Genomic DNA, 57,671 nt, shown 5'->3' on the forward strand with positions numbered 1-57,671 from the left:
TTATGATAGTTTTGAGCACCTACAAACGGAATTAACAGAGTATCTATATTACTACAATCACCATCGTCCCCATCAAGGTATTGGTGGACAAACCCCAGCCCAGTTTAATGAAAACTGTCAACGAATTACCTGACATCTACAGGGATGACAACCTGTGGTGTTTAAAACGAACGGTCTTTGCGAGGAGTCCATGAGGTGCAATGCAGGTGAGAGGTCAAACGACGAAGCAATCTCCCTGAAACGGGCAACCGGGCATGTCAGGGAGATCGCCGCGTCAGCAAACAGTTTAGCCAACGAATATATTTCCGGACTCCTCGCGATGACGGCTCAAGGATTGAGATTTGAAGTTCCTTCTTCCAGTTAATTCGCAGATCGGTCTATCGCCGTTCGCTAATCGCAGATCAATCCTGCATAGCGAAGCAACTCAACGAATATCCACCGCAACCGGTCACCCGTCTTCGGTCTTCCGTGTCCTGTCAAAACTCAAAAACTTGCACCTAATAGCCTATGTCCTTAGAATCAGGTAAATGAAACAGAACAGTGGAAATAACACTCAAGACCAGGAAAGTAAACTCACCCTCTTTGTGGATATTGACGGTGTCCTAAATACCGAAGACCACCTGAGAAGGCAGAAGAGGCAAACGGGAAGAACCACGAACCGGGACTGGTGCCCTATTGCCATGGCACATCTGAAACTGGTGGTGGAATATTACAATGGTCAGATCGTGGTCACATCCACCTGGCGGTATGACCATTCACTCAGGCAATTAAAGATCCTGTTTGAGGAAAATGGTGTGCCCGGTAAATATGTGATCGGAGTAACTCCCTCTTTGATCTATGAATCTTCTGGAAGGGTGAACCGCGGTGATGAGATACGTCAATGGATCGCTGAACATCTATATGCGGATGAAATACCCAGATATGTGATCCTGGATGATATTGATGAAGGGCTGAGTCAGTTCGGGGAGCGCTTTATACTTTGTGATCCAAAAGTGGGCTTTGCCGATAAAGAAAAAGTAAAGCAGATCATGAAGCTGGCCTGAGGATGTTGGTTAGTGGTTAGTTGGTCTTTTCAGCTTGTTCCCAACCTCTCGGTTGGGAATGCATGGCAGGACCACCCGGTCCGCATGAGTGGATAGTCTTGCTTGCTGACCTCATCTTCACCAAGGTTAAAACATATGCTTGTGTACCTGAAGGCTTTTTCCCAGGGATTAACATCTTACCTTCATCGTTTTCCTCTTTCTTTTGTACCGACAAAAGAAACAAAAGCTCTCGGCTGTGGGAACATTGAACAAGGAACATTCAACATTGAATAATGAAGTTTACTTTAACTATCTAAGGCCAAACAAACGGTCTTTGCGAGGAGACAATGAGGTGGAACGGAGGCTTTAAAAGTCAAACGACGAAGCAATCTCTCTGAAACGGGCAACCGGCCATAAAAAGGAGATCGCCGCGTCAGAAAACAGTTTTGCCAACGCATATTTTTACGGATTTTTCGCGCTTCATTCCGTCACCTTCTTAACGCTCTTTTTTCTAAGGCTGATTTAATAAATAAGGTGTCTACCTTATTAAAACGTTTTCCTTCCACCGACAGGCCGGCTCAAAACCATTCACTGTTCATTGTTCACTGCTTACTGCTCACTGTTTGTTACCCAACCAGTTATTTCTTAATTCTATCTGTCCCTCAGTGGCATCTTCCATTTCGACAAGTTGTAGCTTCATGGCTTTGGGCGTGCCTACTTTTCCTGATACTTCGATCTCTTCACCATCACGTACCAGAACCATGCTGATATCAGTGTCCGCTGTCCATTGGAAGCTTGGGGCAATGATCATCTGGGCATTTTGCAAGGTTAATTCAGTGCCATTTACAGACTTAATGACATCACCCGGCTCAACACCTAATTCGATCAGGGTGGTATTCAGACCGGTATCCATGAAATAAAGCTGACCGGTTGACTGATTCACATTAATAAAAGGAGTCTGCTGGTCACGGAAGAAAACAGTGACCGGTGATTCCACCTCTTCAAGGCTCAAGCCGACTTTGTTAAAGTACATATTGTAGTCGATCGGGGTGGTACCGACCACGTGTGTATCGAAGAACTCACCGATCTCAGGATAGGTCATTTGTGTGATCTCATCCAGGATGCTGTCATCATCAAAGGGTTTGTCCTCTCCATATTTTTCGGACAGTTGGCGCATCAAAGATATCATCGTTCGTTCTCCATCACTTTTCTCACGCAGGATGATATCAAGGCACATATTGATAAGAGCCCCCTTCACATACACGTTATAGTAATTGGAGGCATAAGGCTCTTCGATCACATTCTCGCTCATCACAGTGAAACTCATGGTATCATCCAGGCCGGCAGCGGTTTGAATCTTCCCGACCATCTTATCATAAAATGCCTGCGGTTCCTGAAGTCCTTCATATACCTGAAAGTGGGAGGCAAAATACTCGGTTAATCCTTCATACATCCAGAGGTGTTTTGAAAAGGTCGGGTCGTTGTAATCAAAGTAGTGCACATCCTCAGAGTGGACATTCAGTGGGGTGATGATGTGAAAAAATTCATGGGCCACCACGTCAACCAATCCACCGTTCAGCATTTGCTGATTGGCCATATCAGGAAATACCATTACGGTTGAGGTCTGGTGCTCCAACGCTCCAAATCCAGTGGCATCTTCTTGCTGAGCGGACAGATATAAAAAGATATCGTAGCGGTCAGTGGTTTCCAGGTCACCGATATAGCGGCTTTGAGCCTGCATCATATCATATACCACATCACGGTACTGAGCTGCTGTGTGGTTGCCGCTTGGAGAATAAATACTGAGCACGATCTCAATACCACCGGCCTCAAAACGCTCCTGAGTCAGGTCGCCGTACATCATAGGGTTGTCAGTAACATCAAAATAACGGTCGGCCTGATAGGTAATGCTCACTTTTTGATCCGTGGTATCAGCGGCCAGTTGTGGAAGGGCTGAGGAGTAGTCCATACCCAGTGGTGAGGTCACGGTCACGTTGTAGTTCTTGTCATCACGGCCTTCAAAATACCCTACAAAACCGTGCAGGTTCAGCACAAAGACATCCTCAGAGATATTGGTACCCGAAGGTGAAAATGGCGTTGGCTTGTCAGTGCCTTCAATATCAAACGTATCATTCACATAATACTCCAGGCGGTCCAGGGCGGTGGCGTTGGTGATGGTCCAGGTGTTGGTGTCGGTTTTGGCGACGGCCATCAGTTCACCATCATAGTTGTAGGCCTTGAGGTCCTCTGCGAAGCTGCCAAAATCGCTGATATCGTAGGTACCCTGTACCACCCTCGGCAGGCGAAATAAAACGGTATCCTCTGAAAACATCCCCGGGTCCATTTGAACCAGCAGGCGATCCTCATTCACGTTGGTCAGGTCGATGGATGTTTCTATGGCTTTTTGATCAAAGCTGGCTTCAGGAGCCTCGCTTAGCATATCACCGGTTTTGGGTGAGCAGGCGGCGAAGGCGGTGGCAATGATAAGGCTGAGAATGGATAAACGTTTCATAAAAAGCTTAAAAGTTGTTCGTGATTTTATTTGAAGACAGATCAATTTTTCTGCTATTGATCCCAAGGCAACAAACTACGAAGAAATAAGGAAGTAGTTGCAGGCCAAGGGCATATTTGTTACTTGTTACAACCTCTTGGTCGCGGGTTTATTTTAGTGTTTAGTGCTAAGTGCTAAGTGCTAAGTGTTTAGTGTTTAGTGTTTAGTGGTTAGTTGGTTGTTGACCGAGGACTGGGGATGGTGGACATATGGTTTTGAGCGAGCTCCCAAATCGCAGGTCTGTCGTTCGGTCCATCGGTGATTCGTTATTCCGCCTCTTCTGATATTCGATTCACCGAACGACCGATCAGCGATGGACCAATTTTGGTCTCGTTACGAAGGTCCACCTTCGTAATGCCCTCTCCGAAGCTCCTGCTTTTAAGTTTTAAGCTATTAATTAATATCTGGTTTGAGTGCCTGTATTCAATTTCCCCTTTCTTTTGTGCCGACAAAAGAAACAAAAGCTCCCGGCTGCGAAAAATGTGCTGAGTCTGACTCCATTGTGCTAAAAGAAATCAAAGCTCCCTTACCGGACTTACCAATATATCTAGTACCATGCGGTATGATTTCTTTCTTAACGCTGCATTACTTCATCCTCTTTTCGCACATTTTTCTAAGGCCGAATTAATTTTGTGGCACTTTTCAGGGTTTCACTCCCATTCCACGTTGTCACCCCTGCCTCGCCGGCAGGCAATGCGTACATTGAGATCCCTCGTGTTAGACTGAATCTCCTTTGTGACTATGTACGCACTCGGGATTGTAGATGTCAGGTAATTCGAGGACAGACTATTAAACATGTTCATGTACGACCCTGAAGGGGTCACATATGAATAGCCTCGGCCAATGAAATGCGGTAGCATTGAAGCAGGCCGGGGTTAGAAATATGAATACACAAAGCTTCACCCAAAAGATGATCTAGTCTATACCGTTTAACGAAGCTTGGGCAACCAACTTTTTAGGTGCTTTGGTACCCGCTTGCCCCAACCCTGCGATAGCCATGTGATATTTTGGCCCCTTTCGTTGCTTGGGTTTTTGCTATGTCGGGGATGTATCCCAGGGGTGCACCCGCTTACGCGGTTTTACCCCGGGCTATTCATTTGTGACCCCTTCAGGGCCTTCGTCTTAAACAATATTGTCCACGAATTATCTGACATTTACAGGGATGCCAACAGGGAGGTGGAGGCCTTGAGCTTCTTCAATTTTGAACCGGGATCATCAGTAATAGAAAAATGATCTTCAGCATCCACTTCATTATTGAATGTTGAATATTCTAATCCCCACTTGAAAATATCTCTCCCAGTACTATATTGGGATGAGAGTATATTCAACTATCACCGTATGCACCGTGTCATTTTCATATTACTGATCGGATATTTCTCTGTTTTGGGGAATATGGAGATCCTGCATGCTCAGGGTATAGTGGTGGGACGACTGATCGACACGGAAACCAAGGCCCCGCTGCGGGGAGCCCATATCTTTTTATCGGGCACTAAAATCGGTACCCAGACGGATCACACCGGTCGTTATGCCTTGCGGGATATTCCTCCGGGCTTTTACCGGCTGGTCGTTTCCTCCATCGGGTATGGCCGTAAGACCTATGGACTGCAAATGGGTCCGGGAGATCACAAGAATATCGACCTGAGCCTGAAACAGGTGGTCTATGAAATGAATGACCTGGATGTCCTCAATGATGACAAATGGCGAAAACATTATGAACAATTTGAGGAACTCTTTCTGGGATTTACTGAGGAAGCAGAATCTATGGTCATCTTGAACCCTCAGGTACTCCGCTTTGATTCCAACTTCTGGGGCCGACTGAATGCCAAGGCCACGGCTCCACTACAGATCGTGAACAATGCCCTGGGGTATCAGATCATTTATTACCTGAATGAGTTCAAATATACCGGGCGCAGGACCTGGTGGGATGGCGAACCCCTGTTCACTGAGATGACTCCTTCCGATTCCCTTCAACAGGCCGAGTGGGAAGCCAACCGGCGGAAAGCTTTCTACGGCTCAATGCGCCACTTCTGGCTCTCTTTATTGGATAACCGCCTGGACGAGGAGGGCTTCCTTCTGTTTAATATCAAAGAATCGGCCCATCCCGGGTTTTCTGATACCCGAAGGCCGATCGAAGTGGATCGACTTATTGAAGAAGGAGAGAAAGCCTTTCTTCACCGGGTTCAGTATTCCGGATCCCTGGAGATCATTTACACCCGTGAGGCCGAAGACATCCGTTACCTGGATTGGGCTCGTGACCTGGGCCGGGGGCCGATCAGGTCTCAGGTTTCGTGGCTGGAACTGAATGACCGTTTCATCACCGTTGATGCGGATGGGGAAGTCGTGGAGCCCTATGGGGCTATTCAACTGGGCTATTTTGGTTTTCAGCGTCTTGCCGACCTCACTCCCCGCGATTACCGGCCGGATGGTTTTTAGTGGATAGTGGTTAGTGTTTAGTTTTGAGTTTTGAGTTTTGAGTGTTAGATATTCCAGACGGTCCACCGTCTTCGGTCCTCTGTCAAAAATACCTGGTTGCCCGTATTCACAACCCAATCCCTGTCCCTTGCCCTACGGCTCGTAGAAGAAAACCTGGGTATTAAGATCCACCGCCGCAGGGTAAGGGGACGCCCTGGTAGCAATGAAGGTCAGTCCCGAGAAATCGGGAATCTAATAGTACGTATTAACTTCATAGTTTAGTATTCACATCAGCAGACACTATAGAGTTTCCCCGCTTGGGCGGGGATCAAGGGGAGACAGAGGGAATATCGAATATTGAACAAGGAACATTGAATATCGAAGTGAGGTATTTCCGCCTACACAACCCTATAAGGCGTCATCCTGAGGGCCCGAAGGATCTTGCCTATTCGTAGCTGGTTGCCCTTATTGACGGAAGACCGTGGACCGGAGACCGGGGAAGGCTAATTTCCTTACACCCACCTCCGTACACCCCTCGGTCACATCAGCGAGCTGATATACCCTCTCCCCTCAAGGGGAGACTTTCGGAGGAATATTGAATAACGAATATCGAACACTGAATAATGAATTTTCATCCAAACCCAATTAGGGGTCATCCTGAGGAACCGAAGGATCTTGCCTATTCATACCCGGTTGCCCGTATCGGCTACCCCTCTTTGTTTCTCCCCTTACACAGGGGAGAAGACGCAATAGCTATCAAAGCAGTACTTTAGGCAACGGAGTCTTTTTATAGTGCCTCGTTTTGAACCAGGATTTGCAGGATTTACCCTCTTACACCAAGAATTGTCATCCTGAGCGAAGTGGGGCTTAATGTAGATTTGGAAAGCATAACGCGAAGGATCTCAAATACTGACCTGGCTGCCAGAGCAGACTTTGAGATCCCTCGTGTTAGGTTTAAAGCCCCTTTGCTACTCAGTACGCACTCGGGATGACAACTTCATTAAAACAAATTTACAGGCAGGTCAGGGAGATTGCCACAGGCTGGGTTCACTTCGCTCACTGCAGCCTTCGTAATGACCGATCTTAAATCACAACATTTCAATGTTCCACCCCCTCGGTCCCCGGTCCGCGGTCCTCCGTCATTTACCACCATCATGTCGATAATATCGACAGGTGGGTAATATATGTCGATAAATTGCGTATATTTCGACACATTATCATTTAATAATGAGCATTTATGTCCGATTACGCCAATCAGCCTTATAACATACTCCCGCTGCTGCCGCCGAAGGCGGATCTGGAATCACCGGCGATCCTGAAAGCGGCCATTGCGGCCAATCGCGCGCTGGCGGAGCTGAAGGGGAAGGCTCAGGGACTTCCCAATCCCTCCATTTTGATCAACAGTATTGTGGCGCAGGAGGCGAAGGCGAGTTCGGAGATCGAGAATATCGTCACGACCAATGATAAGCTGTTCATGGCGCTATCGGCAAACGATCAGCAAACGGACCCTCAGACCAAAGAAGTGCTGCGATACCGGCAGGCCTTATGGCAGGGTATCTCAAAGCTGGAGAACAACGACCTTGGCCCTACTTTCTTTGTGGAACTCATGCAGACCATCAAGGAATCAAAGGATGGGATAAGGGCTTATTCCGGAACGGTGATCGCCAACCCCAGGACCCGGAAGATCATCTATTGGCCGCCCGAGGGAAAGGAGCTGATCCTTGAGTTGCTTCAGAACCTGGCAGATTATATTCAGGCTGAAGATGACACCGATCCGCTGATCAAGATGGCGGTGATGCATTATCAGTTTGAGGCCATCCATCCCTTTGAGGACGGCAACGGTCGTACCGGGCGTATTTTGAATATCCTCTACCTCATGCGGCAAAACCTGCTCCATCAGCCGGTGCTGTATCTCAGTGATCACATCATTGCCCATAAACCGGATTATTACCGGCTGTTGCGTGAGGTCACCGAGCAAGAGGCCTGGGAACCATGGATCCTGTTCATGATGGAGGCCGTTCAGGCAACCTCCGAAAAGACAATGTCCCGCATCGATAACATTCAACAACTACTGGAAGAGACCCTTGCCGAAGCTAAATCGGTATTACCCGACCGCGTGTATTCCAAGGAACTGATCGAGTTATTATTTGAGCAACCTTATTGTAAAGTGAAGTTCCTGGTGGAACGTGATCTCGCAAAACGGCAAACGGCCGCTGATTATCTAAAGGAGCTGGAATCGGCCGGTTTCCTCAAAAGTAGACAGGTGGGGCGGGAGGTTCTGTACCTGAATACCCGGCTTTATGACCTCCTTTCGTCCGGATAATTGGAACTTTGGAATATTGAATATTGAACAAGGAATATTGAATTTCGAAGTAGGGGCTATTCAATGTACCCATACTATTTAACCACTTCATTATTGGATATTCTTCTGTTCGATATTCAAAGAGTTCCCCCTGTAGCGAACAAGCAAACCCAATAAGGGCGTCATGCTGATCCGCCGGCTGGCGGAGAAGCATCTTGCCTATTCATAGCTGGTTACCCCTATTCAGAACCTCCTCTCAACCGCATTATTGGGAATATGTCGATGATATCGACAGGTTTTGGAGATGTGTCGATGCCGGGGAGGGGTATATCGAATATTGAACAAGGAACATTGAATATCGAAGTGAGGCTAATTCAATGTAAACAAACCCAAAAAAGGGCGTCATCCTTCTCCGCCGGCTGGCGGATAAGGATCTTGCCTATTCGTAGCTGGTTACCTATATCGACTTCCACCCCGTCATCCTTCCCCGGTCCTCGGTCAAAACTACCCGGTTGCCCTGATCACGACCTCTTCTGTCTTCTCCTTCGCAAGGAGAAGGACGCCTGTTATACCTGGTAAACAGACAACAAAGCATGGGCTTTGGTTAGTGCATCGTTTTGAACCAGGATTTACAGGATTATCAAACGGATTTCCAGGATCTACTTCACCATTCAGTATTCCTTGTTGGATATTCGATATTCACCGCGTTGCCTCGTTACGAAAGTCCACCTTCGTAATGCTTCCCCGAAGCTCCTGCTTCGAAGTATTAGACTATTAATAACGGTCAGGATTGTGTACCTGTATTCAATTCCCCCTTTCTTTTGTGCCGATACTGATCTTCATCAGCACAGGCTCCAGAAACAAAAACTCCCGGCTGCGAAAAATGAGCTGAGTCTGACTCCATTCCGCTAAAAGAAATCAATGCTCCATTCATAGGCTTGCCCGCAAGTCTGATACAATGCGGTATGATTTCTTTCTTAACGCTGCATTGCGTCATCCTCTTTTCGCTCATTTTTCTAAGGCCGATTTTTAGGAAAGATTGATCAGGCTACACTTTCTATACAAGGTTGTCATCCTGAGCGAAGTGGGGTTTATGCAGGGTTGGGAGGCCTGCCGCGAAGGATATCAAAGTTTGATCTGGCAGGTAGTGCTTACCTTGAGATCCTTTGCTGGCAGCCTCCTGCTTCCGGTAAGTAAGTTGGCCTAAACGGGTTAATCCTCTGCATCCGCCTCCGTACACCCCTCGGTCACATCAGCGAGCTGATATGCCCTCTCCCCTCAAGGGGAGACTTTCGGGGGAATATTGAATACAGAACAAGGAATATTGAATTTCGAAGTGGGTGCTTATTCAATGTATCCATCCTCATCCAACCACTTCATTATTCGATATTGGATATTCCTCTGTTCGGTATTCAGCTAGCCTGGTGGAGGGTGTAAGGGGGTTGGATCAGGCTTGCAACCCCAAAAAGGCGTCATCCTGAGGAACCGAAGGATCTTGCCTATTCGTAGCTTGTTGTCCATATCGACTTCCATCCCGTCATCCGTCCTCGGTCAAAACTACCCGGTTGCCCTGATCACGACCTCTTCTGTCTTCTCCTTCGCAAGGAGAAGGACGCCTGTTATACCTGGTAAACAGACTGCAAAGCATGGGCTTTGATTAGTGCATCGTTTTGAACCAGGACTTACAGGATGAGAGAACATATTTACAGCATCCACTTCGAAATTCATTATTCCTTGTTTAATGTTCGATATTCACAGGGTTATCCTGAGCGAAGTGGGGCTTTATGTAGGTTTGGAAAGCATAACGCGAAGGATCTCAAATACAGACCTGGCTGCCAGAGCAGACTTTGAGATCCCTCGTGTTAGGTTTAAAGTCCCTTTGCTACTCAGTACGCACTCGGGAAGACAAATTCATTAAAACAAATTTCCAGACAGTCCGGGGAGATTGCCACAGGCTGGGTTCACTTCGCTCACTGCAGCCTTCGCAATGACCGATCTAAAATCACAACACTTCAAAATTCAGTGTTCAATGTTCGATATTCGATACCCCAGGTCGGATATGTTGACGGATAGTCCGTCTTTGAACAAGCTGGGGACCACATCCGCCAGTCCGTAGAGCACCGCGCGTATATCGGATCCGCTTACGGTACTGATCTTTTCGATGCGTTCAGTCAGTTCGTCGATACCGGCCTGACCGGTTACTTTATTAGACGCGTAAAACTTCTTCTCGCCTCCTCCCTCTACTCCGGGAGTGCCTTTTTGAATGATGTGATACTTGATAGACATCTCTCCTCCGTTTTTGTTAGGGTTTTGGCGCCATCCATCTTAGTTATGACGTACTTGTTACCCCCGGGGCGACGGCTATGTTGTGTATTTTCTGTGATCTAACATCAAGATGCGAGGCAGCAGAGCAGGCCTTCTAAAAAAAGACGTGTCTTTTTTGAATCAATCACACGTGTTGGAAGAGAAAATCACACGTGATTTTTGGATCGATCACGTGTGTTGGATTGGGGGATGACGGGTGGTTACACCATTAAGTAAGCATACCGTTCTAAATAATTGACTTATAATTATTTACTAATATTACTATAATAAACTCAATTATAAAATGAATGACACTGTTTGATTACCCTTCTAATACTTAGAATGATCATATGACTTTCAAAAGATGGCTTAATTCAACAAACCTATCTGAAGCTTCAGTAAAAAAGTATTCCGGTGCGATTTTCAGTTCTATTTCGGAATGGGCAAGAGAAGCAGGGTTAGTTGATTCCTCATTAATTGAAATTTCCGATTCATAGGAATTTGAAAAGCTGGCTAAGCAGATTACATCATTACCCATATTCCAGCATAGAAATATTAAAGGGAATCACATGTACAGCAGTGCCCTGAGCAAATACCAAGAGTATTTAAGGAATGCTTCTGACGAATTGGAGGAAGACTTAAAAGAAATTATAACAGATAGCACGTATGGGAAAACAGAAAAAGTCTCACTTATAAATTCAAGAGTTGGACAAGGTGAATTTCGACGTAATTTACTCTCATACTGGAAGGGCTGTGCAGTAACGAAGTATAAAACCCCTTCAATGTTAATTGCTTCTCATATAAAACCTTGGCGAGATTCTGATAATCAGGAAAGGTTGGATAAGTATAACGGCTTGTTGCTAACACCAAATCTCGACAAGGCTTTTGATGCCGGTTTTATTTCATTCAATAATAATGGGCAAATTCTGATAAGCGAAATTCTTGAAAAACCGGACATGTTGGGTATCAGTGAATCTATGACAATTAAATTAGAGAACAGGCATCGGGAATATTTGGAATACCATCAGGATGTTGTGTTCTTCAACCTTTAAATTGAGTCTCCTTTTCAATTACCAAAGCCAATATTTATGGAATTAAAAGAAGAAAAAATTAAATTTTTCCAGCAGAATATTTTGGAATGGTATGAAGAGAAAGGTCGTCATTTTCCCTGGAGAAATAAATCAGCCACTAATTACGAACGGATTATTTCAGAAGTGTTGCTCCAAAGAACAAGGGCTAAAACAGTGGCTAACTTCTTCCCAAAATTCTTTAAAAAATATCCTTCTTGGAAGAAATTAGGTGACGCGACAAAAGAAGAGCTTCAAGAAGCTTTAAAACCAATTGGGCTATACAAACAGCGAGGTAGTCGACTCTACAAACTAGCCCAAGAAATGAAGGAGAGAAAAGGGCGTTTTCCAGTTAAAAGAGATAAAATTGAAGAAATGTCCATGATGGGACAATACATTGCTAATGCTTACGAGCTTTTCATTTTGAAAAAGCCATCCCCTCTTTTAGATGTAAATATGGCCAGAGTACTTGAACGTTTTTTTGGTGAAAGGAAGTTGGCTGATATTCGATACGATCCATATTTACAAGAGCTCTCCCAAGAAGTGGTTAACCATCCTCATTCAAAAGAGATTAATTGGGGTGTTTTAGATTTTTCAAGCCTAATATGTAAATCAAAAACTCCTCTTTGCGAAAGCTGTTTGCTTTCTAAGCATTGTACCTACTTCAAAAAATTATCAAAATAGCATTTATGAGATGACACGCCTTGACACTGGTAGGTGTTAAATTATTACGCACAAAATTTAGCTGTTGATAAGAAAAAAGCCGTTATAATGCTTATTTTAGTAGGCTTAGGTAATAGCTCCATTCTTTATATTCAATGTAAAAGCTCAACATATGTCATCTAAAAAAGTTTACATAGATTTATTTGCTGGATGTGGAGGAATGTCACTGGGACTTTATAATTCGGGGCACTGGGAAGGTTTATTTGCTATTGAAAAAGATGAAATGGCTTTTGAAACTCTAAAGCATAACCTCATTGATAAAGTCGATCATTTTAGGTGGCCCAAATGGTTGAAGCAAAGGCATTATAGTATTAAAACTATCCTAACCAGTTATAGAAATGAACTTGAAGAATTGAAAGGTCAAGTTGACTTGGTTGTTGGAGGACCACCATGTCAAGGTTTTTCTAATGCAGGGAGAAGAAAAGAAGATGACAAGCGAAACGACCTTATAAAAGATTATATAAGGTTTGTAAAACTTGTGAGGCCAAAAGTGATCTTTTTCGAAAACGTTAAAGGTTTTACCCAAGAGTTCCAGAAAAATAAATCAAAAGGCAAGAAGTACTCCAACTATGTTTTAAAAAGGCTTAATTCTTTAGGGTATGATGTTAAAGGCCAGATGATAGATTTTTCAAAGTTTGGTGTTCCTCAAAAAAGAACACGGTTTATTCTTGTTGGAGTGGATAAAAAATTGAATAAAAGTTCTAAGAAATTCTTTAGCCAAATTGAAGCTAATGTAGATAGTTTTTTAGCTTCTAAGAATTTATCTGTTCCGGTAAAACTCGAGGATGCTATTAGCGATCTTTTAATGGAGCATGGAACAGAACAATCTCCTGATACGAAGAGCTTTGAGGCAGGTATTTATGATAAGCCAAATTCTAACTATCAAAGTTTATTAAGAAGAAGAAAAAAGCTTAAGGGTAAGATTGCGGATAGCCATCGCTTTGTTAATCATCGATCAAGCACAGTTGATAGGTTCGAAGTTATTCTAAGTAAAGCTGAAAAAGGAAAAGATTTAGGAGAAGACATCAGAAAACAATATTCAATTAAAAAACATACAATTATTCCTTTAGATAAGGATGATGTAAGTCCTACTCTAACCACATTACCTGATGACTATATTCATTATTCGGAACCAAGAGTGCTTACAGTGAGGGAGTATGCAAGAATTCAATCCTTTGATGACTGGTATGAGATAAAAGGAAAGTATACAACAGGAGGAAATAGGAGAACAAAAGAAGTTCCTCGATATTCTCAAATTGGGAATGCAATTCCACCCTTATTTGGAGAGCAAACTGGACAGATTTTAAATAATTTTTTAAATGAGTAAAAAACTAGAGTTTAGAATAAGTGCGGCCTTAAAGAATATAATTGGACGTGATTTAATAACTGATGATTTCATAGCTGTATTTGAATTAGTAAAGAATTCATATGATGCATACGCTAGTAGTGTTGAAATAATATTTGAGGGAGAAAAAATTGTAATTAAAGACAATGGTAAGGGGATGAGCTACTCTGATTTAAAAGAAAAGTGGCTTTTTGTTGCCTATTCTGCAAAAAAAGAAGGAGTAGAGGACAAAAACTTAGACAGATTAGAAGACTACCGATCTAAAGTTTCTCCAAAAAGATATTATGCTGGTGCTAAAGGTGTTGGTAGGTTTTCATGTGATAGACTTGGTTCAGAGCTCAAGTTGATAACAAAAAGGCCAGATAGTGAAGAGATAAATCAATTGAAAGTTGATTGGGGTAGATTTGATCAGGATTCTGAAGATGAGTTTGTAAACATAAAAGTTGATCATACTACTCTTAATGAATCACCTTATGATAATTTTGAAAATGGCACAATTTTAGAGATAACGAGTTTAAATTCTAATTGGCCAAGAAGCAAGATTCTAAAATTAAAACATTCTTTGGAGAAGTTAATAAACCCGTTTCAAGTACTTGATGAAGATAGCCAGAATGAGTCAGTTTTTTCAATTGATATAATTGCTGAACATGAAAAGGAAAAGGATAAAGAAACTAAAAAAGAGAGGAAAAAAGTTAATGGCCCAGTAAAAAATTTCATCTTTGAAAAGTTAAATGTCAAAACGACGCAAATAATTACTGAAGTTTTTGAAGATTATATTATAACAACATTAAAAGATAGGGGAGAAGAGATATACAAGATTAAAGAAGAAAATGATATCCTTATCACTGACAGAAATAAAATCCCAGAAAAATTAACTGGTATAAAATATCATCTCTTCTATCTAAACAGAGCTGCTAAATATAATTTTACCTCAGAAATGGGTATTCAACCTGTAAGGTTTGGTTCAGTTTTTTTATATCGAAACGGTTTTAGAGTATATCCTTATGGTGAGCCTGATAGAGATATGTTTAACATAGATGTAAGAAAAGCACAAAAGCATTATTCAAGATTAGGGACAAGAGATTTATTAGGAAGGATAGAAATAACTGATGATAAAGATGAGTTTAAGGAAACTTCAAGTAGAGATGGGGGACTAATTCAAAATAGTGCTTATTACGAAATGCGGAAATTATTTCTAGAAAAATGTCTCGAAAGGTTAGAAAATTATGTTGTTGGTATTCAATGGTCACTAAAAGATAAAGGAGAAGAATTAGATTTAATCAAATCACTGGAAGGCAAGAATAAAATAATCAGATTAGTAAGCGAGTTAGCAGACTCTGATAACATTGAATTAATAAGTTACAATAAAAACTTTCTTGATATTATTAGTGATAAAATTGATGAAGAAGCTCCAGATGATATTTTTCAGAATCTAAAGAAATTAGCTGAAGTTACTGGTGATGAAGATTATGCGTCAAAAATTGAAGAAGCTCACAATAAGTATCAGGAAGAACTTGAAATAAGGAGACATATAGAACGAGAGTTGAGTGATACTAAAAAAGAAAATTTGTTTCTCAAATCACTCCGATCTTCCGATTTTGATGAAATAGTTAGTTTCATGCATCAAGTTAGTATTTCGGCGAATACTGTAGATAATTACTTGAAAGGTATATATAAAAGAATAAATAGTAACGTAGAAATACCCCCAGAGGAAATAAAAGATATCATTGAAACAGTTACGCTTGAGAATAAAAAGATTATGTCAGTTGCGAAATTTGCGACCAAAGCGAATTTTAAACTATATACTGAAGAAAGTGAGATAGATTTAGTTAACTACATTGAAGAATATGTATTTAATGTCGTTAAAAGTGTTCAGTCAAATGATTTTAAAATTAAACTTAGGATTTCTAATGAGTTCGAATTCAAGATTAAAACAAGGCCGATAGAAATAAATATTTTAATAGACAACTTAATTAGTAACTCTAAAAAAGCTAGCGCTGATAACGTAGAAATACATTTGATTCAAATCGATGAAGATCATTTGGAAATAAGATTTAAAGATGATGGAGATGGGATCGAGGAAACAATATCAGAAAAAGTATTTGAGTTTGGCTTTACCACAACTTCTGGATCTGGGCTAGGCTTATTTCACGTGAAAAAAATTGTGACTGATTTGGGTGGGTATATTCAAATAAATAAAGGTTACAAAAAAGGAACAGAATTAATAATTAGTCTGGAAAAGTAAATTATAAAACACAATCAAATGATTTTAAATATAGTTTGGGTAGAAGATGTTGAAAGTACAAAAAAAGCTATGTGGTACAATATTGAACCGGAAATTAAAGCTTTAGATGTAGAGTTTAACATAGCATGGTTTAAAAATGGAGCTAATGTTTCGAAATACATTGCTCAAAAAAACGGGAAGAGAGGTAAGGTAGGTGAAGAAAATGAAGATCAAGTAGTACACCTTATGTTTGTAGATTATAATTTGGATGAAGAGATAAAAGAAGGGCAAAAAAAAGGGTTAGATGGAAAATGGGTTATAATTGACACTCGTAAACATGATAATGAGTTACCTATTTTGTTTTACTCATCAAACAATGAAATTGAACTAGAAAAATTAATTGAGAATGAAAATAAGGTGTGGTTTTCTCATCGAGATGATTTTATTGATGAGCTAATAAGGCTTTTGAAGAAGGAATTCCTATCTTGATAATCAATATTTTGAAATACTTGGCATTGCTTGTTGTCAATAATCCCCCATCCCCGCAATCACATTCCTTATCCCACCTCTGGGATTTTCCACATCACCTTTGTAGCGAGGAATAACGTGAATATGAGTATGAAAGATAGTTTGTCCGGCGGCCTCGTTCATGTTGAAGCCAATGTTGAATCCGTCGGGTTGGTATTTCTTTTCTACAATCGTTTTCACTCGTTCCACCATAATTTGGCAGGCGGTTTTTTCTTTGTCGGTCATTTCAAAATAGTGGCCCGATTTCCGTTTGGGAATCACCAGGGCGTGACCATTGCTTACGGGATATTTGTCGTAGATACTGTACACCGTGGCCAGTTCTGAAATGAGTTTGGCATCCGAAGACGGATTTTCAAAAACACCCTCTTTGCCATTATCAACCTGAGTAAAATGCCGGTATTCATAAATTTCACAAAAATCATTTTTGAAGAAGGATTTGTAGGGCAATTTTACATTGCATTGGTACGTCAGCACTTTGTGTACATAATGAGTTCGGTAGCCTTGTCTTTTCAAATCACGGCGTACTGTGAAGAATGCTTTTCCCGTAGGCTTTAGCAATTCACTGACCGACATCAACACCTCCGCCTGTTCTTCCGGCAACAACACATTCAGCACGTATTGGCAGAGAATGGTATCAAATTTTTGAGTGGGATAATCGGGAGCGTAGTAGGGATCATAATTGGTGCAGGAAATCCCTTTGGCATTCAAGAACTCTGCATCTTTCCCAAATCCCGAGCCGAAATCGAGCACCTCTCCTTGAATCACTCCTGTGTTGTAGAGCTTGCGGGTGGGGTACGAAACCTTGTCCCGTTCCTTGGCGGTAAGATGTGCGTTGGGATTTCCTTTCATCACAAATTGAATGCTTCAAAACCGCGGGTTTCGATTAGATACCGGCTTTTCTCTTTCATGGAATGGAAGGCGGAATTTTCCCAGTTATGCTGTTCAAAATCCTGCCGGGTGATGAGGTTTACATTCATCTCTTTTTCAAACCCAGCTTGTTCCACATCCCGGATGATCTGCCAATAGGAAATGATTTGGTCTTTCCGGTTGTCCAGTAATTCCAGGGAGGGAATTTTGTCGCGCTTGCTGTTATTCACAGAGGCTTTGGCCGGCAACAAATTCCACAGGTCATTATTCCGCCAAACCGAAAACGGAAGGACGTGATCTATATTCAGATCATCGGTAATCCGTCTGCCCGACCAAACGCATTCCAGGTCGCCATTCTTCTTTTTCAACGTCTTGAAGATCTTTTCAGACAACAACACATTCCGCGCTTCCTGCGGCGATTTCAACATGGTTTCCAGCACCTGACTTTTATTCAGGCTCTTGTCTTTATCTACGGTAAACTCCGCCCAGTTGATCAGGATGGAATGCATCCCGGTCACAAAACTTCCCATCAACTCCATCACCTTAAAATAGTCGATTGGAATAGAGAACCGGGTAAAATTTTCGATCAAAAAGTTCACATCCATTTTATCTGGCTGCATCAACCGGATGTTTGTTTCTTCCCGATAATAGATGCTGTACTCGGTCCCGTTCACCGATTTCCCGATATAGCGCATGGGCTGATCTTTGATGGTATCCCGGAGTTTCTTGCAAAGCTGAAAAACGGGGTCTTCCATTTCATCGGGCAGATTCCCCCGGATGAGTTCAGAATAAAAGACCGAAAGTCCGCCTCTCATTTTATAAAAATCCGTTACCTCTTTGAAGAGCGAGCGAAAGGATAGCGTAAATGAATCAAGATCGTCACCGTTTCTCTGGGGAAGTTCTTGTTCAATGATCGGGTAGTAATATTCCAGCCATTTCAGGATCAACAATCCTACCGGAAGCACTACGCGATCATCTTTGAATTCCTGATACGGCGACTTTTCCTGGATCACTTCTATCGTAGCCCGAAGCAGCGCAAATTTGTAGGTGGTGTCTTTGCTGTCCCGCTCAATGATCTGGTTGATATTTTTTAGTACCTCGTATTCCATCTCCCCAAAACTAAACTTTATTAAGGATAAAGCAAGGCGGATCAAAACATTAGGTTGGATAAGAAATGAGGGTGTAAAACCAGTTCACCCGAAAAAGAAAGGCATAAAAATAGCCCGACCGGATCGCTTCCGTGAGCGTGCTTTCAGAATATCGAATATCGAACATTGAATAATGAATAACGAAGGGGGTTGGAGTGTTTAGGGTTTAGTGTTTAGTGCTTAGTTTTGAGTGTTTAGTGCTTAGTTTTGAGTGCTTAGTGCTTAGTTTTGAGTGGGGTTGGAATGGGAACTGCTGATATAGGTTCGAGTGATGACGATCAAGTGAGTCCGGATCGCCGTTTGGTCTATCGGTGCATCGGTGATTCGTTATTCAGTGTTTTTTTTTGATCTGGCTCCCGAGGGGTCTGACGATCGGAAGGCCCGATGAGTCCCGTAAACTATCCCTGGCCGAATTTATTCATCAACCGAACCGGAAGTGTTCAGACGATGTCCGGTCTTTCCGTCTTCGGTAATCGGTCCTTAACTCAAAACTCAGCACTCAAAACTCATAACTAAAATCCCTATCTTCAGTGCTGTTGAAACCATTAAACCATCCCTGATATCATGAAATTACGATCCCTGTCTTTTGCGCTGCTGACCCTTTCCATTCTTGCTTCCTGTACCACTCCGGAGTCCCCCGGAAATTCTTCTCCGGGCATCACCGCTGAGGAAGTATCGGAGCATATCACTTTTCTTTCCAGTGATGAGATGAAAGGCCGGGAAACGGGAACCGCTGAGGAAGCGGCAGCGGCTAATTATATCGCGGATGCGTTCAGAGCCTATGGCCTCGATCCTGTCGGCGATGAGGAAACCTATTTTCAGTCGTTCACCGTAAATATGTCGGTGCTGGATAATCCCCATGCTTCGGATGATGACTCCACGGCCGACAAGCGCCTGGCAAAAAATGTAGCGGGACTTCTTCAGGGAACCGGCGATTCTGAGGAGCTGATCATCATCGGGGCGCATTATGACCACCTGGGGATGGGTGAGTTTGGATCACTGAGCAGTGCCGACGAGCTGAAGATCCATAATGGTGCGGATGATAATGCCTCAGGAACCGCAGGATTATTGGAGCTGGCGGAGTATTTTTCTGAGAATCGCCCCGAGACGGATATCCTCTTCCTGGCTTTTTCGGGTGAGGAGATGGGCTTGCTGGGTTCGCAATATTATGTGGATAACCCAACCGTGGATCTGGAGAATGCCCTGGCGATGATCAACATGGATATGATCGGCCGCATGAACGACGACCGCCTGATGATCTTTGGCGTGGCTACCACGGACTCATGGGAATCAATTTTAACGAGTGCCAACACGGATTCGCTGTCGCTGGATCTGGTTCCGGATGGCACGGGTGCCAGTGATCACACGAGTTTCTATTACAAGAACCTGCCGGTGCTCCATTACTTCACCGATACCCATGCCGATTACCATCGCCCGTCTGATGATGCCGAGTGGATCAATGCGGAAGGTCAGGCGAAACTGCTTCAGCATGTAGCACGCGTGGTTCAACAACTGGATGCCCTGGATAAACAGGATCTCCCGTTTGTGGAGGCTCCGGGTGAGCAGCGGCAGTCCATGCGTATGGATGGCCCAACCCTGGGCGTTCTTCCTGATTATGGTTTTGATGGGGAGGGATTTCGCATCACGGGTGTTAGCGGTGATGGCCCTGCCAAAAAGGGCGGCCTCGAAGGCGGGGATATCATCATTAAGATCGGCGAGATGGAGATCGCGGATATCTATGGCTATATGGGTGCCCTCAATGAGCTTGAAAGGGGGACTACGGTGCCGGTTACGGTTATCCGTGATGGCGAGGAGATGGTTTTTGAGCTGGAACTGTAGGGAGTGTTTAGTGTTTAGTGTTTAGTGCTTAGTGTTTAGTTGATTTAGACAGAGGACGGAAGACGGAAGACGGAGGACCCGTTTTAGAATATCGAACAGAGGAATATTGAACACGGAATGATGAAGTTTGTCACGCCGTGCTCCAATATCTCTATCAGGATGACAACAGGATGGTTAATATTGGTGTTCAGTAGTTAGCTACTGAGTTCCCTTACCCTACGGCGGCAAAGGCAGAGATTGAGTGCCTCGCAATTATCGGCTTGGCATATCATCCCACTTCGAAATTCATTATTCCGTGTTCGATATTCGATATTCTCTCAGAGGTTTCTCCGTTTCACTGATAAAGACGTGAAGGAAAACCTGGATGGAGTTATAAAGATCCTATCCAGAAAAGTTAATGAGTTGGAAAGTGAGTGCGGTTGAATAATGCATCCTTGCCCATGGTGACTAACACCCTCCGCGTGTTTTAACAAGTAAAAACCCTGCACCTCCCTCAAGGGAGGACTTTATCGGGGTTATTTAACCTTTTGGAGCCTGCCTTTTACCAAAGAGCTTAAACTACCTCGGGCAGTCTCCCATCGAGGGGAGTGTAAAATCAGTTCACTGATTTTACCGAGGGGTGTCAGTCTTTTTTGAGGCAAAAGATTACAGGTCGAAATTATTTTGTAAGGATTCGACTCAAACTCCCTCTTACTTTAAATAAAAGAGAGAGTGGAATGAGTAGAAACAAGATCATCCCATACAAAAAAGAGCTGAGGTCTATCGCAAGAACCTTGCGGAAAAACATGACCCTGTCAGAAATACTCTTATGGCAACAGATAAAAGGAAGAGCACTTGGGGTTCAATTTCACAGGCAAGTACCTATGGACCAATTTGTCGTAGATTTTTATTGTCATGAGATCATGTTAGCTATAGAAGTGGATGGAAGTTCACATGATAATCCTCAAAAGTTTGAACTGGATAAACAACGACAGAAATGTTTAGAAGCATTTGGTGTGAAGTTTCTTCGTTTCACTGATAAAGACGTGAAGGATAATCTGAATGGAGTTATAAAGATCCTATCCAGAAAAGTTAAAGAGTTGGAAAGTGAATGCGGTTGAATAATGCATCCTTGCCCATGGTGACTAACACCCTCCGCGTGTTTTAACAAGCTAAAACCCTGCACCTCCCTCAAGGGAGGACCCTGGTGGAATATCGAACAGAGGAATATTCAACATTGAATATTGAAGTGGATCGATAAACGATTCTACCCCCCCACTTCGAAATTCATTATTCCTTGTTCAATATTCGATATTCTCTCAGAGGTCTCCCCTTGAGGGGAGTGTAAAATCAGTTCACTGATTTTACCGAGGGGTGTCAGTCACTTGACTTAGCAATCCCACTCATCCCGGTTCAAACCATTTTACTCAAAATTCAGCCCTGTCTTTCCACCAACAACGGGCAAGGTCAGCATAGTGCCATCCAGGTCTATCGTTAGTTCGGTGCCGGGTTGTGGGTGGAGGGTGTATTCCTGATCACTGCTGAAGATCATGAGGCCGAGTTGTTGTCCCGGAGGGATGATCTGATCATCCGGCTGAAGATCGAAAGTGATGGTATAGTATTTTCCGGGCTCCAGGGGTTCGCTTTCGGTCAGCGATTCATGGTTTTGAGGATCGGCCCAGCCTCGGGTGATGATATTATCGGTGATCTGTGCACCACGACCTTCTTCCCAGGGCAGAGCTACCAGCCAAACGGATAGATTCGCTGCCGGTTTGCTGCTCGCCAGCTTCACCGTGATAGAGGGTACGCCGGAAATATGCAGGGAATCGGAAAGAGGGTCGCTCACGTACATCAGGCGATGGTTGGTCCATTTAGCCTTGGCCAGAGCGGTGCCATCAAAGGATACATTATCCATGAAGGTTTCTGTGCCGGCATTCTCTGTTTTTTGGGTGGAAAGGGTGCCTCGCTCAGGGGCATTACCGGATATATAGAAGGTCACATCCTGTGCTGCCGGGTGCGGGTATTCCGGGTAGGAGGTCGGCTGGTCGCGTTCGTTATTTTCACGGGTGATCCATGATCGCGGCAGATCCTCAACCCCGTTCTCCACATCAAACAAATACCGGGTGAACCACATATTCATGAGCCAGATGGGAGGTTGCCCGCCATGTCCGCCCTGATGATAGTAGATCATGCTTGGCACTCCTTTTTCTTTAAGCGCTTTGTAAATGCGATAACTGTGTTCTGGCATCACGTTCCAGTCATTGAAGGCATGGGCCATCAGCACGGGGGCCTCAAGGGGCTCCAGGTCATTCAGGTAATCACGGCCGGCCCAGAATTCATTGTAGTCGCCGGTCACACGGTCGATGCCATTTGCCATGATCGAGTCTCTGTAAACACTACGATTGTGCTCACGATATTCTTCTGCCCCACTGTGAATGAAATCAAAGAGCACATCCACATCTTCCCCAAGATATCCACCCGGCGAGCGAACCAATCCATTGGAGCGGTAGTAGTGATAGTATGAGGTGTTCGGCGCTACGGGAATGATAGCTTCCAATCCTTCCACGCCGGTGGTGGCGGCTGCCAGTGGCAGGGTTCCATTGTAGGATGTTCCGGTCATCCCAACCTGACCGGTGGTCCAATAGGCTTCCACCTTTTCATTGCCATCAGGAGTGGTATATCCATTAGCGCGACCGTTCAACCAATCAATGACGGCCTTGGGAGCCAGCGATTCGTTGTCACCGCCTACTGTGGGAGATCCCTGGGATAGACCTGTTCCGGGTGAGCTGGAGTGCACCACGATAAAGCCACGGGGAACCCAGGTTTTGAGGTGGGAGTTGGAGATAACCGGTCGTTCACCGCGTCGCTCAACCTCAGGCCCTGCGATTCGTACCGGTGGTTCTTCCCCGATCTCATGTTCCACATTCCAGAAGAAATCATAGGGTGGTCGGGCGGTGCCTGCATAATAGGGACTGGTCTCATAGATGACCGGCAGCTGCAGGTCCCCGGATTCGGTCTGTTGAGGTCGCATTACGGATACATGCATGCGATCCGGTTTGCCATTGCCATCGGTATCAAATTCTGTTTCCACCCATAGGTCGTGCCGGATCCAGTTTTCGGGGTCCTCAAATTCCGGGATCACCTGCGCCTGACCGTCTTCAATGACGGGTACCTGAATATCCTGTGCCTGTAATTGCGCCGGGATTCCGGAGATGAAGATGAATGCTAAAGCGGTTAGCCAAAGGGTGGTTTTGGGGAATGATCTCATGGTGGTCTATGATTTCGTGTTATTTTATTTCCTTCAGGAAAGTAACAGATAATGAGAATATTGTTTGGGAAAGTTTGGGGGTAGTTTTGAGTGTTTAGTGTTTAGTGTTTAGTGTTTAGTGCTTAGTGCTTAGTGTTTAGTGTTTAGTGCTGAGTTTTGAGTTTTGAGTGGTCTGACGGATGGTACTCGAATCGGGCAAAAGCTTCTGGACCCACCTCCGGACACCCCACGGTCAAATCAGCAGGCTGATTTACCCTCTCCCCTCAAGGGGAGACCTCCGGTGGAATATTGAACAATGAATATTCATCCTAACCCAATTAGGGGTCATCCTGAGGAAACGAAGGATCTTGCCTATTCTTGCCTAGTTGGCTATATCGCCTTCCACCCCGTCATCCGTCTTCGGTCCCCGGTCAAAACTACCCGGTTGCCCGTATTCACAACCCAATCCCTGTCCCTTGCCCTACGGCTCGTAGAAGAAAATCTGGGTATTAAGATCCATCGCCGCAGGGTAAGGGGACGCCCTGGTAGCAATGAAGGTCATTCCATAGAAATCGGGAATCTAATAGTAAGTATTAACTTCATAGTGTAGTATTCACATCAGCAGACACTATAGAGTTTCCCCGCTTGGGCGGGGATCAAGGGGAGACAGAGGGAATATCGAACATTGAACAAGGAACATTGAATATCGAAGTGAGGCTAATTCAATGTAAACAAACCCAAAAAAGGGCGTCATCCTGAGGGCCCGAAGGATCTTGCCTATTCGTAGCTGGTTGCCCAAATCGACTTCTACCCCGTCATCTGTCCCCGGTCTTCGGTCAAATCTACCCGGTTGGCCTGATCACGACCTCATCTGTCTTCTCCTTCGCAAGGAGAAGGACGCTTGTTATGCCTGGTAAATAGTAAATCCATCACAGCCATTAGTAAGTGCCGTGTATTTGAACTTGGATTTACTGGATTCATTTACCATCAAAGAGTTGTCATCCTTGTAGATGTCAGGTAATTCGAGGACAGAATATTATACATGTTCTTGTACGACCCTGAAGGGGGCACATATGAATAGCCTCGGCCAATGAAATGCGGTTGCATTGAAGCAGGCCGGGGTATGAAATATAAATACGCAAAGCTTCGCCCAAAAGGTGATCTAGTCTATACCGTTTAACGAAGCTTGGGCAACCAACTTTTTAGGGGCTTTGGTACCCGCTTGCCCCAACCCAGCGATAGCCATGTGATATTTTGGCACCTTTCGTTGCTTGGGTTATTGCTAGTACGGGGATATATCCCAGGGTTGCACCCGCTTACGCGGTTTTACCCCGGGCTATTCATATGTGACCCCTTCAGGGCCTTCGTCTTAACTAACATTGTCCTTGAATTATCTGACATCTACAGGGATGACAACGGAGAAGTGGATCGTGAGGAGAGGAAGAAAACGTATCCAATAAAAAAATCCCTCACACGAAAGATCATGTGAGGGATTAAAATGCAAGTAGTGAGAACCTTAGTCCTCGCTTATTTAGTTTACTTGTTCATTAGTTTTCTGAAGTCCTCCAAAGTACCGCGAACGGCTTTGGCTGATTCAGATAGAAGGTCTTGTTCTTTTTCGTTTAATTCAACCTCAATCACTTCTTTTACACCGCCTTTTCCGAGTTTGACCGGAACACCGATGTAAAGATCATCAATTCCATATTGCCCGTCGATGTGTGCACATACCGGGAAAATACGGTTTTGATCGAGCAGGATAGCTTCTACCATCTGTGCAGCAGCTGCGCCGGGCGCATACCATGCGGATGTCCCCATAAGTCCCACGATCTCACCGCCACCTTTTTTGGCGCGGTCCACGATCTCATCCAGACGATCTTCATCAATAAAGTGCGTGATCGGCATACCGGATAGTGTGGTGAAGCGTGGCAAAGGCACCATGGTATCGCCATGACCACCCATCAGCAGGGCCTGAATATCTTTCGGAGATACGTCCAGCTCACTGGCTATGAAGGCGCGGAAACGAGCGGTATCAAGGATACCGGCCATGCCCATCACCTTGTCGTAGGCAAGTCCACTGGCTTCCTTGGCAACCTGTACCATCACATCCAGCGGGTTGGATACCACGATGAGGATGGTGTCGGGTGAGTGTTTTGCTAATTCCTTACTTACACTGCTCACAATATTAGCGTTGATCTCAAGCAGGTCATCGCGGCTCATACCCGGGCGGCGTGGGACACCGGCTGTGATCACACAAACATCTGATCCGGCAGTATCGGCATAATCAACGGTACCGGTGATGCGGGTGTCAAATAGGTGGATGGGGGCAGATTCCCACTGATCCAATCCGCGGCCTTTGGATGGGTAAAATGTTTTGTCTCCGTCCTTTTTCTCGATGTCCACGGCTACGATCTCTTTGCAGATATCGCGCTGCGCAAGGGCGTCTACTACGGTTGAGCCAACGTTACCTCCGGCTCCAACAACTGTTACTTTCATTGTGTTAGTGTTTTTAAGTTAGCATTGATTGTTCTAAAATATTCTTTCCCGAAACGTGTAATAAAAATATGAATTTTAGATGTTCAAAGTTGTAATAACTCGGAGGGGTAGTTTTGAGTGTTGAGTGTTGAGAGATTTTGGACGGAAGACAGGGGACGGGGAACCGAATACTGTGAGGCAGAGCCTCAGGTGGGCGTTGCGCAGCAGAGCTACACAACGAGGTTATGAGGTTAAGTGGTGGTCAACAGGGTACACTTCATTATTCAGTGTTCCTTGTTCGATATTCGATATTCAACATGGTCCGCGATCTGCTCGGCGTGGATGCGGGAGTTTTCGATAAAGAGGCTGCTGGTGTCCATACCGCCGCAAACCACTCCGGCTACATACACGCCTTTACGTTTGGTCTCAAGGCTGTTTTCATCATAGACCGGCATGCATTTTTCATCTTCGGTGAGCTCTATTCCCAGGCTTTCCATCAGGTCGTAGTTGGGATGATAGCCTGTCATGGCCAGCACGAAGTCGTTTTCCAGGGTTACTTCACCATCCGGGGTGTCCAATACCACTTCTTTCTCACGGATCTCCTTCACATTGGAATTGAAATAAGCCGGGATCTCACCATTCTTGATCCGGTTCTCGATATCAGGTTTCACCCAGTACTTCACGGTGGGTTTGATGGTATCATATTTCAGGAGCATGCTAACTTCCGCCCCGCCTCTCCAGCATTCGAGGGCAGCATCCACGGCAGAATTCCCGCCGCCAACCACCAGTACTTTCTGCCAGGCGTAGGGATGCGGTTCATCATAATAATGCTTCACCTTTTGCAACTCCTCTCCGGGCACATCCATCATGTTGGGTTTTCCATAAAAGCCGGAGGCCACGATCACCTTGTCCGCTTTATAGGTTTCCTTATCCGTCTTGACGGTAAAATTACCGTCTTCACCTTCCATACTTTCAACGGTCTCATACAGGTTTACCGGCAGCTCATAATGTTCAGCTACCCTGCGATAATACTCCAATGCCTCAACCCGCGTTGGTTTTGAGCCATGCGAGATAAAGGGGATATTCCCGATCTCAAGTTTATCAGAGGTTGAGAAAAAGGTCATATTGGTGGGATAGTGAAAGATGGAATTCACTAAACAACCTCTCTCGATGATCTTGAATGGGATGTTTCGTTCCTTGAGTGCGATTCCGGTGGCAAGCCCAATAGGACCTGCCCCAATTATAATGACCATTAATTTAATTTGGTTTGATGATTGAGTAAGTGACCACTAACAACAGCCCAAAGATACGAATCGTTTGAGTATCAGAACACTGAAAGCACGGAACTATTCAGTCGCATTATTGATATGGTATATCACCGGCATCTATAATTTTAACTTTTCACACATCACTAATGGATCATTTTTATAACATCATCTTTCTACTGGGCTTCCTGATACTCAGCCCCTCTATTCATGCTCAGCTTTTAAATGTTGAAAGCGTACGCACCAATGCCGACACCACCGGATGGTACGGAGAGCTGGAATTTGACCTTTCGCTGAATCACTATAATGAGGATGTTTTTGAATTTACGAATGAATCCAACCTCTCCTATTTTTCTCAGGATCATGCCTACATGCTACTTAACAAGCTGAAATTTGTGAATCTGGATGGTAACTCTCTGATCAGCAGCGGCTATGTTCATCTTCGATCCACCTTTGCCAGAAAGGGTAAGATCTCACCCGAACTCTTTATTCAATATCAGTACAATAATAATCTTGGGCTGAATAACCGGGCCTTAGGCGGGGCCGGTATCAAATACCGTTTTTACCGCTCCGATAAATGGCAAGCCAGCATCTCGACCGCGCTCATGGCTGAGTATGAGGAATGGCAACTAAATGAGCAGGCTTCCATCGAAAATGAATTCCTGAAGAGTACCAGCAATATCTCATTGCGGGGCAAACTCAGCGAAACTGCCAGATTCAAGCTGATCGGTTACTATCAGGCCAGGCCCGATGAGTTCTTCAAGGCTCGGTCCATACTTGAATCCGGCCTTCAGATGGATCTTAGTAAACGAGTGGCTGTTTCCATCAACTTTGTGGCTTCCTATGATACTAACCCGATCATCGACATCCCCAACCTGACGTATGAATTAAGTAACGGTTTCCTGATCCGATTTTAACTTTTGGTGTCATTAAAAACATTACATTTTATCTTACGTACTTAGTCAGGAGCGACCCAAAAAATCTATTTTCCAGTTAATAATTATGTGTTTCAAAACTAAATGGACCATTCTTAGTGTACTTGTTTTTGGAGGGCTGTTTTGTCCTGTTTCAACTTTTGCCCAAATTGATGATCAGTCCCAGAAAACAACAGAGTTCAAGATCGGGCTGGCATTAAGTGGCGGAGGAGCAAAGGGTTTTGCTCACATCGGTGTATTAAAGGTTCTTGAAGAAGCCGGTATTGAGGTGGATGTGGTGGCCGGAACCAGCATGGGCGCCGTGGTTGGCGGATTATATGCCATTGGTTACAGCACGGATGAACTTGAAGATATTGCCCTGTATACCGACTGGAATGAGCTATTCAATGAAACCAGGCCCAGAAAATACCAGTTCATCTTTCAAAATCAGACCAATGAGCGACTCATATTTTCGGTTCCTTATGAGGAGGGTACCGTAAGCCTGCCTCGCGGACTTATTCAGGGGCAAAAGATCTCATTACTCTTAAATCAGCTTACCCTACCATACCACGAGGTCATAAACTTCAGGGAACTGCCCATCCCCTTTGCCTGCGTGGTCACTAACCTTGAGACCGGAGAAGGCGTCATGGTGGACAGCGGTTATCTGCCGGAAGCCATTCGTGCGAGCACGGCCATTCCGAGTGTCTTTAAGCCTGTATCCATGAACGATTCACTTTATATCGATGGCGGGGTGATCCGGAATATTCCGGCTACGGATGCGCGGAAACTGGGAGCCACTTATGTGATCTCATCGGATGTCAGTGAGCCGATCCTTCCGGCCGACAGCCTTCGGTCTTTTATAGATATCATGGTGCAGTCGGTTGGCTTTAGCCGTGAGAAGTCAAACATAGTACAAAGGAAGGAATCCGACCTGTTGATCAGCCCGAATATGAACAGCTATTCAACCTTCGATTTCAATAAAGCCAGGGAGATCATTGCCGAAGGTGAGAAAGCTGCCAGAGCTGTACTTCCACAATTAAAAGAGATCCAAAAGAAACACTCGGGGCATGCCCATAGAACTTTTTCTGAAGTACCGGATAAGATATCCATCAGCCGGATCGACATTGAAGGAGCCGATGAATATCTGAGGAACAGCCTCAGAAGTTCACTGACCATACAGGAAGGACAGATCGTACCGGTCAGTAAGATCTCGGAACAGATGGACCTGATGTATTCCTCAGGTCATATTGAAGACCTCAGTTATCGGGTTATACCGGATCCGGATTCAGAGGGTTCAATATTAAGCATTACGATCTCTGCCGTGCAGCAGAATACGCTTGGCCTTGGGGCACGATATGACAGTCAGTACAGGGCTTCTCTGCTTTTCAGCAGCATGTTCAATAAGGTCTTCAGCGAGGGTGATGCATTAGTGAGTGAACTTCGTCTTGGAGAACAACTGGAGCTTACTGCCAGCTATGCTCTTCCGTATACCTTGTATCCCGAATCAGGCTTGAACTTCAAGATCGATGGCTTTCGGGTACCCATTGACATCTTTGATGGAAGTTCGATCACTTCATCCGTCAATATTGAATCACTTTCCTTTAATGTGAAGACCTGGATCAGAGCATTCCGTAATGCTTCCCTGTCAGCCGGAGCCAAGACAGAGTTCTATAACATCGATCAGGCTGTCGGAGAGACTCTTCTATTCAATAATGTGGACAGAATATTGTCGGCTCACGGCTCTTTATATCTAAATACCTTTAACCAATCCTATTTTCCCACATCCGGACATAACCTTTTCATTCAAACTGAATTATCGAATACCTACTGGGGAAGCGGAATCACTTTTGTTCAGCATATCCTCAATTGGGTGTCCCGAATTCCACTGCATGAAAAGGTGACTTTTTTGAGCAGGGTCACCGCTGGCGGTACCTTCCAGAACAAGGTAGAACTGCCTCTGCATTACCAATTTTATAGTGGGGGTGCCTTTCCCAATTATGTCAGGCGTGAGCATCAGTATCCTTTACTGGGCTATAATGTTCACGAGCTCAGGGGAGATAACCTGAAATCTCTGGAGGCCGGCTTACAGTATCAGTTCAGGGATAATGGTTTTATGCAGCTCAAATGGAATGCCTCAGATCTGCGGGACCAATGGACCTGGGATATTCCATTTTCTGAATTTGAGCATGGTTTTGGCCTTTCAGCCGGGTTAGTGACACTGATCGGTCCGGTGGAAGTGACCCTGATGACCAAAGACGGAAATGGGCCCTATTCACTGAAGATAAACGTAGGTCATCATTTTTGAACCTTGTGGAACGAGGTGGTTCAGTGACCGGTATCAAACCAGTTCAGTATCACCCGGTACAGCCATCCTGATGGTGAACTAAGGAAACCTACGTGCCCGCCTTCTTCGGTAAATAGAGTTTGAATGGCTTTGTTTTCCCCGATGGTCTTTTGAGGGGCAAATTCAATAGGACACAGGGTATCCATTTTACTATGAACGACCAGGAGGTCTGCCTTAACTTCTCCATAAAAATGCCTGCTGGAGCACCTGAAATAATAATCATCGGCTCCGGAAAATCCATGCAAAACGGCCGTCACCTGGTCGTCAAATTCATAGATCGAATTCCCCCTGAAGATGGGCATATCCGGATACGATTGTCTTTTCTTTTCCAGTTTGTCGGCCAGAGTGATCAGGAACCGCTTCTCATAAAGCTTATTGATGCCCTGCTGCATGCGCAACGACCCTTCTTTGAGATCGTATGGTGGTGACACCGCCACAGCTCGCTTAACCAGGCTTTGGTTGCCCTCTTCACCCAGATATTTCACCAAAGCATTGGCGCCCAGAGAATATCCCACAGCATAAATGTCTTTTTCGGGGAACCGCTGGCTGATCCAGTTGAATAGCGTGCGGTAATCATCCGTAGCCCCGGAGTGGTAGAAACGGGGTTGTTTGTTGAGCCGGCTGCCGCATCCCCTGAAATTCAATGCCACCGATGGAAAACCGGCCTCCCTGAGTTCACTCATCAAATTGGCGATGTAATGCCTGTCTGTAGATCCTTCCAGACCATGGAATAAAGCCACCACAGGTTTTTCGGATGAAAACTCACAAACATCCACCTCCAGAAAATCCTCATCAGGGGTTGGGATCTCTATTCGTTCATGTGGAGGCTTTTGAACCTTTGAGAATTGTGATGCCACTATGGTATGCACGTGCGTATTCCATGCCCACCAAACCGATTCAAATGGTTCAAATCCATTCATAGTATCTTTTCTTTCCTTATCCATCCGGGTAAAGCTATCGAGTTTTTATCATTCATTCCATTATACATTTTTGCTCGTTCCCAACCGCCGGTGGGGAATGCATGCCCGGACCACAGGGGTGGGTAAGACACCTATAGGTTCCATAATCGAGCGGGTAGCCCAACCTCCGAAGCGCCTCATAAATTATCCCACCAACCGGGCGGAGGTTCTTTGTGTTGACTCTCTATCCCCGGGATAAATCCCGGGGCTATTAACATATCATCCCTAAGGGATGAGCCAGCTCAACATCGGTCGTTCGGTCCATCACAGATCGGTCCATCGGTCATTCATATATATCTCATTTCATCATCCTGCACCAATTCCAATCCCGTAGGGGCAATTCATGAATTGCCCCTACGGGATTAGAACTCGTTTCCAACATCCCTTGTTTTTGCTCATTCCCAATTTTTTGTTGGGAATGCATTCCCGGACCTCCCGGTCCATAGGGGTGGGTAAGACACCTATAGGTTCCATAATCGAGCGGGTAGCCCAACCTCCGAAACGCCTCATAAATTATCCCACCAACCGGGCGGAGGTTCTTTAGGTTTACTTGCTATCCCCGGGATTTATCCCGGGGCTATTAACATAACATCCCTACGGGATGAGCCAGCTCAACATCGGTCGTTCGGTCTATCACAGATCGATCCATCGGTCATTCAATTAATACCCGACCCGGTCTCCAATCTCATCATACCACTAACCCACCATCCTAGATCCCCTGCCCATTCCCCACTACAGTACTTGTTCATATCTATCGAGTATTTGCCACTCATACCATTATGCATTTTCAGAGGTGCTTCGCTTCTGCTATATTCAGCAAAAAAATTCAACCAATCTAAATGGCTACATCCCTTACCCCCATCGAGTACCTCCGAAGCATCCTCGCGATCATCGTGTTCTTTTTCATGTTTGCCATTTCCACTCCCATGATCATGATATTACTGATCCTGACATTGGGCAAGGCGACAAACTTCGTGGTTGAAAATTTTGGGCCATTTATTGCATACCCCGTTCTTTGGACCCTTGGTATTAACTTTGAGGTCATTCAGCATGGTGAACCGGTTGAGCGCCCGGTCATTTATACCATCAACCACAGTTCAACTCTCGACCTGGTTACCATGATCGCACTGGGATTGCCGGGCATTCGCTTTGTGGCAAAATGGGAACTGCAGTACAATCCTCTCTTTTTTATTGTAGGTCACCTGACCGGACAGGTTTTCATTCAGCGAAAGAAAAGCAAGAAGGCAGTAGCAAAGCTTCAGAATACCTATGACCGGGTTAAACGTGATAACCTTTCGATCATGGTGGCCCCTGAAGGCTCCCGTAAACATCCCGGTATCATCGGGCCATTCAAGAAGGGTGCCTTTCACATGGCAATAGACCTGAATTACCCCATCGTACCCATTTATTTTGATGGAAATCAGGAGCTGAGCCTGGGCGGCTCACTGCTATCGAAAAGTGGCGATATCAAGGCACACATTTACCCACCTGTTGATACCTCAGACTGGGAAAAAGATACCATTGATGAACACATTGCAGAGCTCAGAGGTCGTTATCTGCAATGGGCCAACGTAGAAGAGTAAAGCCTACCAACTTCTTTATTACTTATTTATCGCGATAGAAGTAGATCTTCTTATTATCAGCGTCTCTTCGGCTCTTCACCTTAAAATCATTTTGCTTACCAAACTGATAGACAGCTGTACGCATGGAATTGATATTCTTCTCATTGGTGTAACTCACTTCAACAGCCTGACCACCGGGCTTGAGCTTTTCAATAGCTTCCAGAAGCGGCTTGAATTTTGAAGTTCTCTTCTTGGAAGATTTAACATTCGAACGCTTTACAAATTTAATATCCATAACTGAATTATTTTGTTAACCAATAATCTTAATTATTAAAATAGTGATTATCATAAATTATTATATAAAGTACTGAATCAAATTATAATATATTCCGTTCCTTAGCATATTTTTTGATATAGACTCATCCAATAGCATTCATTCTTGACATAATTATTGAAATTAGACTAAGCAATTTTGATTACATCGGTTTACATTTGGCTTGAATCTTTTTTCTAATAAATCAGGGATTATGACACCAATTGATATTGTAGTTTTCGTAGCCTACTGTGCTTTGATCATCGGAATAGGTTTGTGGGTATCAAGAGATAAGGAAGGGCACCAAAAGAATGCAGAGGATTATTTTCTTGCCGGTAAGTCATTACCCTGGTGGGCCATTGGTGCCTCACTCATTGCTGCCAATATCTCTGCCGAGCAGATCATAGGAATGTCGGGTTCCGGTTTTGCGGTTGGCCTGGCCATTGCTTCCTACGAATGGATGGCGGCCATCACCCTGATCATAGTCGGTAAATACCTGTTGCCCATTTTTATCGAAAAGAAACTCTATACGATCCCTGAATTCATTGAGCATCGTTATAACACCACACTGAAGACCATCCTGGCTGTTTTCTGGATCGCTCTGTTCGTTTTTGTGAACCTGACCACCGTTATGTTCCTCGGGGCCAAAGCCCTTGATACCATCATGGGAACCGGTGACGGCAGCCTGGTCATCTATGCCCTGATCGGACTTGCCCTGATCGCTGCTGCCTACTCCCTTTACGGGGGACTTTCTGCCGTAGCCTGGACCGATGTTCTGCAGGTTGGATTGCTGGTTCTTGGAGGTTTTGTAACCACCTTTGCCGCACTTTACAATATCACCCCGGAGGGTGGCATTTTAAATGGAATGGCTCACCTGTATGATACCGCCGGCGATAAGTTCACCATGATCCTGGAACGGTCTAACCCTGAATTCGATAACCTGCCCGGCATTGCCGTTCTGATCGGGGGGATGTGGGTTGCCAACCTGTACTACTGGGGATTCAATCAGTATATCATTCAACGTACGCTTGCCGCTAAATCACTTAAGGAATCACAAAAAGGGATCATCTTTGCTGCTTTCCTGAAGTTACTGATCCCGCTTATCGTTGTGATACCGGGCATCATCGTGTATGTGCTTTACACTCAACCTGAAGGCACCACGCAGATCCCCGGCGTACTTAGCGTATTCACCAACCCTGATGGAAGTGTGGAATATGATAATGCTTATCCATGGCTCATCAGTGTCTTCCTTTCACCGGGCTTTAAGGGACTTGTGGTTGCTGCCCTGGCTGCTGCCATTGTTTCATCACTTGCCTCCATGCTGAATTCCGTGGCTACCATCTTTACCATGGATATCTACCGGCCCTATATCAATAAGAATGCTTCTGACAAACAAACGGTGAATATGGGCCGAATTACAGCGTCTGTTGCCCTGGTTACCGCTGTTCTGATCGCCCCGCTGCTTGAGGATGTTCCCCAGGTATTCCAGTTCATTCAGGAATATACCGGTGTGGTAAGTCCGGGTATACTGGCGGTATTCATCATGGGACTATTCTGGAAGAAGACAACCACCAAAGGGGCTATTTATGGGGTACTGTCATCTATTGTGATCGCCTTGCTTTTGAAGGTACCTTCGCTTGAATTACCCTTCCTCACGCAAATGTATTACACCATGATCCTAACGGTTGTGATCATTGCCGGAGTCAGTCTCACAACCAATCCGGATGATGAAGACCCGAAAGCGATCCACACGACCTCAGAGACATTCAAAACCAGCCCTGCCTTTAATATCGGGGCTTACGTGATCCTGATCATTACCACGGCTCTTTACGCGATGTTCTGGTAAGATCATATTTGGTAAGTAAGAATTAAACAGCGGTCAGATGGCACCAAACCCGTCTGGCCGTTTTTTTTGGGGATGTTAATCCCAAGCGGTCATTGCGAGGCGGAATTCTGTTTAACCTTGGATTATGGGGTCAAACAACGAAGCAATCTCCCTGAATCGATAAACCGGGTCAAATAATGGAGTCATCCTGATCCGCTGGCTGGCGGAGAAGGATCTTCCCTATTCCTACTTCGTTGCCCGTTTTTCTAACCCAATCCCTGTCCCTTGCCCTATGGCACATCGAAGGCAAATTTGTAATCTATGTTTAACGCCATAGGGTAAGGGGACGCCTTTTATTCTGCATAAATGGCTTAAATTGCTGTGGCTTTGGTTGGTGTATCGGTTTTTTTGATCTGATAATATCCATCATGGTAACGATTCAAACCCATCCATCAGATAGGTGATCTGTCAGATGGATTACCATTTCAGTTAATAATAAACCAATTACCCCCCGGTAGAGACGCGATGCATCGCGTCTCTACCGGGGGGTAATTGTGTTTTGAATCGTTTTTTGGGACGATGGTTTATCTAACTTCACGCACGTTTTTTATAATGCACATCGGGCAGGTCCCGCAGCCATTGGGCACTGAACTCGGCCGTTACATCCCGCTGTGAATTGGCTAGCATCTCATAGCCTACCCTGAATTTCTTGATGGTGGCAGATCTGAGCAGTGGCGGGTAGAAATGCATATGAAAATGCCATTCAGGATGTTCTTTTCCATCGGTTGGCGCCGGATGGAAACCGGCGGAATAGGGGAAGGAGACCTTGAAGACATTATCGTACTTCACTGTGATCTTCTTCACGATATCGGCCAGGGCTTTTTTCTCATCTTCTGACATATCCATAAACCGGGCAAAGGGGCGCTTACTGATCAGCAGGGTCTCAAAGGGCCAGAATGCCCAGAACGGAACCATCACGGCAAAATGATCATTTTCTACCACCAATCGTTCTTTTCGCTTCAGCTCCAGATCCAGATAATCACTGAGCAGGGTCTTACCGTGCTTTTTGTAATGAGCCTCAAACTGCCGCATCTCTTTGGCCGGCTCTTCCGGGATGGTCTCCTGTGCCCAGATCTGTCCGTGCGGGTGTGGGTTACTGCTTCCCATGACCTCACCCCGGTTTTCAAAGATCTGAACGTAATTGATGAATTCCTTTTCGCCCAGCTCCTTGTATTCCTTCACCCACAGATCAACCACCTCTTCAATTTGGGGCAGCTCCATTTCGGCAAGGGTCAGGTCGTGCCGGGGTGAAAAGCAGATCACTTTACAGATCCCGCGTTCCCCTTTGGCGATCAGCAGGTCGCTGTCATTGACTTCCTGATCCGATGTATCCGGCAGCAGCGCACTGAAATCATTCACGAACGAAAAAGTGGAGGTGTACTCCGGGTTTTTGGCCTCCCCCGCTCGGTCGTTACCGGGACAGAGATAACAGTTCGGATCGTATTCGGGCTTTTTTTCCTGAGCCGACTCCTCTTCCTGTCCCTGCCAGGGCCGTTTCGTACGGTGGGGAGAAACCTGTACCCATTCCCCGGTCAATAGATTCAATCTTCGGTGCGGATGTTTAGTGAAATCCAGCTTCATGGGTTACTCCTTTTCTGCTATTCAATCTATGATATGAGCCCCACCATTGATCGTGGTGACATAGATCTCTGCGTCAATTCCTGTTCTTTTTTTGTATGCCCTGGAGATGTACTCGGTAAAAGGTTTTACCTGATCATTTTCTACAAGGTTTATCGTACAGCCTCCGAATCCACCGCCCATCATGCGGCACCCCAGCAGGCCTTCCTGTTCCCTGGCTAGCTCAACCAGGATATCGAGTTCTTCACAGCTGACCTCATATTCCTCACTTAAACCTTTATGTGATTCAAACATACGCCGGCCAAAAGATCGCAGGTCATTATTGCTTAGGTCATCACAGGCTTTATGGACCCTTTCATTTTCCTCTAGAACAAACTTACACCGTTTGAAAACTACCGGATCCATCTTTGCCTGATGTTCGAGTAGCAATTCCAATTTCAGGTCCCTGAGGTTCTCTATGGTTGGATCGAATTCTCTAAGATACCTGACTCCCTGTTCACACTGTGATCGCCTCACATTATATTCTGAATCAGCCAGATTATGACTCACTTTTGAGTTACACAAAACGATCTTGATGTCTTCCTGATGAAAAGGGTAGAGCTCATACTCAAGGCTTCTGCAATCCAGCTTCAGTGCTTTATCAGGTTCGCCGTGCAGGTTTATGAACTGATCCATGATGCCGCAATTGACCCCCACATGATTGTGTTCGGTCAGCTGGCCAATGCGCGCCATCTCCTTCCTGTCCATTTTAAGCTTAAATAACTTATCCAGCCCGATGGTCAATGCCCCCTCCAAAGCTGCTGATGATGACAACCCGGCTCCGATCGGGATATTTCCGCCAAAGACCACATCAAAACCTTTCAGCTTGAACTTCTTTTTTTGAAGTTCAACAGCCACACCTTTTATGTAATTAGCCCAATGCTTATCACTTTTATGAAGATCGTTCAGATCAAGTACGACCGATTCATTCATATCGGCAGAAAACGCCCGGATCTTACCGAGTTTATTCGTTCCAATTCCAAGCACGATCACCTTGTCAATGGCCGCCGGCAGCACAAAACCATCGTTATAATCGGTGTGATCCCCCATCAGGTTGACCCTGCCGGGAGAGTTTATCATCAATGGTTCCCGGTTATATTTTGAAAGGAATTGGTCATAAATCTTCTTTTCTAACTCTGTCATCAGATCCCTAAATTTCGGCCTTACCACTTAAAATTTCTAAAGACATATTCCAGGTATGGCATTCACCCGGTTTAATTACTTTATGTTCTGCGTTGTCAATGGCATCAGATAGCTTATCAAATGAAGCGGTTGCAGGCTCAAGGGCTACCGTATAACTCCCGGTTTCTGCATCCTCGGGCCAGCCACCATAACACAGCCAGATGCCAAGATGTGGGGTTCTCTCAGTATCAAACTCAAACAAGATCGTTTCATCAGTTTGTTTTCTGTAAAGTCCGGCTCTGCCTTTTTCTACCTGTTCAGCAAACAACTTCATGGCGTGATCACTCGTCTCAGCCTGTACGATCGAGTAATCTGTTTTATCTCCTGACACATACGGCCAACCCGTTTCTTTTTTTCTGATCTGACCTTCTTCATTGGTTTCATGAATGGAGACCCTGTCAACTTTTTCATCGATCAGTAATTCATCCTGATCATCTATTTCCAGTAATGGATGGGATGACCATATATAATCAAATGCGCGATAGGAGGTATTTTTAACCCGATAGCTGATCTGAATTTGGTTTTCTTTCAGTTGGATCTCTTTCTCAAACTCATACAGCAGGTTCACCCCTGAGGCTTTCAATACAACACGATCTTCTTCCAGCTCAAAGTTCCATTCCTGAGTCCAAAGCTCACCGTGATCCGGCCAGTGTATCACCCGTTCGTTGAACAGATAACTTGAAGGTGCTACCGTTGGAAAACATTCATCGAAGCCATAGGCATATGGAGGCTTGAAGTCGAAGCCCAAGCTTGGCGGCTTCAGTTCTCCTTCACTCTCCACATATTGTTTAAGAAACTGAGTTCCGGTATCCTTGTTCTCAAGGCTGGTCATTTTACCTCCCAGTTCCGGAAGCAAAATGATCCTAAGCTTCTCATTTTCGAGAACTAACTCCTTCCATTCCTTTTTTGCTTTTTTTTTGATCTCGGTTTCTTCCATTTCAGTTCGTGGATATCAAATTTCTCAGATATCGGTCATTGTCTTTTATATTTATCAAACACATTCATGACCGGCAGAGCATTACCATCGTCATCAAAATAGCCACGTGAGCGTAATCCTCCGGTAACAGCCGGTTCCCACCAAAAGATACCCTTTATTCGTGAACTGTTTATGTTGATAAGCGTTTCATGGACCGTTTCCAGAAAATCTTTTTGTCCTTCCGGTGTTTCAGGCCACGGTGCCAGGTCATCTTCTTCAGTATATTCAGAAGGTCGCCAGTTATAAGCCGTTTCCACTAAAATAATATCCTCGTCATAATGCTTCATCAGCGATAACAGGTTCTCTCTCAGCTCCAGTAAATTGCCATGCCACCAGGGGTAGTAGGAAAGGCCAATGATATCGAACTCAATGCCATACTTCTCGATGTTATCATAAAACTCACGGTTCCCTCTGGCGTCTGCCCCGTTGTCGTAATGGACCATTATGAGCGGGCGCATTTCCTGTCCGCGACCTGCATCCACACCATCGATCCCCGCCTGAAGCAAGCCGGCAAAGGTATCCCAGTTTTCCGGGAGCCGGCCGGCGGGCCATATCATCCCGTTCCGGATCTCATTCCCTATCTGAACCATTTCCGGCATCACTCCGGCCTCCCGAAAAGCCTCAATGGTTCGTTTGGTGTAATCATAAACGGAGTCGCGCAGGGCATCATACTCCAAACCTTCCCAGACTTCCGGCATCCACTGCTTTTGAGGGTCGGCCCAGGTATCAGAATAATGATAGTCGAGCAGGAATTTCATGCCGCGCTTCTTGGCTTCCTGAGCAAGCTCAATAGTGTACTCCAGGTCATTGGGCAGGCGATCGGGAGAATGAAATAATCTCAAACGGATCCAGTCGTATCCATGATCCCGAAAGATATCCAGTCCCGGTTTTACGATGCCATTATCCTTGAATTCTGTTCCGCTATCCTCAGCCATCTTCAGAAACGACAGATCTGCTCCCACCGCATAATTCAGGTGGAAGGAGGTGGAATCCGCAGGTTGAGCCACTGCCGTTTGGGCGATCAGAATGGCGATGAAAAAGCTAAAAATTGATCGAAGTTTCATAGTACTATCAGTTTACAGTTAATGTGATATTACCGGTTTCAAGGCCATTTGATGAAGCTTTGATGGTCACCGTTCCTGAGTTTTCACCGGCTCGATACAAAATAGTTGCAATGCCTGCTTCGGCATTAATGGGGTTATGTCCGATCAGCTCTCCCTCACCATCCAGCCGGAAGGTCACTTCGTGATCTGCATCCCAATCAGTGGTGCCGTTTTCGTCTACTATTGAAGCGTAAACAAAGACCACATCATTCTTTCCGTTTTGGATCTCTTTCCCACTCAGGTCTGCACGTAATGAAAGACCTGTGGGTTCTTCAGGGGTCATGCGTTCATGCTCTGCCACAGGCTCACCATTGATATAAGCTACAGCTTTGAGTGTACCGGCTTCAAACTCCAGGTCTTTAAAGGTGAAGGGAGGATAATTCAGTTCAGTGGAAACGCGATCGGTATCCGGCTGTTGGCGTGCGATCTCTTCGCCATTCAAAAACAGGGCAACCTCCTCAGCATTACTGTACACCTTCATATCCGTAAATTCAGGATCAGACCAATAGTTGGCGATGTAGGCCATCGGACCATAGAAATCAGAATCATATTCTGCCAGTTCGGGGGCAGCCTGACTGGCATAAAAATAGTTGGTGAATTTCGGGATCCGGAAGATATCGCGAATACCGGATGATTCGATATCGGGTGCATAGCCCCGGTTATAATCGAACATCACCCAGTTGGCATCCCCGAATGAAGGGCCTTTCAGATTGGAATTATGGGCCTCCTGGAAATTGAGAGCCTGTTGGGCCAACCTGCGCTGTCCGTCGCCTCTGAGCTGACGTGACGTTCGCTCTTCTTCTTGAAGGTCTTCAAAGGCATCCTGGTTGAACCCGGCATTTTGGGCATAATATTCCCAGTCGCCATACTCGGCGATGAACAGCGGCTTATCCTTGTCATAATCGCTCCAATACGCAGGGGGACGAGAATGCTGTCGCGCCGGAATGAAGATATCATATGCATGATCCATCCAGCCGCTCGTATAGTTGTCAGCTATCGGCAATTCCTCTTTTACGATGGCATGAGCCTGCTCCATATACTCCTCAGGCATATCCGATTCGTTTAGGGAGGCCTCCCAGAATATGATACTTGGGTGATTTCTGTCTCTCCGAACCATTTTACGAACATCATCAAGCGCACGTTCGGCAAACGATCCGTCTTCAAAATATTGCCAGCCTGGGATCGCATTCATAAACAATAATCCTAATTCATCAGCCGCTTCCAAAAAGGATGGATCCGGTGGATAGTGAGCAATCCGAATAAAATTAAAACCGGCTTCCTTGATCTTATAGGCATCACGATACTGTGCTTCATTAGATAGGGCGTATCCGATATATGGATAGTCCTGATGCCGGTTGGTTCCGCGTAAATACAGGCGTTCACCATTTAGCGTAAATTGATTGTCCTCATCAAAACCAAAGGTCCGGATCCCGATACGCTGCTGTTCACTGTCAACCAGTTTCTCCCCGTCAAAAAGTTGAACCGTCAGGTTGTATAGGTACGGTGATTTCGGGGACCACAGGTTTGGATCTTCAACCAAAAGCTTCTCGGTTTGCAGGATATTGGCACCGGACGGAATGGTTAGTTCTGCCTCAGCCCTCTTTACGATCTTACCCTCAGCATCACTTAATATATATGTTAAACGTGCCTCCGCTGATGCTGCCCTTAAATTCTCCACATCGGTTTGAACCGAAACAGTGGCCTGCTCATCCGTTACATTTTCATAAGACACCAGCAATCCACCGGCTGCTACACGGTTTGCCTCAACCGGATCAGGGATCCGAAGCTTGTCTTCGGCCACCAGAAAAACATCCCGATAGATGCCTCCGTAATAGTTGAAATCAAGTACTTCGATCGCTTTTCCCGGAGGTATGGAAGAATTATCCTCATTATTTAATTTCACTAAGAGGACATTCTCTTCCCCAAATTTCACGGTTTCAGAAATATCGACCACAAAAGGAAGGTAACCGCCCGCATTGTAACCTGCTTTCTCACCATTCAGGTAGACGTCAGCCTCATGCATGGCTCCCTCAAATTTCAGCGTGATATGCTTGCCTTCCATCTCAGGATCTACAGTAAAGAATTTGCGATAGAACATATCACCCTGCCACTGCTGATCCTCAATTACCAGCGGTTCGATGTTGGCAGTATGAGGCAATCGGATCTTTTCCCAATCCAGTTCACTTCCGGAACGCTCAAAAAGTGATGCAGTGATCGTAGTGTCCATGTCCTTTACGAATTCCCATTCCGTATTGAAATCGTAATGAGTTTGCACGGTTTTAATATCGGGTGTGGTACATCCGGTGAAGTACACGGCCAGCATCAGCAATCCAACACCAGGTAACATGTTTCTGATTGATTCCTTCATCGTTTTAGTCACTAGTTTTCTGTAATTAATCATTTCCATAGTCATAACTCATGTAATCGAATCCTGAATGAACATTCCCCTCAAAATTAAACAGGGCATTGTTTTCCCAGGAGGAACCGGTTCCCCATAGATCTTTTAGATCGGAGGTGATCCAGGCCGGCTCCCAGTAAAATACACCGCTGCCACCGCCTTCTTTCACTTCCTTTACCAACTCGATCATGAAATCACGCTGACCTTCCTGCGTGGCAGGATATCCATCAACCAGGCTTTCCGTGTAAAATATATTGCCATAATCATCGGCTCCCTCCAGTGTCCATGGGTAAGCCGTTTCCAGGATCATCACTTCCCGGTTATAATCATTTTTGAAGGTTGCCACATGATCTGAGATCTCCTCCAGGGGCACATCAGAATAGGGAGTGTAGTACGAGAAACCTACGACCTCAAAATCCTCAACCGCCCCGGCAGTGGTGACCTGATCGAACCAATAGCCCACATTTTCCGGCTGCGCAATGTGAAGCATCACAATGATCTCCTCACCGCTTTCACTTTCAATATCCCTGAACGCATTGATACCACTGTTGATCAATTGTCCCAGTTCCTGCCAACTGGCATTCTCATACACCGCCCCGAAGGGATGCACCATACCCGTATTTGTTTCATTTCCGATCTGAACCATCTCTGGTAACAGATCCTGATCATTCAACGACTTTAAAGTCTGGTAGGTGTAGGCATAGATGGAGTCCACGACAGACTCAAAAGATTTGCCTGCCCAGGCTTCCGGCACTTCCTGATGGGCCGGATCAGCCCAGATGTCTGAGTAATGGAAATCTAGTAATACCTGCATGCCTTGTTCTTTGGCCCGCTGAATACCTAGCGCCACGTCGTCCAGATCGTGGTAGAGGGGTTTGTCCGGATCATCGTAAGCCTCTTTTATCCACTGCGGGTCATGAAACAACCTGAATCGGACCACATCGGTCCCTTTATTGGCAAATTTCTCGTAGGGATCTGCTTCAACCCCATTCTCCTTATACACTCCGCCGTGATCCAGGATTTGGTTCACGTAAGAAAGATCCGCTCCCATTATAAAAGAAGTAGGGGTCACCGGTTCATCATCCCCTCCTTCATCCTCATTATCTATTATGTTGGGGGAGGAAGAGCAGGCTGTAATAAGCCCGATCCCTATAAGAAAGAGTAGCGTTTTATTCATGTTCATGTCAGCAGGATCCCTGATTCATCTCGTAATTTCCGGTATTATAGCCGTACCTGAGATTCGAATGTTAACGTTAACATGGTTAATATACTATCAGACTATGAAGAGTCAAAGAATTATCGGTTGGAAGAATGATATTCATTTGAAACACCAACCATAAGTACGTAGATCAGGCTTCAATGAGTTCCACAGGATGAACGGATCTTCATCTGAGTGAGAACTTCAATATTCTCTACGGACTCATTTTCACCATTTATGATACCCAATAAGGTTTCTGCTGCTTTTTTTCCAACCTCGTAAGCCGGCTGATGAACAGTGGTCAAAGGAACCGGAAGCAGTTCAGCCCGAATGTCATCAGAAAACCCGACAATGGCTATGTCATCCGGAATGGTTAACCCACCTTCCCTGATCGCCTCAATGGCTCCAAATGCTGCGGGATCGTTCACGGCGAATACTGCTCTCGGCCGTTTGGTTTCCGGGAGATCCAACAGCTTCTTCATGGCCTCGTACCCGCCTTTTTCCTGAAGTCCGGATTCCACGATCCATTCGTCAGCAACCTCAAGTCGATTCTCCCTCATGGCTTCCATGAATCCTTCCAGTCTTTTTCTGCCAATGGATAAACCCTGTGCCCCTTTCAAATGGGCGATCTTTTTGTAACCGTGATCGATAAGGTGTTGAGTGATCTTCTTTGCAGCGGCTTTGTCATCTACTCCTACACAGCTGAAACCTGCTTCATCCATGCAGCGATCAAAGAACACAACGGGTATGCCGCTTGAACGCAATGCTTCAAAATAACTGAGATCGTCGGTGAACTGAGAACAGGAGATCATAATGCCATCTACCCGCTTTGATCGCAGGGTTTCGATGGCGGCTTTTTCCCGCTCGGTATCCTCAGCTGAATGGGTAAGGATAAGCTGATAGTTTTCCTGATAAGCGACCTCTTCTATCCCTCTGATCACTTCCGGGAAAAAGGAATGTGAGATCTCCGGAACCACGACCCCAATGGTAAAGGATTTGTTGGATACCAGGCTTTTAGCCAGATAATTGGGTGTATACCCCATGCTTCTTGCTTTCTCCAGGACCTTCTTACGGGTCTTTTCATCCACATTCTTTTTGTTGTTGATGACCCGGGAGACGGTCATAGCCGATATCCCGAGGGCTTCTGCAATTTGTTTAAGGGTGACGTTTGAACTCAACCTGTTACTCCAAAAATATTCTTGTCAGATTTAGATGCTTGATACCTAGTCTGCAGTTCAGACCGGTGTAAATTAACTAAAAATTCAGGGTATATCTCTTTACCTGATCAGAATATTGGCCGGCTTCAAAGGATTTGATGTAAACTGTATCACCAACAACCGCCTCGATCTGCTTCTCCCTGGAAAGATCAAAGCTAGCCAGCGGCTCCCCGTTTGGCGACAAAATATACCATTGATAGATATCGGAGTCCGGGCCAATGGAGGCAACCCATAACCGGTCCTGATCATCCACCAGTGCATGAGACAAGGCCGGCCAGTAGTCCGGCATAGATGCTCTTCTGATGGCTCGCCGCCTGAAGGTGTCTGTGTACATATCAACCACCTCCGATCGGATCAAAGGCTGCCTTTCCACAGGATAATATCTTGTTTCGACTTCCTGACCCCTGCTATCCATCAGAGTGACCAGAAAGTGTCCGGTATCTATGTTATAGATCCTGCCTTGTGAGTCTGTTAGTATCAGTTGTTCGGGTTCATAGGGCATCATCATGATCAAAGGCGGATCAACGGCTCGGTCTACATGCAGCTTTCGGTTTGGAACATTAAGCAGTTGATCGGACACGACCGCCCCATCTTCATTTACCTCATAGTACATCAAACGCCGGTCTTCCGTACTCTTCACGAGCTGAAATCCCACCAGATAGTTACCCTCAGCGGTCACCTCCAGCCTGACCGGTTTAGCTGAATTGAGTGAATCTGCCTTTAGCTTAGCCAAGGCACCTTCCAAGTCAGTCATTGTACTTAACTCCATTTCAGGAAGTCTGTACTTATATGCCCTGTTCAGTGAGTTATCAAACGCATAAAGGTGATCCCCCTGAACCTTTAGATATGCGGGATCTCTGTAATCACCCGGGTCACTCCCCAACCCGCCAAGGCTTTCAATATTATTCCCGGTGCGATCAAATACTTCTATCCTTTTATTGTAATCATTGACCACATACACATTCCCATCCTCATCAGCCGTCACAGCCCCAATATCATTAATTGTACCATAGGAACCGATACTGAATGACCTGTCCTGAATGAGCTCGGCTTCTTTTATATTACTGAGACTCATTTCCCTGGCATCCTCGAAAAGGGTCGGATCAGCTTCCTGAGTGTTACTGCAGGCTGAAAGAAAAAAGGGTAAGATCACCAAAACGAAAACAAGGGGTCGATGTGTCATATACGGTAAGCTAACTAATTTGACCGAGAACTTGTTTCGAAATAATTGGAAGTGAATGGGCTATATACAAAAAAAGCTTCTCAAAAATGAGAAGCTTTAATATGTGGGCGATGAGGGACTCGAACCCCCGACCCCCTCGGTGTAAACGAGGTGCTCTGAACCAACTGAGCTAATCGCCCGACTTGCTTGAAGGGCGACAAATATAAGAACATTTCAAACACAGACAAAGAAAAATAATACAACATCTTGATTTATTGGTTAACACTGTTAACTTATGTAGATACATTTGCGGGAATTCCGACCGTCAGATAAGCACATAATTTCAAGCGTTCTGCCAAATTTAAATTTTATGAGTCCTACAAAAAGCTACCCTTTCAATGCTGTCATCGTAGACGGATGCCGCATTCCGTTTCAAAGATCCGGCACAAATTATAATGATATGATGGCCTATGACCTCGGACGTATGGCTATCAACGGGCTCATTGCGCGAAACCCGGTCGACCCCAAAGATATTGACCGGGTGATCATGGGAACTGTGATACAGGAAGTCAAGACCAGTAATGTAGCCAGGGAAAGTGCCCTCGGCGCCGGGATCCCGGACTCGGTCCCTGCTTTTACGACCACCATGGCATGCATCTCTTCCAATCAGGCCATTGCCAGTGGGGTAGACCTGATCAGAACCGGTCAGGCCAGGATCATTCTGGCAGGCGGAACCGAGACCATGTCAGATATCCCCGTTCGGTTCAAGAAAAAATTTCGCCAAAATGTGCTGGAAGCAAGGAAGTACAAAAAGCCCACGGATTTTCTGAAGTTCTTCAAGGGATTAGGGTTCAAGGATTTTCTCCCCGAACTTCCCGCTATTGCAGAATTTTCTACCGGGGAAGTGATGGGCGAAAGTGCAGACCGAATGTCGGCACGGTTCGGTATCTCACGTAACGATCAGGACGAATATGCCATGCGTTCCCATTACCTGGCAGCCAAAGCCACAGAAGAAGGCTTACTGGATGAAGAACTCATTCCCGCCAAACTGCCTCCTAAGTTTGATGTGGTCAAACACGACAACGGCTTTCGTGAAGATACCTCCATGGAAAAACTTGGAAAGCTTCGCCCCGCCTTCATCAAGCCGCATGGTACGGTAACGGCCGGTAACTCCTCCTTTTTAACGGATGGAGCCTCGGCCAGCTTTATCATGGAAGAACAGACGGCGCTGGAGCTGGGACTCAAGCCCAAAGCCTATTTACGTGAATACAATTTTGTATCCCAGGATCCGGGTGAAGAGCTCCTGCTTGGACCGGCTTATGCCATCCCAAAAGTACTGGACGCCATGGACCTGAACCTTGAGGATATGGATGTGATCGAACTCCACGAGGCCTTTGCCGGACAAGTGCTGTCCGTACTGGCCGCCCTGGACTCCGACTCCTTCGCCAAAGAAAATTTAAACCGCGATGCAAAAGTCGGTAAGATCAATATGGATAAGCTGAACACGCTGGGTGGCTCGCTTTCTTTAGGGCACCCATTTGGAGCCACCGGCGTTCGGCTTGTCACCACCGCCGCCAATCGCCTCATCCGCGAAGACGGCAAATTTGCACTTGTTTCCGCTTGCGCCGCAGGCGGGCAAGGGCACGCTATTGTATTGGAGAGGTATGAGGGGTAAGATTTGGCAATATAGCCCCATTCACGACCTCCTCTGTCTCCTCCTTATCAAGGAGGAGGACGCCTAATTATAACTCAGAAGCATGAATCAATTTTTGATCTTAAAACAACTTCGAAAAGCCCTCTCCTTGAGAAGGAGAGGGTTGGGTGAGGTCGGGATCGGGGCTTGGAAGTCAGAATTAACCTCATTTCCAATGTTAAACAGAAAACTAATGCATGATCTGAATTTTGAAGTCGAGACAACCTTCACGACCTCCTCTGTGTCCTCCTTAACAAGGAGGAGGACGCCTAATTATATCATATTACTATGAATCAATTTTTAAACTTCAAACAACTTCGAAAAGCCCTCTCCTTGCGAAGGAGAGGGTTGGGTGAGGTCGGGATCGGGGCCACCAAACCACACCTGCCTGCAAAACTCTAATTAACAACCATGTCGCTTAAAAACCCAAAACAGACCAGGCAATTAAGACGGGATCTTCGTCAGAACATGACTGTAGCAGAGGAATTGTTATGGCAACGAATTCGCAAAAAAAAGTTATGCGGAGTAAGGGTTAAGCGACAATATGGGCTTGGACCTTATATACTCGATTTCTATGTGCCAAAATTTCAAATAGCCATCGAAGTGGATGGAAAGATCCACCTCAAAAAAGAGCTACAAGAAAGAGATCTGAACAAAGACACCTTTCTCACTGAGAATGGCATTAGAGTCGTTCGGTTCACAAATGAAGAAGTTCTTAATAACATTGAAATTGTATTAGCAAAACTAGAAGCTGTTGTAAATGAGAATTTGGATTGATCATATGTATGTAGGATTGGACAACAAAGCCCCATTCACGACCTCCTCTGTCTCCTCCTTATCAAGGAGGAGGACGCATAATTATAACTCAGAAGCATGAATCAATTTTTAAACTTCAAACAACTTCGAAAAGCCCTCTCCTTGAGAAGGAGAGGGTTGGGTGAGGTCGCATTTGGGGCAACCAAACCAGACCTGCCTATAAAACCAATTTAAACATCATACCTCTAAAAACACGCACCATGAGCTACCTCAATATCTCTCAGAAAGACTCCGTCGCCATCATCACCCTTGATCTTCCGGGTGAGAAGGTGAATAAGCTGAATGAATCCATGATGGATGAGTTTTCTTCGTTTTTAGATAAGCTTGAATCTGACAAAGATCTTAAGGGTGCGGTCCTTATTTCCGGGAAGAAGGACAACTTCATTGCCGGTGCGGATATCGACATGTTTCAGGCTCGGGATACAGCAAAGGAAATTGAGCAGCTCAGTAAGGATGGGCATCAGATCCTCAATCGTATTGCGGAGTTCAAAAAACCCATTGCCGTAGCGGTGCATGGCAGTTGTATGGGAGGGGGGCTTGAACTTTCACTGGCGTGCCATTACCGGGTGTGTTCAAAGAGCTCTAACACGGTCTTTGCTTTGCCGGAAGTCAAACTCGGATTGCTTCCGGGAACCGGTGGCACACAAAGATTGCCGCGGCTCATAGGTATTCAAAAGGCTTTGACCTATATGCTTCAGGGGAAGAACATCTATACCCGTCAGGCCAGGAAAATGGGTCTCGTGGATGAAGTTACCCACAAAGATGCGATCGAGAAGGCAGCTATCAAGGGCGTACATAAGATCGCCGATGGTAAGTTCAGCAGAAAGGATAAACGGTCTTTTGTAGAGAAACTGCTTGAAGGAAACCCTCTCGGACGCAAGATCATCTTTTCACTGGCTCGGAAAAAGACAGCCGGACAAACCAAGGGAAATTACCCGGCTCCGCCTAAGATCATAGATGCCGTTGAGTATGGTTATAAGCACGGATTGAAGAAAGGCCTGGAGAATGAGACCGTGTTGTTTGGTGAACTGGGAGCTACTCAGGAGTCCAGAAACCTGGTGAACCTATTCTTTGGAATGAACGCCTCCAAAAAAGTACCTAAACCGGACCTGGTAAAACCGGTTAGAAAACTTGCTGTACTGGGGGCCGGATTAATGGGTTCAGGCATTGCTGATGTCAGTATCAATAAGGGGGATTATCAGGTACTTCTGAAAGATCAGACCATCGATAAAGCAGCAGAAGGCGAAAAATCGATCTGGAAAGACCTGAATGAAAAAGCACAGAAGAAGATCATCTCTGAATTTGAACGGGATCAGATCGCAAGTAAGGTCACCGGTGTGGATTCCTATGACGGATTCGAAAGTGTGGACCTGGTAATAGAAGCTGTATTTGAAGACCTGGAGCTGAAACGTAATATTGTGCAACAGGTGGAGTCAGCAACCGGCGACAACTGTATCTTCGCCTCGAATACCTCTTCGCTGCCTATAACTGATATTGCAGAAGGAGCCTCACGACCGGAAAATGTCATTGGCATGCACTACTTCTCACCGGTTCAGAAGATGCCTCTTTTAGAGATAATTACCACCGATCAAACGGCAGAATGGGTCACTCAAACCGCCATACAGGTGGGTGTAAATCAGGGCAAGAACGTGATCGTGGTTAAGGATGGTCCGGGTTTTTATACAACCCGAATCCTGGCTCCGTATATGAATGAGGCCCTCAAGCTATTGGATGAGGGAGCCTCTATCGAGTTTCTTGATAAGATCATGAAAGACTGGGGCTTCCCGGTCGGGCCTATGGCTCTTTTGGATGAAGTGGGCATTGATGTGGGAGCTCATGTAGCAGAAACCATGTCGCCCATGTTTGCCGAACGGGGAGTAGATACAAATAATAAAGCTCAGGATCTCCTGGATGCTGATTTGATGGGCCGTAAAAGCAAGAAGGGTATGTATAAATACTCAGAGGGTAAAAAGAAGGAGGTCAACACGGAGGTCTATAAATACTTTGGGGGCTCAGACAGAACTGAACCGGATAAAGCCACGGCTCAGCAACGTATTGCACTGACTATGATCAACGAAGCCGCGTGGTGCCTGCAGGAGGATATTTTAAAATCTCCAACCGATGGAGACCTTGGGGCCATTTTGGGTCTCGGATTTCCTCCATTTTTAGGCGGTCCTTTCAGATATATCGATCAAACCGGAGTTCAAAATATAGTTGATACCCTAAACGCATTTTCAGAGAAATACGGCCCCAGGTTTAAGCCGGCTCCGCTGCTTGAGGATATGGTGAAGAGTGGTGAAAGTTTTTACAGTGACTAGTTGTACAGGTGGCTGCTCATTTTGCTTCTTCCAAAGCTTCAACAGTAAGCTCTTCTTCCTGTTGCCATATCGACCGGATGACTTCAGCCAACTGATTGACATAAGGTGATTTGAACATCAGATCACTCATAATGACTCCATCATCATCTATCAGGTGAATATTCATACTGCCCTGAGTAAAACCGGACCAATCTTTTTGCGGATCTCTGGAATATTTTGATAGCAACTGTCTTGAAAGAATGACCTCAACGTCAGACCCAAAGTCAGGATCCAGATTTCTTGTAGATTTTTTATGCGCTACCAGGTTGCACACCTCAACATCTTTCAAATAGCCTGGAATAGGAATGGGCACCTGATTTCTGACGCCTATCAATACATCAAGAATAGCTTCATTGAATTTATTGAATACCTTTTTACTTGCTCTGTTTATGAGGTAACTGCTTTTTTCGATCAAACTGTTATTCTCTTCCACCCTGTCTTTATGCACCTCAACCCTTTGCTGGTTGGCCACTCTCCTGAAAGCCGACACTACTTTTTTATTCAATAATCTCTCATATACATCAGGCTGTGGGTCGATCATAATTATGGGAAAATAACTTTCACCCATTTCATCCAGTTTATTTGCCATGACCCTCGCAACCAAAGTGCCGTAACAATACCCACCAAAAGAATAGGGACCGGTTGGCTGAATTTTTTTCATCTCAAGAATATACCGGTCGGCCATATGATCTATACTTAGCAGAGGTTCATCGGCTCCGTTTCTTCCAACTGATTGAATCCCGTAAAATGGTCTTTCATCACCAAGTTTGTTTGCCAGTTCTTTCAAAAACAATATGTTTCCAAAATGACCATGAATACAAAAAAATGGGCGACCTGACTTAGCCTCATTTATCCTGACCGCTACAGGTGCTCTCACATCATTCGCTTTCCTGGCTGCCTGAATATACCCAGCCATTTCCCTAATGTTTGGTGCCTCAAAGAGCGCTGCTAAAGGCAATTGAATGCCCACCATATTTCTGATCTTGTCAAATAGCTCAACCGCTATCAGTGAATGACCGCCTATATCAAAGAAATTATCATCCGTGCTTATGGGTGAGATATTCAAAACACTTTCCCAGATATCAAGTAATTTTCTCTCAAGTTCATTATCCGGTAGCATGACCTCCTGTCCACTTGAAAAGTGGCTTCTTTCAGGAGCAGGGAGTGCCTTTTTATCCACTTTTCCATTTACCGTCAATGGAATGTTCTTCATAGGCACAAAAGCAGACGGGATCATATATCCTGCCAGAACCATTTTCAGCTTGTCCCTTAAATCCTGGGGCTCCGGATCACTATTGGCTGAGACCAAATACGCCACGATCTTCTTGTCGCCGGGCTCATCCTCTCTCACCAGCACGACTGCCTCCTTTACAGACTCCAGCCGTGTCAGAGCTGTTTCAATCTCGCCAAGTTCAATTCTAAGACCCCTCAATTTAACCTGAGAATCATCCCGGCCTTCAAATACAATATTGCAATCGGGAAGATAGGAACAAACGTCCCCCGTTTTATACATGACGCTGAAACGACCTGAATCAAAGGGGTTATTGAGAAAACGCTCATTTGTCAAATCAGGACGGTTCAGATATCCCTTTGCCACCTGTGGGCCGGAGATGTATAATTCACCTCGCTTTCCCGGTTGACACTCTTTCAGGGCTTCATCCAGTATATAACATCTCACATTATTGAATGGTTTGCCTATCGGAACTTTGCCTTTCATGACATCATAGTCCTGACAATCAAACCCGGTCACCACCACCGTGGTTTCACTGGGCCCGTACGTATTCATCACCCTTACCCTGGATCCAAAATGTTTTTGCCAGATCTCCAGCATATGTTCAGACATGGCTTCGCCACCAAGTACCAAAAGCTTAACGGATCTTGCCATTTCAACATGACGCTCATCCAACTGCGTGCACAATGTATGCCAAAAAGCCGTGGGCAGAGTAATAAAACTCACCTGATGCTTTTCGATAAAAGACCAAAATGAATCACCTCCCAAAGCTGAGGATTCATCTCGCAGGACCAAAGTGCCACCGACCAGGTATGTGGGAAATACTTCTTCCGTAAATACATCAAAATTCATGGTTCCAAACTGAAGAGTAACAGCTTCTCCGGTCAGTTTATACTCATTCACCGCCGTCAGCGTGTAACTCAGCAAATTCCCAAAAGAGACCATAACCCCTTTTGGTGTACCCGTTGAACCGGAGGTGTAAATGATATAAGCCAGATCCTCCGCTCCAACATCAGGTAACTCATAATCTGCATGGGAGGTGTCGATCTTTTCCCATTCGCTTTCGGTGCAAAATAGATCAGTTTCGAGATCCCTGAGTGATTCCCTGTATTTTTCCTGAGTCAGGATGAGATCCGTTCCGGTATCTTCAACCATAAAGCGAATTCGATCTTCCGGGTATTGGGGGTCAAGCGGAAGAAATGCCGCCCCGGCTTTAAGGATCCCTAATATACTCACCATCATTTCCGGTGATCGGTCAGCATAAACCCCAATAATATCGTTTGGCCGAACACCTTTCGACTGAAGGTGAGCCGCCATTTTATCTGCCCGTAAAAATAACTCTTTGTACGACCATGTTTCCTTATCATGGACTAAAGCTGTTGCTTCTGACAGTACCTCGCCGATCTTATCTAAAGCTCTTATATATTCTGAATTTCCTTTTGCAACTTGTAAAAACAAGTCTCTTAAACCCATCTTCCTACCCCTTAGGTTGGTTTACTATCTGTTTTTTTATCTCTATATCTACCCAAAAATTTAAGCTAAACGATAATAATAAATTTATGATGAAGAAATATTGTTTTGTAACCCATTCAAATTTTAACATTTAAATTGCTATACGAAGTCTCCTCTCTTAAAAAATTCTATACACAACTTACCCTGCATCTCGTTAAATTCAGCTTAGAATAAATTTATAGTTTTCAGCTTTAAGGGGTTAAATAGTTATGGAAAATGTGAAAAAAGTACTCTTGGTATTTTTAGTGGCTTCAGTGGCAGGTGCTTGCGATATCCTTTCCAATGGTGATGGAAGTAATTTCAAGGTCGATATCAATAATGACCTTGAGACGCTTAACGAAAGAATTCAGATCATCAATCAACCGATCGTTTTGGATTCAACCCGCTCAAAAACATCCAATTCAGTAACAGCATCCGGGTCAGACAGCTTCAGGCATATTGCCAATGTAGCTTCGCCTGTGATCAACGGGCGTAAATTAAGTGCCACCAGTATAGAACTCAGGGCCAATATGGTTTATATATCCTATCACCTGAATGGTAGTGATTATGGCGGAGCCATTGACATCATAGATATTCGTGATGAGGAAAACCCAAGCCTTGTTTCTTCCATCACTTTCCTTGATACCGATATCAATGGATTGGATGTTGAAGAAAACAACAAACTCCTCTGGATCACAGGTGGACGTGATGTAACCAGTTCCGGCTATAGCACGGCCGATCATAACGGAGCTATCATAGGTGAACTTGGTATAGACAAAGGTGAGTTCGAGGAAAACAACTATCGTGAAACACCTCTGCCAAGTTATTCAGGTAACGATATTGAAGACTTTCCGGGACAGTCACTCTATGTTGCAGCAGGTGCCACAGGGGGTGGATATTATCAGCTGAGTAAAAGAAATTTCGATATCACCGACCGGGTCGATCATGATTTTGCAAAAAGCATAGATAAGAGACAGGATGATATCATTGGATTGAATTTCACAGCAGAGGGAAAGGCCAACTTCACCATCATGGATTTTAAAAACGGATCCATCACAAATTATGAGACCCCATATACCATTTCTCCGGTTGATGGCAAGAATGTTCTTGAACATACCTCTTCAATAACCTATGCCGCTTTGGGTGATCAGGGAGTTAAAGGCTATCAGTTCAATTCAGGAACGGAACCCGTATATGAATTCAACCCAATGGGTGAGGACGTATCAAACGGGGTGACGGCAGCCGGAAATTACGTGTACATTGCCAATGGTACTGACGGACTTTTCATCACAACCCAATCCAGTAGCGGAAGTAAGGAACCTGAAGAAGTATACAATTGGAAAGGCGGAAGTGGCTCAGCTAATTTTGTAAAGACAAATGGGTCCTTCATCATCCTGGCCAATGGCATCGATGGACTGAATATTCTGAAAAAAGACAAAAAGTAAAGTCTCTATATTATCTTATTGAGTTTCCATTAAAAGGCTTCAAAATTCATACTTTTGAGGCCTTTTTGGTTTTTGGCTGCTTAGGTATCTCACCGTTATTAATAATTCCAGCCTTAATTTGAAAGTGACTCTCAATTTATGTAGGCTTAGGGTCTTAATTGTGGGTTTTAGCATCCCCTAAGTTCAAAATGAATTCTATTTAGCTATTTCTTGTAATTATATATGTAATTACGAGAAATCGACAGGCACTATAGGCTCATACTACAATTATTTTTTCGATAGGTAGTGTCATTTATTCCTGAAGCCAATTTTTAACCCCTTAAAAGATCACTAATGGCCATTCGAGGAGACGAAGAACCTAAAGGTAAACGTACAGGTATTAAAAAGTACTTCGACATACATAAACCGGTCTTTTGGCCGGCCTTAGCATTAATTACGGCTATGATCGTTTCCACACTGTTTCTTGGCGATCAGGCCGAAGAGTTTTTCAACAACATTCAAAGTGGCATCACAAACAATGGTGGCTGGTTCTTTGTGATCGTCGTGAATGTATTTATCGTTTTTTCATTATTCATTGCCTTCAGCCGGTTTGGAAATATCAAATTGGGGGGAGACGAGGCTGAAACAGATTTTAGCACCCTTGCCTGGTTTGCCATGTTATTCAGTGCCGGCATGGGAATCGGTATCATGTTCTGGAGTGTTGCAGAACCGATCTTTCATTATTTGTCACCACCAATGGCTGAAGGTGAAACAGCTGAAGCCGCGCAGCAAGCCATGAACTTAACCTATCTCCACTGGGGATTTCATGCCTGGGGTATTTATGCCGTAGTAGGACTTTCTCTTGGTTTTTTTGCTTTCAACAGAGGGCTTCCACTTTCCTTCCGGTCGGTATTTTACCCGTTGATAGGGGACCGAATCAAAGGCTGGATGGGTGATGTGATCGATACCCTTGCCGTTCTAGCAACCTTATTTGGACTTGCAACCTCTCTTGGTTTAGGAGTTTTACAGGTCAGTGCCGGACTTGAACACGTATTCGGCTTTCCTGATAATATTTATTTACAGGTTGGTATCATTGTAGCCATCACCGGTGTAGCTACTGTATCTGTTGTGCTTGGGATCGATAAGGGCGTCAGGGTATTAAGTGAACTGAATGTTCGGATCGCAGCTCTCTTTCTCATATTCGTGATCTTTGTTGGACCGACCATTTTTATCTTTGATTCATTCATTCAGAATTTTGGTGGATATATTAACTCCGTCGCCACATTCAGTTTCTGGACTGAATCCTACTCCGGTACTAACTGGCAGTCTTCATGGACTATATTTTACTGGGCATGGTGGATTTCATGGTCCCCGTATGTTGGGATGTTTATCGCCAGGATCTCAAAAGGACGCACCGTTAAAGAATTTGTACTTGGGGTTTTGATCGTACCAAGTATCATTACCTTCCTATGGATGTCGGCGTTTGGAGGATCTGCCATCAACCTTGAAATGTCCGGGATCGGCACCATCGGGGATGCCGTTAATGAAAATGTAGCTACGGCCTTGTTTGTATTCCTTGAGCAATTCCCTCTCGAAATGGTCACCTCGATCATTGCCATTGTCTTGATCCTGAGTTTTTTCGTTACATCATCCGATTCCGGTTCATTGGTAATTGATGGCCTGACGAGTGGAGGCAAACTGGATGCCCCGGTAGGTCAACGAATATTTTGGGCACAAACTGAGGGACTTGTGGCTGCCATCTTATTAGTCGGAGGAGGATTGACAGCTTTACAGACAGCATCCATCAGTACCGGACTTCCATTTGCGTTGATATTGCTGGTGATGTGTTACAGCTTACATCAGGGATTAAAACGGGAATACCGTGAAAATCAGCAACGAATAAAGGATAAAGAACGGGATTCCTACAAAGACCTGGTCGAAGAGGCTATAAAGAATCAACAAAAAGACAAAGAGGCATAAAGAGATTGATATGAAGAATTTAGAACACTGGTTCATTTGCTTAGATCTTTCAAAGATGGATGATATCCTTATCGGGTATGCCAAGTTTTTGACCTCTGTCATAAAACCCAAAACGATCTCTTTTCTTCACGTCATCGAATCCGGTTCGGTTGCTGAGGAAATGGTAGAACTGTTTCCCGACCTTGAAAACACGGATGATTTTGAGGATGTAATAAGAGGAGAGCTCTCTAAAAAGATCGATAAGGAGTTTGATAGTGATACTGTTGAAACCCGCCTGATACTGAAAAAAGGCCGACCGACCGATCAGATCATTGAACTGATGAAGGCCATGGATCCTGATCTTTTAATGATGGGTAAAAAGACCGGTTATGTTGGTGAAGGTGTGATCGCCCGCAGAATTGTGAAATATGTACCCGCTTCCATATTGTTTGTACCTGAAAACAGTCGCTACGCTATGGATACCATCCTTGCACCGGTTGATTTTTCCGAACAATCGGCAAACGCGGTTTCCCTGTCACGGGATCTTGTTAAAGAAAACAATGGTAAGGTTCGGG

The 57,671-nt window shown here is 45.0% G+C and carries 41 protein-coding genes, 1 tRNA gene and 1 pseudogene (1 of these 43 running past the window's edge); 22 read left to right on the forward strand and 21 right to left on the reverse strand.

The annotated features are described in order from the left end of the window. The 3 genes from AC13FX_RS03295 to AC13FX_RS03305 form a co-directional block, all read left to right on the forward strand. A partial coding sequence (locus AC13FX_RS03295; protein WP_482878363.1) for an integrase core domain-containing protein occupies positions 1–133 on the forward strand: 133 nt, incomplete at its 5' end. Positions 134–190: 57 nt separating this feature from the next. Further along, on the forward strand, positions 191–364 hold the full coding sequence (locus AC13FX_RS03300; protein ID WP_482879035.1) for a hypothetical protein: 174 nt from the start codon (positions 191–193) through the stop codon (positions 362–364). Positions 365–527: 163 nt separating this feature from the next. Next, positions 528–1,043, forward strand: a complete 516-nt coding sequence (locus tag AC13FX_RS03305) for an HAD domain-containing protein (RefSeq protein WP_482879036.1) — start codon at positions 528–530, stop codon at positions 1,041–1,043. A 595-nt stretch (positions 1,044–1,638) separates the two neighbouring features. On the opposite strand, the gene AC13FX_RS03310 is transcribed toward AC13FX_RS03305, so the two are convergent. Both AC13FX_RS03310 and AC13FX_RS03315 read right to left on the reverse strand, forming a co-directional pair. After that, the gene (locus AC13FX_RS03310) at positions 1,639–3,534 is read right to left on the reverse strand and encodes a M61 family metallopeptidase (protein ID WP_482879037.1); all 1,896 of its coding nucleotides are present in this window, start codon (positions 3,532–3,534) and stop codon (positions 1,639–1,641) included. A 1,193-nt stretch (positions 3,535–4,727) separates the two neighbouring features. Beyond that, a complete protein-coding gene (locus AC13FX_RS03315) occupies positions 4,728–4,901 on the reverse strand; it encodes a hypothetical protein (RefSeq protein WP_482879038.1) in 174 nt (57 codons plus the stop codon). Between the two features lie 10 nt (positions 4,902–4,911). On the opposite strand from AC13FX_RS03315, the gene AC13FX_RS03320 reads away from it, so the two are divergent. Beyond that, on the forward strand, positions 4,912–6,006 hold the full coding sequence (locus AC13FX_RS03320) for a carboxypeptidase-like regulatory domain-containing protein (protein WP_482879039.1): 1,095 nt from the start codon (positions 4,912–4,914) through the stop codon (positions 6,004–6,006). A gap of 1,216 nt (positions 6,007–7,222) precedes the next feature. Beyond that, the gene (locus AC13FX_RS03325; protein WP_482879040.1) at positions 7,223–8,308 is read left to right on the forward strand and encodes a Fic family protein; all 1,086 of its coding nucleotides are present in this window, start codon (positions 7,223–7,225) and stop codon (positions 8,306–8,308) included. 763 nt (positions 8,309–9,071) lie between these two features. On the opposite strand, the gene AC13FX_RS03330 is transcribed toward AC13FX_RS03325, so the two are convergent. Both AC13FX_RS03330 and AC13FX_RS03335 read right to left on the reverse strand, forming a co-directional pair. After that, the gene (locus AC13FX_RS03330; protein ID WP_482879041.1) at positions 9,072–9,299 is read right to left on the reverse strand and encodes a hypothetical protein; all 228 of its coding nucleotides are present in this window, start codon (positions 9,297–9,299) and stop codon (positions 9,072–9,074) included. A gap of 1,007 nt (positions 9,300–10,306) precedes the next feature. Next, a complete protein-coding gene (locus AC13FX_RS03335; protein ID WP_482879042.1) occupies positions 10,307–10,573 on the reverse strand; it encodes an HU family DNA-binding protein in 267 nt (88 codons plus the stop codon). Between the two features lie 587 nt (positions 10,574–11,160). Here AC13FX_RS03335 and AC13FX_RS03340 point away from each other — a divergent pair. From AC13FX_RS03340 to AC13FX_RS03360, 5 genes are all read left to right on the forward strand, one after another. Beyond that, complete coding sequence (locus AC13FX_RS03340) at positions 11,161–11,643, forward strand: HNH endonuclease (protein ID WP_482879043.1); 483 nt, start codon at positions 11,161–11,163, stop codon at positions 11,641–11,643. A gap of 36 nt (positions 11,644–11,679) precedes the next feature. Then, positions 11,680–12,342: an HhH-GPD family protein gene (locus AC13FX_RS03345; protein WP_482879044.1), complete on the forward strand. Its 663-nt coding sequence runs from the start codon at positions 11,680–11,682 to the stop codon at positions 12,340–12,342. A 151-nt stretch (positions 12,343–12,493) separates the two neighbouring features. Then, positions 12,494–13,708, forward strand: a complete 1,215-nt coding sequence (locus tag AC13FX_RS03350; protein WP_482879045.1) for a DNA cytosine methyltransferase — start codon at positions 12,494–12,496, stop codon at positions 13,706–13,708. Then, positions 13,701–15,971 (forward strand): ATP-binding protein, encoded by a 2,271-nt coding sequence (locus AC13FX_RS03355; protein ID WP_482879046.1) that lies wholly within the window; start codon positions 13,701–13,703, stop codon positions 15,969–15,971. Before AC13FX_RS03350 ends, AC13FX_RS03355 begins: the two co-directional genes overlap by 8 nt. 18 nt (positions 15,972–15,989) lie before the next feature. Continuing rightward, entirely contained in the window at positions 15,990–16,439 is a 450-nt protein-coding gene (locus tag AC13FX_RS03360; protein WP_482879047.1) for a hypothetical protein, read from the forward strand. Between the two features lie 36 nt (positions 16,440–16,475). On the opposite strand, the gene AC13FX_RS03365 is transcribed toward AC13FX_RS03360, so the two are convergent. Together AC13FX_RS03365 and AC13FX_RS03370 are read right to left on the reverse strand one after the other, a co-directional pair. Beyond that, positions 16,476–17,327, reverse strand: a complete 852-nt coding sequence (locus tag AC13FX_RS03365; protein ID WP_482879048.1) for an HIT family protein — start codon at positions 17,325–17,327, stop codon at positions 16,476–16,478. Then, positions 17,327–18,454, reverse strand: coding sequence for an HNH endonuclease domain-containing protein (locus AC13FX_RS03370; RefSeq protein ID WP_482879049.1), 1,128 nt, complete (start codon positions 18,452–18,454; stop codon positions 17,327–17,329). Before AC13FX_RS03370 ends, AC13FX_RS03365 begins: the two co-directional genes overlap by 1 nt. A gap of 603 nt (positions 18,455–19,057) precedes the next feature. On the opposite strand from AC13FX_RS03370, the gene AC13FX_RS03375 reads away from it, so the two are divergent. Next, positions 19,058–20,332 (forward strand): M28 family peptidase, encoded by a 1,275-nt coding sequence (locus AC13FX_RS03375; protein WP_482879050.1) that lies wholly within the window; start codon positions 19,058–19,060, stop codon positions 20,330–20,332. 716 nt (positions 20,333–21,048) lie between these two features. After that, positions 21,049–21,432: an endonuclease domain-containing protein gene (locus AC13FX_RS03380; protein ID WP_482879051.1), complete on the forward strand. Its 384-nt coding sequence runs from the start codon at positions 21,049–21,051 to the stop codon at positions 21,430–21,432. Positions 21,433–21,734: 302 nt separating this feature from the next. On the opposite strand, the gene AC13FX_RS03385 is transcribed toward AC13FX_RS03380, so the two are convergent. From AC13FX_RS03385 to AC13FX_RS03395, 3 genes are all read right to left on the reverse strand, one after another. Beyond that, positions 21,735–23,579, reverse strand: coding sequence for a Xaa-Pro dipeptidyl-peptidase (locus AC13FX_RS03385; RefSeq protein WP_482879052.1), 1,845 nt, complete (start codon positions 23,577–23,579; stop codon positions 21,735–21,737). A gap of 1,515 nt (positions 23,580–25,094) precedes the next feature. Beyond that, a complete protein-coding gene (gene mdh / locus AC13FX_RS03390; protein WP_482879053.1) occupies positions 25,095–26,051 on the reverse strand; it encodes a malate dehydrogenase in 957 nt (318 codons plus the stop codon). Between the two features lie 263 nt (positions 26,052–26,314). Continuing rightward, a complete protein-coding gene (locus AC13FX_RS03395) occupies positions 26,315–27,283 on the reverse strand; it encodes a YpdA family putative bacillithiol disulfide reductase (RefSeq protein WP_482879054.1) in 969 nt (322 codons plus the stop codon). 161 nt (positions 27,284–27,444) lie between these two features. On the opposite strand from AC13FX_RS03395, the gene AC13FX_RS03400 reads away from it, so the two are divergent. Further along, positions 27,445–28,212, forward strand: coding sequence for a DUF481 domain-containing protein (locus AC13FX_RS03400; protein ID WP_482879055.1), 768 nt, complete (start codon positions 27,445–27,447; stop codon positions 28,210–28,212). Positions 28,213–28,297: 85 nt separating this feature from the next. Beyond that, positions 28,298–30,514 carry a patatin-like phospholipase family protein gene (locus AC13FX_RS03405; RefSeq protein WP_482879056.1) on the forward strand — a complete coding sequence of 739 codons (2,217 nt, stop codon included), beginning with the start codon at positions 28,298–28,300 and terminating at the stop codon, positions 30,512–30,514. A gap of 20 nt (positions 30,515–30,534) precedes the next feature. Here the strand turns inward: AC13FX_RS03405 and AC13FX_RS03410 are convergent, their stop codons facing one another. Further along, on the reverse strand, positions 30,535–31,497 hold the full coding sequence (locus AC13FX_RS03410) for a YheT family hydrolase (protein WP_482879057.1): 963 nt from the start codon (positions 31,495–31,497) through the stop codon (positions 30,535–30,537). 854 nt (positions 31,498–32,351) lie between these two features. Here AC13FX_RS03410 and AC13FX_RS03415 point away from each other — a divergent pair. Continuing rightward, positions 32,352–33,095 carry a lysophospholipid acyltransferase family protein gene (locus AC13FX_RS03415; RefSeq protein WP_482879058.1) on the forward strand — a complete coding sequence of 248 codons (744 nt, stop codon included), beginning with the start codon at positions 32,352–32,354 and terminating at the stop codon, positions 33,093–33,095. 22 nt (positions 33,096–33,117) lie between these two features. Here the strand turns inward: AC13FX_RS03415 and AC13FX_RS03420 are convergent, their stop codons facing one another. Then, complete coding sequence (locus AC13FX_RS03420) at positions 33,118–33,369, reverse strand: hypothetical protein (protein WP_290878001.1); 252 nt, start codon at positions 33,367–33,369, stop codon at positions 33,118–33,120. Between the two features lie 232 nt (positions 33,370–33,601). On the opposite strand from AC13FX_RS03420, the gene AC13FX_RS03425 reads away from it, so the two are divergent. Then, positions 33,602–35,233, forward strand: coding sequence for a sodium/sugar symporter (locus tag AC13FX_RS03425; protein WP_482879059.1), 1,632 nt, complete (start codon positions 33,602–33,604; stop codon positions 35,231–35,233). Positions 35,234–35,806: 573 nt separating this feature from the next. Here the strand turns inward: AC13FX_RS03425 and AC13FX_RS03430 are convergent. From AC13FX_RS03430 to AC13FX_RS03470, 9 genes and pseudogenes are all read right to left on the reverse strand, one after another. Continuing rightward, complete coding sequence (locus AC13FX_RS03430; RefSeq protein WP_482879060.1) at positions 35,807–36,853, reverse strand: UDP-glucose--hexose-1-phosphate uridylyltransferase; 1,047 nt, start codon at positions 36,851–36,853, stop codon at positions 35,807–35,809. A 21-nt stretch (positions 36,854–36,874) separates the two neighbouring features. Beyond that, positions 36,875–38,032: a galactokinase gene (locus AC13FX_RS03435; protein ID WP_482879061.1), complete on the reverse strand. Its 1,158-nt coding sequence runs from the start codon at positions 38,030–38,032 to the stop codon at positions 36,875–36,877. Between the two features lie 7 nt (positions 38,033–38,039). After that, positions 38,040–39,011, reverse strand: a pseudogene (locus AC13FX_RS03440) (DUF5107 domain-containing protein); the annotation flags it as partial. 32 nt (positions 39,012–39,043) lie between these two features. Then, positions 39,044–40,111: a glycoside hydrolase family 53 protein gene (locus tag AC13FX_RS03445; RefSeq protein WP_482879062.1), complete on the reverse strand. Its 1,068-nt coding sequence runs from the start codon at positions 40,109–40,111 to the stop codon at positions 39,044–39,046. A gap of 7 nt (positions 40,112–40,118) precedes the next feature. Beyond that, positions 40,119–42,518 carry a glycoside hydrolase family 2 protein gene (locus AC13FX_RS03450; protein WP_482879063.1) on the reverse strand — a complete coding sequence of 800 codons (2,400 nt, stop codon included), beginning with the start codon at positions 42,516–42,518 and terminating at the stop codon, positions 40,119–40,121. A 25-nt stretch (positions 42,519–42,543) separates the two neighbouring features. Further along, complete coding sequence (locus tag AC13FX_RS03455; RefSeq protein WP_482879064.1) at positions 42,544–43,725, reverse strand: glycoside hydrolase family 53 protein; 1,182 nt, start codon at positions 43,723–43,725, stop codon at positions 42,544–42,546. A gap of 179 nt (positions 43,726–43,904) precedes the next feature. Further along, positions 43,905–44,924 (reverse strand): LacI family DNA-binding transcriptional regulator, encoded by a 1,020-nt coding sequence (locus tag AC13FX_RS03460; protein WP_482879066.1) that lies wholly within the window; start codon positions 44,922–44,924, stop codon positions 43,905–43,907. A gap of 76 nt (positions 44,925–45,000) precedes the next feature. Then, a complete protein-coding gene (locus AC13FX_RS03465) occupies positions 45,001–46,146 on the reverse strand; it encodes a hypothetical protein (RefSeq protein ID WP_482879067.1) in 1,146 nt (381 codons plus the stop codon). Between the two features lie 104 nt (positions 46,147–46,250). Next, positions 46,251–46,325 (reverse strand) — tRNA-Val (locus tag AC13FX_RS03470). Positions 46,326–46,495: 170 nt separating this feature from the next. On the opposite strand from AC13FX_RS03470, the gene AC13FX_RS03475 reads away from it, so the two are divergent. The 3 genes from AC13FX_RS03475 (at position 46,496) to fadJ (ending at position 50,952) form a co-directional block, all read left to right on the forward strand. After that, positions 46,496–47,800 (forward strand): acetyl-CoA C-acyltransferase, encoded by a 1,305-nt coding sequence (locus AC13FX_RS03475; protein WP_482879068.1) that lies wholly within the window; start codon positions 46,496–46,498, stop codon positions 47,798–47,800. Positions 47,801–48,229: 429 nt separating this feature from the next. Further along, positions 48,230–48,595, forward strand: a complete 366-nt coding sequence (locus AC13FX_RS03480) for an endonuclease domain-containing protein (RefSeq protein WP_482879069.1) — start codon at positions 48,230–48,232, stop codon at positions 48,593–48,595. A gap of 239 nt (positions 48,596–48,834) precedes the next feature. Beyond that, on the forward strand, positions 48,835–50,952 hold the full coding sequence (gene fadJ / locus AC13FX_RS03485) for a fatty acid oxidation complex subunit alpha FadJ (RefSeq protein WP_482879071.1): 2,118 nt from the start codon (positions 48,835–48,837) through the stop codon (positions 50,950–50,952). Between the two features lie 16 nt (positions 50,953–50,968). On the opposite strand, the gene AC13FX_RS03490 is transcribed toward fadJ, so the two are convergent. Next, entirely contained in the window at positions 50,969–53,695 is a 2,727-nt protein-coding gene (locus tag AC13FX_RS03490; protein ID WP_482879072.1) for a non-ribosomal peptide synthetase, read from the reverse strand. A 257-nt stretch (positions 53,696–53,952) separates the two neighbouring features. On the opposite strand from AC13FX_RS03490, the gene AC13FX_RS03495 reads away from it, so the two are divergent. The 3 genes from AC13FX_RS03495 to AC13FX_RS03505 all read left to right on the forward strand — a co-directional run. Then, the gene (locus AC13FX_RS03495; protein ID WP_482879074.1) at positions 53,953–55,158 is read left to right on the forward strand and encodes a hypothetical protein; all 1,206 of its coding nucleotides are present in this window, start codon (positions 53,953–53,955) and stop codon (positions 55,156–55,158) included. 333 nt (positions 55,159–55,491) lie between these two features. Further along, entirely contained in the window at positions 55,492–57,117 is a 1,626-nt protein-coding gene (locus AC13FX_RS03500) for a BCCT family transporter (RefSeq protein WP_482879075.1), read from the forward strand. A 10-nt stretch (positions 57,118–57,127) separates the two neighbouring features. After that, positions 57,128–57,671 carry the 5' portion of a universal stress protein gene (locus AC13FX_RS03505; protein ID WP_482879076.1) on the forward strand. Its footprint extends 368 nt past the window's final position, so 544 of the gene's 912 nt are visible here — the first part of the coding sequence; its start codon is at positions 57,128–57,130; its stop codon lies off the right edge, out of view.

The organism is Gracilimonas sp. B-17 (genome assembly GCF_056857935.1).

What these genes read in the sequence shown, in the direction of transcription:
- AC13FX_RS03320 (WP_482879039.1), top strand. Translation starts at nt 4,912, where the DNA reads ATGCACCGTGTCATTTTCATATTACTGATCGGATATTTCTCTGTTTTG.
- mdh (WP_482879053.1), bottom strand. Translation starts at nt 26,051, where the DNA reads ATGAAAGTAACAGTTGTTGGAGCCGGAGGTAACGTTGGCTCAACCGTA.
- AC13FX_RS03435 (WP_482879061.1), bottom strand. Translation starts at nt 38,032, where the DNA reads ATGACAGAGTTAGAAAAGAAGATTTATGACCAATTCCTTTCAAAATAT.
- AC13FX_RS03445 (WP_482879062.1), bottom strand. Translation starts at nt 40,111, where the DNA reads ATGAAACTTCGATCAATTTTTAGCTTTTTCATCGCCATTCTGATCGCC.
- AC13FX_RS03345 (WP_482879044.1), top strand. Translation starts at nt 11,680, where the DNA reads ATGGAATTAAAAGAAGAAAAAATTAAATTTTTCCAGCAGAATATTTTG.
- AC13FX_RS03300 (WP_482879035.1), top strand. Translation starts at nt 191, where the DNA reads ATGAGGTGCAATGCAGGTGAGAGGTCAAACGACGAAGCAATCTCCCTG.
- AC13FX_RS03425 (WP_482879059.1), top strand. Translation starts at nt 33,602, where the DNA reads ATGACACCAATTGATATTGTAGTTTTCGTAGCCTACTGTGCTTTGATC.
- AC13FX_RS03375 (WP_482879050.1), top strand. Translation starts at nt 19,058, where the DNA reads ATGAAATTACGATCCCTGTCTTTTGCGCTGCTGACCCTTTCCATTCTT.
- AC13FX_RS03370 (WP_482879049.1), bottom strand. Translation starts at nt 18,454, where the DNA reads ATGGAATACGAGGTACTAAAAAATATCAACCAGATCATTGAGCGGGAC.
- AC13FX_RS03410 (WP_482879057.1), bottom strand. Translation starts at nt 31,497, where the DNA reads ATGGATAAGGAAAGAAAAGATACTATGAATGGATTTGAACCATTTGAA.
- AC13FX_RS03465 (WP_482879067.1), bottom strand. Translation starts at nt 46,146, where the DNA reads ATGACACATCGACCCCTTGTTTTCGTTTTGGTGATCTTACCCTTTTTT.
- AC13FX_RS03455 (WP_482879064.1), bottom strand. Translation starts at nt 43,725, where the DNA reads ATGAATAAAACGCTACTCTTTCTTATAGGGATCGGGCTTATTACAGCC.
- AC13FX_RS03500 (WP_482879075.1), top strand. Translation starts at nt 55,492, where the DNA reads ATGGCCATTCGAGGAGACGAAGAACCTAAAGGTAAACGTACAGGTATT.
- AC13FX_RS03490 (WP_482879072.1), bottom strand. Translation starts at nt 53,695, where the DNA reads ATGGGTTTAAGAGACTTGTTTTTACAAGTTGCAAAAGGAAATTCAGAA.
- AC13FX_RS03335 (WP_482879042.1), bottom strand. Translation starts at nt 10,573, where the DNA reads ATGTCTATCAAGTATCACATCATTCAAAAAGGCACTCCCGGAGTAGAG.
- AC13FX_RS03400 (WP_482879055.1), top strand. Translation starts at nt 27,445, where the DNA reads ATGGATCATTTTTATAACATCATCTTTCTACTGGGCTTCCTGATACTC.
- AC13FX_RS03325 (WP_482879040.1), top strand. Translation starts at nt 7,223, where the DNA reads ATGTCCGATTACGCCAATCAGCCTTATAACATACTCCCGCTGCTGCCG.
- AC13FX_RS03480 (WP_482879069.1), top strand. Translation starts at nt 48,230, where the DNA reads ATGTCGCTTAAAAACCCAAAACAGACCAGGCAATTAAGACGGGATCTT.
- fadJ (WP_482879071.1), top strand. Translation starts at nt 48,835, where the DNA reads ATGAGCTACCTCAATATCTCTCAGAAAGACTCCGTCGCCATCATCACC.
- AC13FX_RS03355 (WP_482879046.1), top strand. Translation starts at nt 13,701, where the DNA reads ATGAGTAAAAAACTAGAGTTTAGAATAAGTGCGGCCTTAAAGAATATA.
- AC13FX_RS03360 (WP_482879047.1), top strand. Translation starts at nt 15,990, where the DNA reads ATGATTTTAAATATAGTTTGGGTAGAAGATGTTGAAAGTACAAAAAAA.
- AC13FX_RS03415 (WP_482879058.1), top strand. Translation starts at nt 32,352, where the DNA reads ATGGCTACATCCCTTACCCCCATCGAGTACCTCCGAAGCATCCTCGCG.
- AC13FX_RS03405 (WP_482879056.1), top strand. Translation starts at nt 28,298, where the DNA reads ATGTGTTTCAAAACTAAATGGACCATTCTTAGTGTACTTGTTTTTGGA.
- AC13FX_RS03310 (WP_482879037.1), bottom strand. Translation starts at nt 3,534, where the DNA reads ATGAAACGTTTATCCATTCTCAGCCTTATCATTGCCACCGCCTTCGCC.
- AC13FX_RS03475 (WP_482879068.1), top strand. Translation starts at nt 46,496, where the DNA reads ATGAGTCCTACAAAAAGCTACCCTTTCAATGCTGTCATCGTAGACGGA.
- AC13FX_RS03350 (WP_482879045.1), top strand. Translation starts at nt 12,494, where the DNA reads ATGTCATCTAAAAAAGTTTACATAGATTTATTTGCTGGATGTGGAGGA.
- AC13FX_RS03420 (WP_290878001.1), bottom strand. Translation starts at nt 33,369, where the DNA reads ATGGATATTAAATTTGTAAAGCGTTCGAATGTTAAATCTTCCAAGAAG.
- AC13FX_RS03305 (WP_482879036.1), top strand. Translation starts at nt 528, where the DNA reads ATGAAACAGAACAGTGGAAATAACACTCAAGACCAGGAAAGTAAACTC.
- AC13FX_RS03450 (WP_482879063.1), bottom strand. Translation starts at nt 42,518, where the DNA reads ATGAAGGAATCAATCAGAAACATGTTACCTGGTGTTGGATTGCTGATG.
- AC13FX_RS03395 (WP_482879054.1), bottom strand. Translation starts at nt 27,283, where the DNA reads ATGGTCATTATAATTGGGGCAGGTCCTATTGGGCTTGCCACCGGAATC.
- AC13FX_RS03365 (WP_482879048.1), bottom strand. Translation starts at nt 17,327, where the DNA reads ATGAAAGGAAATCCCAACGCACATCTTACCGCCAAGGAACGGGACAAG.
- AC13FX_RS03430 (WP_482879060.1), bottom strand. Translation starts at nt 36,853, where the DNA reads ATGAAGCTGGATTTCACTAAACATCCGCACCGAAGATTGAATCTATTG.
- AC13FX_RS03330 (WP_482879041.1), bottom strand. Translation starts at nt 9,299, where the DNA reads ATGAGCGAAAAGAGGATGACGCAATGCAGCGTTAAGAAAGAAATCATA.
- AC13FX_RS03340 (WP_482879043.1), top strand. Translation starts at nt 11,161, where the DNA reads ATGTACAGCAGTGCCCTGAGCAAATACCAAGAGTATTTAAGGAATGCT.
- AC13FX_RS03385 (WP_482879052.1), bottom strand. Translation starts at nt 23,579, where the DNA reads ATGAGATCATTCCCCAAAACCACCCTTTGGCTAACCGCTTTAGCATTC.
- AC13FX_RS03380 (WP_482879051.1), top strand. Translation starts at nt 21,049, where the DNA reads ATGAGTAGAAACAAGATCATCCCATACAAAAAAGAGCTGAGGTCTATC.